General features: G+C 67.2%; 55 protein-coding genes, 2 tRNA genes and 1 riboswitch (1 of these 58 only partly in view). Of the genes, 31 read left to right on the top strand and 26 right to left on the bottom strand.

Features of this window, described 5'->3' with window-relative positions; genetic code table 11:
- On the bottom strand, positions 1-530 hold the 5' portion of the coding sequence (locus tag AC29IT_RS14145; RefSeq protein ID WP_488218976.1) for a TetR/AcrR family transcriptional regulator. 25 nt of this gene lie to the left of the window's left edge; only the first 530 of its 555 coding nucleotides appear in the window; its start codon is at positions 528-530; its stop codon lies off the left edge, out of view.
- An 85-nt stretch (positions 531-615) separates the two neighbouring features.
- Here AC29IT_RS14145 and AC29IT_RS14140 point away from each other — a divergent pair, with 85 nt between their 5' ends.
- The 6 genes from AC29IT_RS14140 (at position 616) to AC29IT_RS14115 (ending at position 6,121) form a co-directional block, all read left to right on the top strand.
- Positions 616-1,509: an SDR family oxidoreductase gene (locus AC29IT_RS14140; protein WP_488219133.1), complete on the top strand. Its 894-nt coding sequence runs from the start codon at positions 616-618 to the stop codon at positions 1,507-1,509.
- Positions 1,510-2,086: 577 nt separating this feature from the next.
- Positions 2,087-2,290 carry a hypothetical protein gene (locus AC29IT_RS14135; RefSeq protein ID WP_358442144.1) on the top strand — a complete coding sequence of 68 codons (204 nt, stop codon included), beginning with the start codon at positions 2,087-2,089 and terminating at the stop codon, positions 2,288-2,290.
- Positions 2,291-2,460: 170 nt separating this feature from the next.
- Positions 2,461-2,537, top strand: a tRNA-Ile gene (locus tag AC29IT_RS14130).
- 146 nt (positions 2,538-2,683) lie between these two features.
- Positions 2,684-3,889: a tyrosine-type recombinase/integrase gene (locus AC29IT_RS14125; protein ID WP_488218975.1), complete on the top strand. Its 1,206-nt coding sequence runs from the start codon at positions 2,684-2,686 to the stop codon at positions 3,887-3,889.
- A gap of 85 nt (positions 3,890-3,974) precedes the next feature.
- On the top strand, positions 3,975-5,477 hold the full coding sequence (locus tag AC29IT_RS14120) for a hypothetical protein (RefSeq protein WP_488218974.1): 1,503 nt from the start codon (positions 3,975-3,977) through the stop codon (positions 5,475-5,477).
- 68 nt (positions 5,478-5,545) lie between these two features.
- Complete coding sequence (locus AC29IT_RS14115) at positions 5,546-6,121, top strand: NUDIX hydrolase (protein ID WP_488218973.1); 576 nt, start codon at positions 5,546-5,548, stop codon at positions 6,119-6,121.
- Here the strand turns inward: AC29IT_RS14115 and AC29IT_RS14110 are convergent.
- Positions 6,080-7,204 (bottom strand): NsdA family TPR-like regulatory protein, encoded by a 1,125-nt coding sequence (locus tag AC29IT_RS14110; protein ID WP_488218972.1) that lies wholly within the window; start codon positions 7,202-7,204, stop codon positions 6,080-6,082. The two genes, AC29IT_RS14115 and AC29IT_RS14110, sit on opposite strands and share 42 nt — an antisense overlap.
- Before the next feature lie 171 nt (positions 7,205-7,375).
- Positions 7,376-7,762, bottom strand: coding sequence for an XRE family transcriptional regulator (locus AC29IT_RS14105; RefSeq protein WP_450124658.1), 387 nt, complete (start codon positions 7,760-7,762; stop codon positions 7,376-7,378).
- A gap of 161 nt (positions 7,763-7,923) precedes the next feature.
- Between AC29IT_RS14105 and AC29IT_RS14100 the strand changes: the two genes are divergently transcribed.
- From AC29IT_RS14100 to AC29IT_RS14080, 5 genes are read left to right on the top strand one after another with little or no spacing between them, the layout of a single operon-like run.
- Positions 7,924-8,205 (top strand): helix-turn-helix domain-containing protein, encoded by a 282-nt coding sequence (locus AC29IT_RS14100; protein ID WP_488218971.1) that lies wholly within the window; start codon positions 7,924-7,926, stop codon positions 8,203-8,205.
- Entirely contained in the window at positions 8,202-8,537 is a 336-nt protein-coding gene (locus AC29IT_RS14095) for a WhiB family transcriptional regulator (protein WP_488218970.1), read from the top strand. The genes AC29IT_RS14100 and AC29IT_RS14095 overlap by 4 nt, the downstream gene beginning before the upstream one ends.
- Positions 8,534-8,863 carry a hypothetical protein gene (locus tag AC29IT_RS14090; RefSeq protein ID WP_488218969.1) on the top strand — a complete coding sequence of 110 codons (330 nt, stop codon included), beginning with the start codon at positions 8,534-8,536 and terminating at the stop codon, positions 8,861-8,863. Before AC29IT_RS14095 ends, AC29IT_RS14090 begins: the two co-directional genes overlap by 4 nt.
- Entirely contained in the window at positions 8,860-9,564 is a 705-nt protein-coding gene (locus AC29IT_RS14085) for a hypothetical protein (protein ID WP_488218968.1), read from the top strand. The genes AC29IT_RS14090 and AC29IT_RS14085 overlap by 4 nt, the downstream gene beginning before the upstream one ends.
- Positions 9,561-11,639, top strand: coding sequence for a cell division protein FtsK (locus tag AC29IT_RS14080; RefSeq protein ID WP_488218967.1), 2,079 nt, complete (start codon positions 9,561-9,563; stop codon positions 11,637-11,639). Before AC29IT_RS14085 ends, AC29IT_RS14080 begins: the two co-directional genes overlap by 4 nt.
- Before the next feature lie 378 nt (positions 11,640-12,017).
- Here AC29IT_RS14080 and AC29IT_RS14075 read toward each other — a convergent pair whose 3' ends face one another.
- Positions 12,018-12,215 carry a hypothetical protein gene (locus AC29IT_RS14075; protein ID WP_488218966.1) on the bottom strand — a complete coding sequence of 66 codons (198 nt, stop codon included), beginning with the start codon at positions 12,213-12,215 and terminating at the stop codon, positions 12,018-12,020.
- Between the two features lie 471 nt (positions 12,216-12,686).
- Between AC29IT_RS14075 and AC29IT_RS14070 the strand changes: the two genes are divergently transcribed.
- Positions 12,687-13,823, top strand: coding sequence for an NsdA family TPR-like regulatory protein (locus AC29IT_RS14070; protein WP_488218965.1), 1,137 nt, complete (start codon positions 12,687-12,689; stop codon positions 13,821-13,823).
- A gap of 34 nt (positions 13,824-13,857) precedes the next feature.
- On the opposite strand, the gene AC29IT_RS14065 is transcribed toward AC29IT_RS14070, so the two are convergent.
- On the bottom strand, positions 13,858-15,816 hold the full coding sequence (locus tag AC29IT_RS14065) for a hypothetical protein (protein ID WP_488218964.1): 1,959 nt from the start codon (positions 15,814-15,816) through the stop codon (positions 13,858-13,860).
- Between the two features lie 612 nt (positions 15,817-16,428).
- Between AC29IT_RS14065 and AC29IT_RS14060 the strand changes: the two genes are divergently transcribed.
- On the top strand, positions 16,429-17,274 hold the full coding sequence (locus AC29IT_RS14060; RefSeq protein ID WP_488218963.1) for a serine hydrolase: 846 nt from the start codon (positions 16,429-16,431) through the stop codon (positions 17,272-17,274).
- Positions 17,275-17,410: 136 nt separating this feature from the next.
- Here the strand turns inward: AC29IT_RS14060 and AC29IT_RS14055 are convergent, their stop codons facing one another.
- The 4 genes from AC29IT_RS14055 to AC29IT_RS14040 all read right to left on the bottom strand — a co-directional run bounded on the left by AC29IT_RS14055 (position 17,411) and on the right by AC29IT_RS14040 (position 20,051).
- The gene (locus tag AC29IT_RS14055) at positions 17,411-18,010 is read right to left on the bottom strand and encodes an FMN reductase (RefSeq protein ID WP_488218962.1); all 600 of its coding nucleotides are present in this window, start codon (positions 18,008-18,010) and stop codon (positions 17,411-17,413) included.
- Entirely contained in the window at positions 18,007-19,092 is a 1,086-nt protein-coding gene (locus AC29IT_RS14050) for an LLM class flavin-dependent oxidoreductase (RefSeq protein ID WP_488218961.1), read from the bottom strand. Before AC29IT_RS14050 ends, AC29IT_RS14055 begins: the two co-directional genes overlap by 4 nt.
- 93 nt (positions 19,093-19,185) lie before the next feature.
- Entirely contained in the window at positions 19,186-19,641 is a 456-nt protein-coding gene (locus AC29IT_RS14045; protein ID WP_358445482.1) for a MarR family winged helix-turn-helix transcriptional regulator, read from the bottom strand.
- 83 nt (positions 19,642-19,724) lie between these two features.
- Positions 19,725-20,051 (bottom strand): FKBP-type peptidyl-prolyl cis-trans isomerase, encoded by a 327-nt coding sequence (locus AC29IT_RS14040; RefSeq protein WP_358445479.1) that lies wholly within the window; start codon positions 20,049-20,051, stop codon positions 19,725-19,727.
- Positions 20,052-20,233: 182 nt separating this feature from the next.
- Here AC29IT_RS14040 and AC29IT_RS14035 point away from each other — a divergent pair, with 182 nt between their 5' ends.
- Positions 20,234-20,866, top strand: a complete 633-nt coding sequence (locus tag AC29IT_RS14035) for a pyridoxamine 5'-phosphate oxidase family protein (RefSeq protein WP_488218960.1) — start codon at positions 20,234-20,236, stop codon at positions 20,864-20,866.
- Positions 20,867-20,970: 104 nt separating this feature from the next.
- Here AC29IT_RS14035 and AC29IT_RS14030 read toward each other — a convergent pair whose 3' ends face one another.
- From AC29IT_RS14030 to AC29IT_RS14015, 4 genes are all read right to left on the bottom strand, one after another.
- Entirely contained in the window at positions 20,971-21,444 is a 474-nt protein-coding gene (locus AC29IT_RS14030; RefSeq protein ID WP_358445474.1) for a VOC family protein, read from the bottom strand.
- A gap of 108 nt (positions 21,445-21,552) precedes the next feature.
- Positions 21,553-21,777: a YbdD/YjiX family protein gene (locus AC29IT_RS14025; RefSeq protein WP_358445471.1), complete on the bottom strand. Its 225-nt coding sequence runs from the start codon at positions 21,775-21,777 to the stop codon at positions 21,553-21,555.
- The gene (locus AC29IT_RS14020; RefSeq protein WP_488219132.1) at positions 21,774-23,912 is read right to left on the bottom strand and encodes a carbon starvation CstA family protein; all 2,139 of its coding nucleotides are present in this window, start codon (positions 23,910-23,912) and stop codon (positions 21,774-21,776) included. The genes AC29IT_RS14025 and AC29IT_RS14020 overlap by 4 nt, the downstream gene beginning before the upstream one ends.
- Positions 23,913-24,159: 247 nt before the next feature.
- A complete protein-coding gene (locus AC29IT_RS14015) occupies positions 24,160-24,981 on the bottom strand; it encodes an LLM class F420-dependent oxidoreductase (protein ID WP_358445468.1) in 822 nt (273 codons plus the stop codon).
- A gap of 513 nt (positions 24,982-25,494) precedes the next feature.
- Here AC29IT_RS14015 and AC29IT_RS14010 point away from each other — a divergent pair.
- Together AC29IT_RS14010 and AC29IT_RS14005 are read left to right on the top strand one after the other, a co-directional pair.
- Positions 25,495-26,019 (top strand): SigE family RNA polymerase sigma factor, encoded by a 525-nt coding sequence (locus AC29IT_RS14010; RefSeq protein WP_358445465.1) that lies wholly within the window; start codon positions 25,495-25,497, stop codon positions 26,017-26,019.
- Positions 26,016-27,038 carry a serine/threonine-protein kinase gene (locus AC29IT_RS14005; protein ID WP_488218959.1) on the top strand — a complete coding sequence of 341 codons (1,023 nt, stop codon included), beginning with the start codon at positions 26,016-26,018 and terminating at the stop codon, positions 27,036-27,038. Before AC29IT_RS14010 ends, AC29IT_RS14005 begins: the two co-directional genes overlap by 4 nt.
- A gap of 204 nt (positions 27,039-27,242) precedes the next feature.
- On the opposite strand, the gene AC29IT_RS14000 is transcribed toward AC29IT_RS14005, so the two are convergent.
- Positions 27,243-28,511 carry a hypothetical protein gene (locus AC29IT_RS14000; RefSeq protein WP_488218958.1) on the bottom strand — a complete coding sequence of 423 codons (1,269 nt, stop codon included), beginning with the start codon at positions 28,509-28,511 and terminating at the stop codon, positions 27,243-27,245.
- Positions 28,512-28,888: 377 nt separating this feature from the next.
- Here AC29IT_RS14000 and AC29IT_RS13995 point away from each other — a divergent pair, with 377 nt between their 5' ends.
- Positions 28,889-29,392, top strand: coding sequence for a DUF3145 domain-containing protein (locus AC29IT_RS13995; protein ID WP_358445456.1), 504 nt, complete (start codon positions 28,889-28,891; stop codon positions 29,390-29,392).
- A gap of 152 nt (positions 29,393-29,544) precedes the next feature.
- Positions 29,545-30,132 (top strand): hypothetical protein, encoded by a 588-nt coding sequence (locus AC29IT_RS13990; protein ID WP_488218957.1) that lies wholly within the window; start codon positions 29,545-29,547, stop codon positions 30,130-30,132.
- Between the two features lie 109 nt (positions 30,133-30,241).
- Here AC29IT_RS13990 and AC29IT_RS13985 read toward each other — a convergent pair whose 3' ends face one another.
- From AC29IT_RS13985 to AC29IT_RS13965, 5 genes are all read right to left on the bottom strand, one after another.
- Positions 30,242-31,489 carry a beta-ketoacyl-[acyl-carrier-protein] synthase family protein gene (locus AC29IT_RS13985; RefSeq protein ID WP_488218956.1) on the bottom strand — a complete coding sequence of 416 codons (1,248 nt, stop codon included), beginning with the start codon at positions 31,487-31,489 and terminating at the stop codon, positions 30,242-30,244.
- Positions 31,486-31,725: an acyl carrier protein gene (locus AC29IT_RS13980; RefSeq protein ID WP_488218955.1), complete on the bottom strand. Its 240-nt coding sequence runs from the start codon at positions 31,723-31,725 to the stop codon at positions 31,486-31,488. Before AC29IT_RS13980 ends, AC29IT_RS13985 begins: the two co-directional genes overlap by 4 nt.
- Positions 31,726-31,796: 71 nt before the next feature.
- Positions 31,797-32,777, bottom strand: a complete 981-nt coding sequence (locus tag AC29IT_RS13975) for a beta-ketoacyl-ACP synthase III (protein WP_358445448.1) — start codon at positions 32,775-32,777, stop codon at positions 31,797-31,799.
- Entirely contained in the window at positions 32,774-33,751 is a 978-nt protein-coding gene (locus tag AC29IT_RS13970) for an ACP S-malonyltransferase (protein ID WP_358445445.1), read from the bottom strand. The genes AC29IT_RS13975 and AC29IT_RS13970 overlap by 4 nt, the downstream gene beginning before the upstream one ends.
- Positions 33,752-33,895: 144 nt before the next feature.
- Positions 33,896-35,098: a PucR family transcriptional regulator gene (locus tag AC29IT_RS13965; protein WP_488218954.1), complete on the bottom strand. Its 1,203-nt coding sequence runs from the start codon at positions 35,096-35,098 to the stop codon at positions 33,896-33,898.
- A 255-nt stretch (positions 35,099-35,353) separates the two neighbouring features.
- Between AC29IT_RS13965 and AC29IT_RS13960 the strand changes: the two genes are divergently transcribed.
- Positions 35,354-36,304 (top strand): peptidoglycan recognition protein family protein, encoded by a 951-nt coding sequence (locus tag AC29IT_RS13960; RefSeq protein WP_488218953.1) that lies wholly within the window; start codon positions 35,354-35,356, stop codon positions 36,302-36,304.
- Positions 36,305-36,322: 18 nt separating this feature from the next.
- On the opposite strand, the gene AC29IT_RS13955 is transcribed toward AC29IT_RS13960, so the two are convergent.
- The gene (locus AC29IT_RS13955; RefSeq protein ID WP_358445437.1) at positions 36,323-36,559 is read right to left on the bottom strand and encodes a DUF3263 domain-containing protein; all 237 of its coding nucleotides are present in this window, start codon (positions 36,557-36,559) and stop codon (positions 36,323-36,325) included.
- A gap of 195 nt (positions 36,560-36,754) precedes the next feature.
- A riboswitch (FMN riboswitch) is annotated at positions 36,755-36,899 on the top strand.
- A 95-nt stretch (positions 36,900-36,994) separates the two neighbouring features.
- On the opposite strand from AC29IT_RS13955, the gene AC29IT_RS13950 reads away from it, so the two are divergent.
- A complete protein-coding gene (locus tag AC29IT_RS13950) occupies positions 36,995-37,633 on the top strand; it encodes a nicotinamide mononucleotide transporter family protein (RefSeq protein ID WP_488218952.1) in 639 nt (212 codons plus the stop codon).
- Between the two features lie 234 nt (positions 37,634-37,867).
- Here AC29IT_RS13950 and aceE read toward each other — a convergent pair whose 3' ends face one another.
- Entirely contained in the window at positions 37,868-40,636 is a 2,769-nt protein-coding gene (gene aceE / locus AC29IT_RS13945) for a pyruvate dehydrogenase (acetyl-transferring), homodimeric type (protein WP_488218951.1), read from the bottom strand.
- A 291-nt stretch (positions 40,637-40,927) separates the two neighbouring features.
- Between aceE and AC29IT_RS13940 the strand changes: the two genes are divergently transcribed.
- The 8 genes from AC29IT_RS13940 (at position 40,928) to AC29IT_RS13905 (ending at position 49,039) form a co-directional block, all read left to right on the top strand.
- A complete protein-coding gene (locus AC29IT_RS13940; RefSeq protein WP_184477758.1) occupies positions 40,928-41,362 on the top strand; it encodes a DUF3052 domain-containing protein in 435 nt (144 codons plus the stop codon).
- Between the two features lie 138 nt (positions 41,363-41,500).
- Positions 41,501-41,965, top strand: a complete 465-nt coding sequence (locus AC29IT_RS13935; protein WP_224963069.1) for a peroxiredoxin — start codon at positions 41,501-41,503, stop codon at positions 41,963-41,965.
- Positions 41,966-42,035: 70 nt separating this feature from the next.
- Positions 42,036-42,107: transfer RNA gene (locus AC29IT_RS13930), tRNA-Val, on the top strand.
- Positions 42,108-42,981: 874 nt separating this feature from the next.
- Positions 42,982-43,521 carry a sporulation delaying protein family toxin gene (locus AC29IT_RS13925; protein ID WP_488218950.1) on the top strand — a complete coding sequence of 180 codons (540 nt, stop codon included), beginning with the start codon at positions 42,982-42,984 and terminating at the stop codon, positions 43,519-43,521.
- 78 nt (positions 43,522-43,599) lie between these two features.
- Complete coding sequence (locus AC29IT_RS13920; RefSeq protein WP_488218949.1) at positions 43,600-44,205, top strand: SdpA family antimicrobial peptide system protein; 606 nt, start codon at positions 43,600-43,602, stop codon at positions 44,203-44,205.
- Complete coding sequence (locus AC29IT_RS13915) at positions 44,205-45,191, top strand: sporulation-delaying protein SdpB family protein (RefSeq protein WP_488218948.1); 987 nt, start codon at positions 44,205-44,207, stop codon at positions 45,189-45,191. The genes AC29IT_RS13920 and AC29IT_RS13915 overlap by 1 nt, the downstream gene beginning before the upstream one ends.
- 14 nt (positions 45,192-45,205) lie before the next feature.
- Positions 45,206-45,664 carry a hypothetical protein gene (locus AC29IT_RS13910; RefSeq protein ID WP_488218947.1) on the top strand — a complete coding sequence of 153 codons (459 nt, stop codon included), beginning with the start codon at positions 45,206-45,208 and terminating at the stop codon, positions 45,662-45,664.
- A 1,287-nt stretch (positions 45,665-46,951) separates the two neighbouring features.
- Positions 46,952-49,039 (top strand): hypothetical protein, encoded by a 2,088-nt coding sequence (locus tag AC29IT_RS13905; protein ID WP_488218946.1) that lies wholly within the window; start codon positions 46,952-46,954, stop codon positions 49,037-49,039.
- Between the two features lie 378 nt (positions 49,040-49,417).
- Here AC29IT_RS13905 and AC29IT_RS13900 read toward each other — a convergent pair whose 3' ends face one another.
- From AC29IT_RS13900 to AC29IT_RS13885, 4 genes are read right to left on the bottom strand one after another with little or no spacing between them, the layout of a single operon-like run.
- On the bottom strand, positions 49,418-49,795 hold the full coding sequence (locus AC29IT_RS13900; RefSeq protein WP_488218945.1) for a hypothetical protein: 378 nt from the start codon (positions 49,793-49,795) through the stop codon (positions 49,418-49,420).
- The gene (locus AC29IT_RS13895; protein WP_488218944.1) at positions 49,792-51,030 is read right to left on the bottom strand and encodes a putative T7SS-secreted protein; all 1,239 of its coding nucleotides are present in this window, start codon (positions 51,028-51,030) and stop codon (positions 49,792-49,794) included. The genes AC29IT_RS13900 and AC29IT_RS13895 overlap by 4 nt, the downstream gene beginning before the upstream one ends.
- Positions 51,023-51,352, bottom strand: a complete 330-nt coding sequence (locus AC29IT_RS13890; protein WP_488218943.1) for a hypothetical protein — start codon at positions 51,350-51,352, stop codon at positions 51,023-51,025. Before AC29IT_RS13890 ends, AC29IT_RS13895 begins: the two co-directional genes overlap by 8 nt.
- A gap of 36 nt (positions 51,353-51,388) precedes the next feature.
- Positions 51,389-51,826, bottom strand: a complete 438-nt coding sequence (locus AC29IT_RS13885; protein WP_488218942.1) for an SseB family protein — start codon at positions 51,824-51,826, stop codon at positions 51,389-51,391.
- 1,601 nt (positions 51,827-53,427) lie between these two features.
- Between AC29IT_RS13885 and AC29IT_RS13880 the strand changes: the two genes are divergently transcribed.
- The 3 genes from AC29IT_RS13880 to AC29IT_RS13870 all read left to right on the top strand — a co-directional run bounded on the left by AC29IT_RS13880 (position 53,428) and on the right by AC29IT_RS13870 (position 54,922).
- Positions 53,428-53,847, top strand: a complete 420-nt coding sequence (locus AC29IT_RS13880) for a TetR/AcrR family transcriptional regulator (RefSeq protein WP_358433754.1) — start codon at positions 53,428-53,430, stop codon at positions 53,845-53,847.
- 1 nt (position 53,848) lies between these two features.
- Positions 53,849-54,205: a hypothetical protein gene (locus AC29IT_RS13875; RefSeq protein ID WP_488218941.1), complete on the top strand. Its 357-nt coding sequence runs from the start codon at positions 53,849-53,851 to the stop codon at positions 54,203-54,205.
- A gap of 342 nt (positions 54,206-54,547) precedes the next feature.
- Positions 54,548-54,922: an SdrD B-like domain-containing protein gene (locus AC29IT_RS13870; RefSeq protein WP_488218940.1), complete on the top strand. Its 375-nt coding sequence runs from the start codon at positions 54,548-54,550 to the stop codon at positions 54,920-54,922.
- A gap of 405 nt (positions 54,923-55,327) precedes the next feature.
- Here the strand turns inward: AC29IT_RS13870 and AC29IT_RS13865 are convergent, their stop codons facing one another.
- Complete coding sequence (locus tag AC29IT_RS13865; protein ID WP_488218939.1) at positions 55,328-56,386, bottom strand: amidohydrolase family protein; 1,059 nt, start codon at positions 56,384-56,386, stop codon at positions 55,328-55,330.
- Positions 56,387-56,477 lie beyond the last annotated feature (91 nt).

The following is a 56,477-nucleotide window of genomic DNA, read 5'->3' as shown; positions in this document are numbered from 1 at the left end:
GCGGTCTCCTCGGCGCAGGCGATGAGGTCGGGGGCGTCCTCGTCGATCCAGCGCGCGAAGGCGATCTGGAAGACGGTCACGGCGCAGTGGGCGGCGAGTGCCGCGGTGTCGTCGGCGGTGCCCCGCTCGCGCAGCGAGTCGGTGGCGGCGCGGGTCATGCCCGCGAGCTTGAGCAGTTCGCGCTCCTGCAGGCTCGGGGTCCGCGCGATGATCTGCGCGCGCCGCGCCGCCTGCTCGCGCCGGTCGGTGAGGAGCCCGGCCGCGGCCCGGGCGCCCGCGATCGCCACGTCGATCGGCGCCACATCGGCCGGGGCGGCCGCGATCGCCTCCTGGAAGGCGTGCTCCATCGCCTGTTCCCCGTCGAAGAGGACTTCCCGCTTGTCGGCGAAGTGGCGGAAGAAGGTGCGTTCGGTGACGCCGGCGCGTTCGGCGATGTCGCCCGCGGTGGTCCGCTCGAAGCCGCGTTCGGCGAACAGCTCCACGGCGGCGCGCGTCATCCGGTCCCGTGCGCCCGGTTCCCAGCGGCTCATGTCCGAGGAGTGTAGTGATGGCAGGCGCTGACATCACGTGCTACTGTCGATGACAGTTACTGACATCAAGGAAGAGGAGCACGCCATGCGCGTCTTCGTCACCGGTGCCTCCGGCTGGATCGGCACCGCCGTCACCGCGGAACTGCTCGCGAACGACCACGAGGTCCTCGGCCTGGCCCGCTCCGACCGATCCGCCGCCGCCGTCGCGGCCGCGGGAGCCGAAGTGGTCCGCGGCGACCTCGACGACCCGGAAGGCCTCGCCGCCGCTGCCGCGAAGGCCGACGCCGTGGTGCACCTGGCCTTCAAGCACGACTTCACCGATCTCGCGGGCGCCGGGCGCGCCGAGGACGTCGCGGTCCGGGCGATGCTCGACGTGCTCGCCGGGAGCGACCGGCCGTTCCTGATCGCCGCCGGGCTGGCGGGCTTGGCGGCGAGCGGGCTGCCCACCGAGCTGGACCCGTCGCCGCACGAGGGCGTCGACTCGGCGCGTGGGGGCAGCGAGAACCTGGCGCTGTCCTACGCGGACCGCGGCGTCCGCGCGGGGGCGCTGCGCTTCGCGCCGACCGTGCACGGGATGGGCGACCACGGGTTCACCGCCCAGCTGGTGAAGGTCGCGCGGGAACGAGGGGTCGCCGGATACGTCGGCGACGGCTCGAACCGGTGGGCCGCGGTGCACCGCTCGGACGCCGCCCGGCTCGTCCGGCTCGCGCTGGACGGCGCGCCCGCGGGAGAGCGGCTGCACGTGGTCGCCGAGGAAGGGCTGCCCGCCAGGGACATCGCCACCGCCCTCGGCGAGCGCCTCGGCCTGCCGGTCGCGTCGATCGATCCGCAGGACGCCGCGGAGCACTTCGGCTGGATCGCCGGTTTCTTCGGCGTGGACGCCGCGGCGTCGAACACCCGCACCCGCGAGCTGCTCGGCTGGGAGCCGGCCGGGCCGACGCTGTTCGCGGACATCGCGGCGGGCGCGTACGACGGCTGAGCGTCGCCGACGAGGCGAAATGTCCTGCGGTGACGGGAAAAACCGGTTCCCGTCCAGCTCGCGCGGAAGGGGGAGCCTGAATCGGTCCGGTCCGCGGCTGCTGCTATGCTGGCAGCACGGTCCGAGGGCCGATCGGGGCAGGTCGAAACAAGGTGCGTGGCGCATGAGCAGATGTGGGCATCGCTACCGGATCGACGCTCCCCGGCCGGAAATCAGATCGGTCGGCCTGCCGAAGGCCTGCTGAATCGCGAAGGGGCGCCGAATCGGTGCCCCTTTTCCGTGATCGCAGAACCGGGACCACCCTTTCGGGTGAGGAAGTCTCAGATCGATCAGAGTCGGATAACGATTGTGCCGAACCCTGCGATCTGATTCGTGCAGCGACGCGACACCCCGCTTTCCCCTGAGGTTTTCCCGCAGGTCACAGCGGGTATGAACGATCTGGATCGGCCCGTGGTCCCGGCCACGTGGCAGGAACCAAATCGATTCATGATGCGTGAGGACCAACGAAACTCCCACTGCTCTCCGTCCTCGGAGCAGTGGTGCAAGAACGGGGACGACAAGGACGGGGGAAGTCGGGATGTCCGCTCCAGGAATCGGCAAGGAAAACCACTTCGCGCTGCCCGATCTGGCCACGGTGGCACAGCTGCCGAAGCCGATCAGGGCGCTGGTGTACCTGGTCATGCTGTCGCTGCTGACGGTGGCCGGGATCAGCGCGCTGCTGGCCAGCATCGTGGTCATCGGCCAGCTGACCGGCGCGTTCAACGTCGCATCGTTCATGTGACGCCGCCACGAGCACGGGCCGGCACCTGCGGGTGCCGGCCCTTTCTGCTGCCATGCCCCCGGAATCCCGTCCAGCGGCCCGGTTTCGCCCGGTCGAGCGGACAACCCAACGCGCTTCACACCGCCCAGCCTCGCTACGATCACCCAGCGGAGCGTTTCATCACGCCTTCGGGGGCAGTAGCTCAGTTGGTCAGAGCAGCGGACTCATAATCCGTCAGCCGTGGGTTCAAGTCCCACCTGCCCCACCATCTGACCTGCGGCGGAGTCTTTTTCAAGATCGAAATCGCCGACTTGGGTGCGAGTTTGGGTGCGAGTAGCTTCCCGAAGCATGGGTAGTGCGAGCAGCGGCGGACGCCAGCGAGGCCGCATCGAAGAGCACGGCAGGACACTCCGCGTGATCGTTTACGCCGGAGTGGATCCCGTTACCGGCAAACGGACGTACCTGCGGGACGCGGTGCAGGGGACGGGCAAGGCCGCCCGGAAGCGGGCCGAGCGCCTGCTGAACAAGTTGCTCTCTCAGGTCGACGGACAGCGCTCCGCGCCGTCGTCGGCGACGTTGTCCTACGCCCTCGGCGAGTGGCTGCGGACGAACGAGATCGAGCAGAGCACCCGCGAGACCTACGAGGGCTACGTTTCCCGAGTCATCCGTCCGGCGCTGGGGGAGACAGCGGTCAACAAGATCACGGCGCGGATGCTGGAGAACTTCTACACCGAGCTCCGCCGGTGCCGGACACGGTGCGACGGCAAGCCGTTCATCGAGCGCCATAAGAAGGACGGCGATCACGACTGCGTGGCGGCCAAGTGCAAGCCACACGTCTGCAAGCCGATGGCGGCGTCAACGGTCCGGCAGATCCATTTCATCATCAGCGGCACCCTCGATGCCGCGGAGCGCTGGGACTGGATCAACACCAACCCCGCCCGCGTGGCGCGCAAGCCGAAGCAGAAGCCACCGGAGCCCGACCCACCGACACCGGACGAGGCGGCCCGCCTCTCGGAAGAGGCGTTCCGGCTCGACGAGGACTGGGGCACGCTCGTGTGGCTCGCGATGACCACCGGGATGCGCCGGGGCGAGCTAGTCGCCCTCCGCTTCTCCCGCCTCGACTTGGACACCGGCGTGATCGACCTCCGCCGAAACTGGGTCGGCGGCCAGGAAAAGGACACCAAGACCCACCAGAACCGCCGCATCGCCCTCGACACCGAAACGGTCGTCCTCCTCGGCGAGCACAAGCGCCGCGTCCGTGAACGGGCCGAAGCACTCGGGATCGAGTTCTCCGACGACCTGTTCGTCTTCACCGGCACGAAGAGCCCGGACCACAGCCACCCGTACCCACCGGACGCCCTCAGCTCCCGCTACACGAACATGGCGAAACGCCTCGGAATCCGAACCCACCTCCATGCCTTGCGGCACTACTCGGCGACGGAACTGCTGACTGCTGGAATCGATCTCCCCACTGTCTCCGGACGTCTCGGACACGGCGGTGGAGGCGCTACCACCCTGCGCGTATACGCCGCATGGGTCGCAGCATCAGATAGGAAAGCCGCAGAAATTCTTGGTGGGAGAATGCCGAAAAGGAACAAGAATAACGAACAGCATAATTGATTTTCTGTGGGGCTGAAGGCTGTGATATATTTTGCTTATGCTGGGAGCGCTAAGGCGAACTTTCGGATCTGATCTCCTGGGTTATTTGCTGAACATCGATCAGAGTGCTGAGCAATTTAGCCAAGCTCAGATCGATGCGGCAAACCAGTTACTTCAACTTTCACTGTGGGCAGATGATCAGGATGATGCACACAGCAGAAGCTTTGCTCTGGCCGATGTTGCCGTTCCGGTGGACGGCGGAACTAGAGCCACATCTTTGCGCTTGTCTTGCGGAGGTGAGGTGTATGCGCGGACGAGCGATGACCCGCTTACTGAGAAGATTTTGAGAGTAGCCGAAGAGCTATATCCGTTGCTTGCTATTCCATGTGAAGACTATGACTCGAATATCGCCGTGGGGGCTTGGATGTTGAGGTCGAATAGTCTTCGGCAGTCCTTAGAGGAGCTGGTGAAAGATCGGGATATAGTTAGCTTGTTTCCAGGGTACAACGGAAATCCGTCAACCTTATGGGATTTTTCGGGAGAGCATACGTCGTTTATTATGTTCTCAAATGGTACTGGCTCGTCGATTCAACTGGAAATGGCTCCTCAGGTGATCGTTGAGCATGCGTGGCGAAAATCTGTTGTGCAAAATAGGAGGGATTTAGAGAGTCTCCTTGATTTCATACCCGATTCTGTTTCTGATCTGCGGAAGCTCGGTCGGCGCGAGAGGATATCGGTGCCGTATATCGTCGGATTTTTCGGTGCCGAGATTGAAGATCAGCATGAATTGAGTACTGACATTGGGGCGATCAGGATGCTTGATCCTCCCAGTGTTAAGACTATGATCGGCGGGCAATCTTGGATGCCGGGGATCCGACTCTTGACGCTCGTGTCGGCGGCTAGCGTTGGGGTTGAATCTTTATCTTGTGGCGCATCGAGCTGGCCTGATCGCTCCCGTGTCAGTGACTCTGTGGATACTCAGCAAGAGTTTATGGAGAAGACCGTAACATGTCTTCAGCTCTCCTTTATTTTGGCCCAGGAGGAGTCCCCCGTAGGATTGTCAGCATGTATGGCCGTGTCTCGCCTCCCGGTGAGCGGTTTCGGTGCACGTATTTATAACATCCCACCGTATAATCCTCATGGCTTTCGTGTCGACCAACTATTTTTCGAGAAGATGATGCGATGGCATGTGCGCTTGATGGAGACTGACTTTAGTGCGATTGAGATCGGCGTAAATCGGATAATTCGAGCGATAGCAAATCGCCAAGACTCTGGCGATAGCCTCATCGACACGGTGACGGCTTGGGAGATATTCTTCGGAGGGAAAACGGAGACGACCCTACGTGTCACTGCTTCTTTGGCGCGGATTGTGCATCCGGATTCGCCAAATGAAAGAAGTATCTTGTTTGGCAAGTTGAAAGATGTTTATAGTGCAAGAAGTGCGCTTGTTCACGGGGGCGTGGTAAAAAAGGGTAGCGTGGATGATCATCGCCGTACTGCGATAGAGGTTGCAATAAAAGCCCTCAAGTCAATTATTGACTCGCCACGATTGATGGAAATCAAGGATGCGGGCAAGCGAGCCGAGGCAGTCTTGCTTGATTTGACGTAAAAATTGCCCTGAGGGCATCGTAGAGTTGCGACGGGTATGGGTACGTATACGGGTCGTAGGCTAGGAGCGTGGCTGACGAGCGTGGAGCATGGCGGGTGCACGGGGAGCGGACGATCTATGACAACCGGTATGTCCGGTTGGGGCTAGTGGACGTCGAGCCGCCGGATGGGCGGCGGTTCGAGCATCACGTGGTGCACCTGGATCGGGTCGCGGTGGCGTTGATTGTCAACGAGCGCGATGAAGTGTTGATGCTGTGGCGGTACCGGTTCGCCACGGATGAGTGGGGCTATGAGCTGTTGGGCGGCCTCGTGGACGGCGATGAGGAGTCCACGGCGACGGCATTGCGCGAGGCGAGCGAGGAAAGCGGCTGGGAGCCGGTCGGCGAGGCCGAGCATCTGGTGAGCTTCGAGCCGATCCCCGGCATGGTCACCGCGCAGTTCGACGTCTACCTGTGGCGTGGGGCGAGGCACGTCGGCGACCCGACCGATGAAGAGGAAGCCGGGACGATCGAGTGGGTTCCGCTGGAACGCGTCATCGAGTTGACGCAGCAGCGGAAGCTTCTCGGGTCCGGGACGTTGGTCGCGCTGCTGTACTACCTGGCTTCACGAGGAGCCGGGAAGGATCAGGCCGCTGAGTCGGCGTAGTTGACGGTCTGACTTGATCTGGGAGGCGAGGCGCCGCGCTTGGCGGGAGTGTTCGAGCGCGGCGTCTCGTTCGCCTGCTGCGGCGTAGGCGAACGCGAGATCGACCAGGATTCCCGTACGGGCGCGCGTGAACGCCTCGGGGAGACGCGGGAGCGCGTCGGTGAGCTGGTCGATCGCTTCGGCCTCCCCGAGTTTGCTCAGCGCGTTGCCGCGCCACCGATCCAGGTGTGAGCCACCAAGGAACAGGAACGGCAACGCGGGATCGACCGGTTCGGCGGGCAAGAGCTGGTCGGCTTGATCGAACGCCCGAAGTGCGTTGTCTCGCTGCCCGACTGCCGAGAGCCCTTCGCCGTGCGCTGCCGCCAACCACGCTCGGAGCAACGCGGGGGCAGCGTCTCCGGCTACTTCACGAGCTACGGCGAGCTGTTCAGCCGCCGCTTCGGTCTCGCCAATGTCGATGAGCACGAACGCCTGCTCGGCGGTGGCGTGTGCGAGCAGCGGCGGCGACATTGCTTCTCGCGCGGCGGTTTTCGCGCGCTCGTAGTGCTCCCATGCCTGCCCGTGCGCGCTGCGGTCGAGGGCTTCCCACCCGGCCAATGTGGACGCTTCGGTGAGCACTCCCGCTAGGGCTTCGCGGTGCCCGCTCAGCGTGCTGTGTCCGAGCAGATTGCTCACCTGGTCGATATCGCCCCGGAGCCGGTCCAACATTGTGACGCCGCCGAAGCGGCGATCGATCTGCCGGGCATGGTCCACCTGGAGACGGAAGCTCTCCAGCAGCTCCGGATCAACCCTGCGAGCGATCGCGATGCGGGCACGCAGCTCCGCGACGTCTTGATCATCCGGCTCGGACGGGAACCCCAACTCCTCGTCGGTGCGGCCGTAGATCTCGCGGAACAGCCGCCGGTAGGGCTCGCTCACGGACTCGTGCCCGTTCTCCCAGCGGGACAGCTTCGTTTTCAGGCTCGTCGGCGACATGACCGACACATCCAGCCGTTTCGCGAGTCGGTCGAGCATCCGGATCACGTCGTCGGCCGAGTAGTCGAGCTGCCTGCGAACCACTTGCAAGCGGGTTTTCGGTGTCATCGCATCATCCCCCGATATGCGATCTGACCTGCGTGGTTAATTGCGGTTAATGGGCTCGTGGTTAACCGCAGCCATCTGTGAAAACGCGCTCGACTGCCGTTTCTTGGAGTCATGGACAGCGCACAAGGAACGGCCCACCGGGGCGGGCCGGTTGATCGCCGGAACGGTCGGCTAGCCGCCCGACCCGCCGCCACGTCCGGTCTCCGCGGTGAGCCGCGAGTTCATCTCGTCGAGCGTGTCGGTGATCCGGCGGAGCTGGTGCTCGATGGCCGACAACCGGCCGGGCACGTCGTCATCGGCAATGGTCAGCGGGTCGCCGACCTCGGGCGGAGTGCGCCGGTCGAGCACGGCCGAGAGGTGCTCGGCGTGCCAGCCCAACGCCAGCGACAGCGCTTCGAGCGTTCGCGCGCTCCGCCGCCGCTGCACGGTGTTGTGCTGCAACTCGCGCACGATCGCCTGCGACACGTGCGAGCGCTCCGCCAACTCGCGCTGCCGCATACCGAGTTCGCTCACGCGCTGGTCAATCGCATGAGCGACCGCAGTCCAGTCCTCCGACACGTATTCCTCCGCGCTCCGCCTCAGCGCCGACATTAGCGCGAACTCTTTTTCGACACAGCAACCCCACGCGAGGGACGAGGCACTTCGCGTCTTCTGTGCGCTGATATTGGCTTTTCATTCCGCCGAAATACGCGCATTCCTCGTTCTCAGGAGACACAAACATGGAAAAGAACTTCGAGAACGCCGGGAGACCGACGTTCTACACGGTTCGGGAAGCGGCGCGGATCATGCGCTGCAACCCCTCGACCCTGTACCGCGCGATCCGGGAGGACTCGTTCCCGGCCGTGCGGGTCCGCACCCGCTACGTGGTCCCGAGCGCGGCCGTGGACCGGCTCGCCGCCGAGGCGAGCGAGTCGGGCGGACGCGTGGACGTGGCGGAGATGGCCGCCGAGCACCGGACCGCTCGCGACGTGGCGCGGCTGAACGGGGGTGCGTCGTGGTGAACCCCGAAGAGACCGAACGGCTCGCGCGGCTGGACCTGCTGCGGTCGCTGCCGCTGGACGTGCTCACCGACGTGGTCACGGACAACGGCCGCTGCCTGTGGAAGCTCACCGAAGGCGACCCGCCGGAGCCGACCGGCACCGAGCCCGACCGCGAGTTGGCGGCCCGGCTGTGCGCGGACTGCCCGGTTCGCGACGAGTGCTTGGAGTTGGAGTTCCGTTCCGCCGGAGCGGAGACGGTCGGCGTGTGGGGCGCGCTGTCCGAAGAGGACCGCCGCGCGCTCTACCCGATGTGGCGGGCACGCCGTGAAGCCGAACGGGGTGAGTGGGAATGACGCTGCAACTCACTCCAGTGCAAGTGCTCGCGGTGGTCGGTGCGCTGCTCGCCCTGATCGGCGTGTGGCGGGCGAGTGCCCGCGCGTCCCGCAAGGCCGCCGAGACCGCGCGGACCGGGGCGCGGCTGGTGTCGCTGACCGGGCGGGTGGTCGCGACGGCGGGCGTGATCGTGCTCGGGCAGTGGCTCGTGATCACGCAAGGCGGTAGCAGCACGGCGCTGTTCACGGTGCTGGGCATTCCGGCAGCACTGGCGGCCTACACGCTCACCAAGGCGCTCACGGTCACCACCCCGGAGCCGCCACACCACCGGAGCCGGAAACGATGAGCGGGCGGACATCGCGGGACGGGCGGCACTCGCCGCCCGTCCCCTCCGGGGCCGAACCGGTCGAGCAGGTGCGGCGACAGGTGGACCGGTTGTGCTGGACGGGAATCCTGCTGGGACTCGCGTTCACCATGACCAACGTCCAGAGCTTCGCCGCCGGAGACGCGGCCGTGGGGTCGCTGCGGTGGTCGGCTGCGTGGCTGCTCGATCCGATGGTGTCGCTGGTGCTGCTGGCGATCCTGCGGGCCGAGCAGGTCACCGCCCGCTACGGCGTGCGCACCGGCGGATGGGTGCGCGGGGCGAAGTGGTTCACGCTCGCCGCGACCTACGTCATGAACACCTGGGAGGCGTTCGCGGACGCCTCGGCGGCGCTGGTGGTGCTGCATTCCGTGCCGCCGCTGGTGGTGTTCGTGGCCGCCGAGGCCGTGACCGACCTGCGGGACAAGCTCGGAGAAGTCGCCGCGCTCTCCGCAGCACCACCGCGACCGGCCGCAGCACCCGAGCGAACCGAGCGGAAGGCCGCCCGGCCTCCGCACCGGACCTCCGCCGACGAGTACCTGAACCGGGCGCGGCAGGCATGGCAGCCCGACGTGACCGTGACTCCCGCATGGATTCGCGAAGTCACCGGCTGCTCGCGCGGGCTGTCCTCACGACTGGCCGCCGCACTCGCCGAGGCAGTGAACACCGAACGGGACGAGCCATGAACGACGACGCACTTCGAGGCTCCCTGAACGAGGTGGAGCGAGCCGTGTTCGACGCCGAAATCGTGGACGACCAACCACGCCGTGAACGCGCACGACGGTTCGCGCGGTGGTGGCAGCGTTCGCCGCGCGTGCCCGCACTGTTGAAGTCATGGCCGCTACTGCGGCAAGCACTCATCGACACCGCCGCAGCGGTGGCCCGCTCACCGTGGCGGTTCCTGCGGGCCGTCGCCCGAGGCGTGCTGTTCGCGGTGCGCCGGTGGCGACGATGGGTGCGAGTGTACGACTACCGCGAGGCCGCCGAGCAGTCCGAGAAGCTGGCCGACAAGTTCTTGGAAATCCGGTCACTGACACTGTTCCGCTGGAAGGTGACCGGAGCCGTCGCCCTCGGCGTCATCGGTGCGGGCACGGTACAGGGAGTCCTGTTCGGACAATCCGCGCTGTGGGCATCGCTCGCACTGGCCGCTGCAGTGGCAGCAGTGGCGGGACGACGCACAGAAGGCGCTTCGGGGCGTAAGCCGGTCATCGCCGGTCCGCGTTCGTTCGCGTGGACGATGGACCCGCAAGTCCTCATAGACGCGTTCCGCGACGCGAAGCTGATCGGCAAGGACGACACCGTGCACCTGGTGGAACGCGCGGTCCGCTCCGGGCAGGGCTGGGCAATGACCGTCGACCTACCCGCCACCCGCAAAGCCGCCGACGTGATCAAGCAACGCGAAGCACTCGCCTCCGCGCTCGCAGTCGACGAAGTCCAGCTCGTCGCCGAACGGGTGCGCGGCAGGCGTGGCCACGCCGGGCGGGTGTTCCTGTGGGTAGCCGACGACGATCCGTACTCCGGTCCGCCGCTGCCGTCCCCGCTGCTGTCGGTGGATTCCTGGGATGCCTGGCGAGCGGTGCCGTTCGGACGCGATGCGCGGAACCGGCGGATCGACCTGCCGTTGGTGTGGACCTCGCTGCTCGTCGGCGCGATCCCGCGCCAGGGCAAGACCTTCGCCGCCCGGCTCGCCACCGCCGGCCTCGTCCTCGACCCGCACGCCCGGCTCTACGTCTTCGACGGCAAGGGAGGAAACGACTGGGACGCCGCCGAAGCCGTCGCGCACCGCTTCGTGCGCGGCGACGACGACCAGCACGCCGAAGCGGTCCGCGACCACCTCACCGAGCTGGTCGGCGAAGTGCAGCAGCGCTACACCCGCATGTCCACACTGGACGACGAGCTGTGCCCGGAATCGAAGATCACACGGGCCATCTCGCGGGATGCCGACCTCGGGATGCCCATCACGGGCGTGATCCTGGACGAAGTACAGGTCTTCTTGGACAACCCGAAGCGCCAAGACGTCGGCGAGGTCAAGACGACGCTCGGCGCACACATCGCCGATCTACTGGCCTACCTCGCGCGGAAAGGACCGGCGGTCGGCGTGGTGGTCATCCTGGCCACCCAGCGACCCGACTCCGCCACGATCCCATCCCGGCTGCGCGCCGTACTCGGCTCACGGTTCGCACTCCGGGTGATGGACTGGCGCGACTCCAACATCGTGCTCGGCGACCAGATGAACACCCGCGGCTACGACGCCTCCACACTCCTACCAAGCCACAAAGGAGTAGGCATCCTCCGCCCGGACGGTGAAGCCGACGGCAGCGGCGACGTGCTCGCAATGACCGTGCGGACCTACTACCTACCCAACCCCGAATGGCGCGACCTCTGCCAGCGAGGCCGAAAGCTGCGCGAAGCAGCGGGCACCCTCACCGGACACGCAGCGGGTGAGGCGGACAGCGCTCGGCCCGTGGTGGCGGTCCGGTCAGCGGTGCCGGAGCCGACTCCCTTGCCGGAACCGCTCGGTGCCGTGATCGACCACCTCGGCGACGATCTGGAAGCACGGGAGTTCGTCTCCACCGCCGAACTCACCGACGCCCTCGACCTGGAACCCACCGCGTTCGGACGACGCATGGGCGAACTCGGCTGCCAACCACGCCGAGGCCGCCTCACCGACGACACCGGCACCCCGCGACAGGTGCGCGGCTACTACACCGCCGACCTCCGTGCCGCAGTCGAGCGCCACCGGGACGAGGATGTCCCGTAGCCGTCACGGACCTGTCCCATACGGGACAGCCCGTCACGCAAGGCGGGACGGGTCCTCAACCGCACTGACATGGGAAAACGACGCACAAGACGGGTGGGACGGGTCCAGCGGACCCGTCCCACCCGTCCCATTTCCACGCCGAGCACGCCGGTCCGAGCCAGGTCCACGCGACCCGTCCCGGTGTCTAGAGCCGTCGCAGCGCGTCCAGCACCGCCCGCAGCGCCGAAAGCGGCGGACTGCCGGAGTCCTCGACACGATGAGGCGCCGACTCCGGCAACGGGGTCAAGAAGATGAGCGTCGGTAGATCGGCGTTCAAGTCGCCGCACCACGCGGTGACGTAGCCGCCGCGCTCACGGGAGTGCTGACCGCAGGCCATGATCACTGTCCCTGCTCCAGCACGGTGCACCGGTCCGCCCGCTCCCGCAGCACCTCAGCGAGCGCGGCCAGGGAGTCGGCCAGGTCCCGATGCTCGTCCCCGTCGAACCGGCCCTCCGGAATCCGGTGCGCGGCGTCGTCCACGGCCCACTGCGCCCGCCGCAGCAACACCGCGACCGCAGCGGCATTAGCGGTGCCCATGCGTCTCCACCTCCTGAAGACGCGCCACCAGGTGAGCGAGGAACGTTTTCACCCCGTCACCGGGAAAGCCGACCAGCACCGCACACGGCCTACCGGGCAGCACCAGGCACACCATGCCGTCCTGGTTCACGTACGACTCGATCGGCGACTCCGGGCGCACCACCGACACGACGTAGCCGGATTCGCACAGTCCACGACCTGCGGGATGACGACTAGTTCGCGACTCCACGGGCGAACACCTCCACGGCTGGGATCACGGCCGGGACCGACGTTCGGGGCATCGATCCCGGCCGTGACCGGGCGCCCGGCGGTGGCGGGTGAGAGGCGGAGCGCCACCACCGAGCGGTTCTGGTGACCGCAGGTACGCGGCCCATGTCAGACTGAAAACAGCTTCACCGACAGCCGACATCAGCGGAACGACATGAACACGACATGCGGACGACTTCCGCTTCGGGGACGGGAGGACCACCGGTGCGCCCCTACCGCACACTGCTCGAACAGAAGATCCGAGAACGCCGCATGACTCTGGAGGAGTTCTGCGCCTACGCCGAGACCTTCGCCCGCGAACACGGCGAACCCGGAACCCTCAGCCTCCGCCACCTCCAACGCCTCGTGGCAGGCAAAGGACCGAAAGGCCAGCCGCTCGGCCCCATCCGTCCGGCGACCGCGCGACTGCTAGAACGCATCTTCGAGCAGGACAGTCGCGAACTACTAGCCCCACCGATGCAAGCCATCGCTCCACCCGATGACGACGCCGCCGAACTCCGCGACCGCATCAAGAAATCCCGCCGCGTCGACGCAGGCATGTTGCAGGGCCTCCGCGACCAACTCAACACCATCCGTCGCATTGATCGCCAGTACGGCGCACTCGTCACCCACAACGAACTCCTGGAAAAGATTGCCCAGGCTGGAGCCCTATTCACCCACAGTCTTGCTGGCAACACTCGACAAGAACTCGCTACCATCCTCTCGGAAATGCACTCTTTGGCGGGTTGGCAATCTCTTGATCTGGGCTATGTCCAGGACTCTTGGAAGCACTATGAAAAATCGAGATTGGTATCGCAAGAGTGTGAGGACGTCTCCTATTACGCGCACGCTACAGCCGAACAGGCAATCGCTTTGATTGATCTAGAGGAAAAGGCGATGGCAATCGATATGATTGAACATTCAATTCGCATCGCAGGTGCTGGCAAGGGCGAAGTACTGCAAGCATGGTTGGCTGCCGCGTACGGGGAAGCTTTGGCGGCAGCTGGCCTTTTTGTTGATTCCCTGCGTCAGTTTGACATAGCGGAGAATCATTTGGAAACAAGCGGGACAGCTTCAAACGGGCCGTACGTAGTTCTTGACGAAAATCATCTTGCCCGGTGGCGTGGTCATTCAGTGTCGAAATTGGGAAGCGTGGAATCTATTGAACTACTGGTCGGCGCGCTGACTGGATTGAATTCAACTTTCGTTCGTGCGGAATCCGCGCTTCGTATAGATCTTGCTTATGCTTTTTCGGTGTTCGGTAATTACGCGGCGGCTTCGGAGCAGGCTGGCGTAGCGCGTGAAGCCGCGTTGCGAGTTGGGTCGGTTAGGCAATTAAAAAGAGCAGCCTCCTTGTTCTGAAAATCGTTTCTCGGTCGAAAAATTAAAATCACGATCAAGGATGGGTGCTTTGGCGTGGACTCAAAGTCGGCAAAATGGGCGGTTCTGGAAACCTTTCGTAAAGCTTCCAGAGGTTCCCTTCCATGACCTTGAGGTAGGCGAGCGGCCGGTCTCGCTTCTTCAGCGACATCACTTTGATTGCAATATGTAATTGTTGGATAGTGTCGCGAAGTGGAGCTTGTTCGCGCGAAAATAACGTCATTGTCGAAGAGGCTGCTGCGCCAGCGATCTGAAGGCGTCGGCGAAAGTGCTCGTCGTCTTTTCGCCGCGGGTTCTGCAACTTTAGATAGTCAATTAAAGCTAGCAATGCGTCGTTGACTGCTATCCAAGATGCCGATTGGGCAGCGGTAGATTCGTCTTCAATCGCCATCCTTGCTGATGTATTGGCGGGCAAAAAGGTGCTTGGGGGCATGGCCGTAAACCAGCTCTTTGCAGGCATCCAGGTAACCATCACAAGCTCTAGAGGTTTTCGCCCTAAAAGTAGAACGGGTTCCTCTGTTCCTTCGATGTGTACCTTGAACTCTGTGACTTCCGGCAATGTATGTGCCGCCCATGCAAGTGCTTGAAAGGTCGGGTTGATACGATTTTCAGGTATATTCTTCAGCTGTAATATAAATATGCTCTTCTCGCGTCGCCAGCTTTGAACCTGCAGCCCATTGGTTCCAAATAATGCGACTGCGGTGCGCTCGTTGACAACCCTTAATCCGTCCGAAGGGTCGTCCGCATGAAGTATCTTAGCGAAATCCTCTGACTCGCTTACTGCGCAACGTATCCCAATTTCGGATGCTGCCATGGTCTCGAATGCGCGCGTGCTGAAGTCAATCAGTTCATCTATCGAAAATTCTGCTCCGCCTAACGAGACCAGTTCGGTGGTGTCGTTCCATAGGAAGTCTTCGTGGGCAGCAGAGTTCCTAACGGTTGGTATGATTACTTCTGCGGCGTCCCTCAGCGTTGGATGGCCATCTGCAATTAGTTGGTTCCGTATAGAAGCGAGCTCCGGCATCCGAGATCCCTTGCGTCCGCGGAGCCCTAGTAGTCCCCAGCATGTGGGCCGAAGCTGACCTTCGACTATCATTCGGTAAAGGTCTACTGAAGTTTCGGCCCGTTCTGTTTCGGATTCACTGGTGGAAAGTTGCTGTATTGCTCTTGCGATTCGTGCATGGTTGGCGGAACTACGATCAACACGACGCGTGTTTTCTCGCAATGCATGGACTCGATCGACTCGACTGCAATCCAGGCTTTCCAAGCAGATTTCGCGAACACCGCTCGCCGTGCGCAGCATAATCAATGGGTGGTCACATGCGACAATACCAAGCACTGAGTCGATCCCTTTTACTACACCTAACTGGAGTTTGGTGACTGGCGAGAGTATCTTGGATACAATCGTGTCTAACTTGTCGTAGTGACCGTAGTAGTAGCTTAGAAGTATCGAAGAGCTCAATACTCCGCGGCTGTCGAGTAGGTCCTTTTTTGGTAGGCCGAAAACTTCTTTTACTGGATCTGGTGTCGTGCCTGTATCTGGGTTGTGCAGTGCGCTCCGTAATCGAATGATGGTTTCGAATGAATCGCCAAGTGCATTAAGTTCATTAGCGCTTAAGCAAAGTGTGACTAGATCGCGGATGGCCGTTTTTAGCTCAAAAATGGTTCCGTCGATTGCGGGGGTCATGAACTCAAGAAATCTAATATTGAAGTTTATTTCTTGAAGTGTTGCGGCAAGCTTCTTGGAGTTCCTGGCGATAATGGAAGCATTATTCTCAAGGAGGGCGGCGTTTAGTTTTGTTACGTCCTCAAATAATGATTCATCCTTCGTGAGTATAGGTGCGTCCTCTAGCGATGCCTCCCAGCTCTCTTCTGTGACTGGCAGGACTGGGGTCTGATGTCCGCTAGAGGGAAGCGCATTACGTGCAGGTGCAACAAGCTTTTCTACTGCCTTTGATGGCAGGGAAGTTGGCATGTTGTGATTATGAAGCACCCCAAGCCTCGCGGGCGAGGTGCATTTGCATGGCGACGTCCTGGCCGGGTCTCCGAGTTTGGAGTGAAGGCAGCTCGCTGGAGGGGCATGTCCGCAGTGCTAGCTGGGTGCGAGTTTGGGTGCGAACTGGTGCCGCTGACGCGCTCAGGGCCACGCCAGCGACAACGCCGCGCGCCGTTTGCCCAGGTCGCACACCAGAGCCACACGTGACGTTGGTCTCATAATCCGTCAGCCGTGGGTTCAAGTCCCACCTGCCCCACCAGCTGACCAGCGGCGGCGCTCGAACCAAGATCGGCCTGGTCGACCTGGGCATGAGATCCCGAGCGCGGAGCGCGCGAGCGTCGGCGGACGACGGCGCGGCCGCATCGCGAGGCCAGGGCACTCCGCGTGATCGTGCACGCCGGAGTCCACCGATCGGTCTGCCAGGGCACCTGGCCCGTGGCCGGGTCGGTTTTCGCCTGCACTCGGGGGAATTGCGGGCTCATTCGACGTTCCAGTGAACCTGCGACGCGGTGGAGCGTCCTTCGGACGTGGAGATTCACGAGTCGCCGGGCGAGGGGGCGCGGCGGCCGTGCTCTGGTCTGAGGGGGACCCATGGGGTGGGACGCGCGGCGGAGCATCTGGATCGCGGCGGCAGTGGTCGTGGTTCTGAGCGTGGTCGGCGGGATCGTGGGGCTGGCGAACTCCGATCAGTGGTCGTCGTCGTGCAGCGGTGGTGTGTCGCGGAGTTCCGCGGCGGACGACGTGGCCCGGTCGGTCCGGGAGAACCTGCCGTCGTTCTCCGAAGGCACCTCGGTGGCGGTCGAAGTGGTGGATCTGGACGCGTGCGCGGAGATCGCTCGGCTCGACGCCGACAGCGGCTTCCCGACGGCGTCCGTGGTGAAGCTGCTGATCGCGATCGACGCGGTGGAGCGCTCCGGCGGCGACACCGCCGACGGTGAGATCGAGCGGATGCTGTCGGCGAGCGATGACGATGTGGCGAGCCGGTTGTGGACCGCCAACGGTGGTCCGGACATCGTCCGCCGCGTGGCGGCAAAGCTGGAGCTGACCGACACCGCGCCGCCGCGATCGTCCGGGCGGTGGGGGAGCACCCGGATGAGCGCGAGCGATGTCGCGCGGGTCTACCGCTACTTGACGGCGGAGGCCGATGCGGATACGCGGACGCTGCTGCTGGACGCGATGGGGCAGGCCTCCGGCACCGCGGAGGACGGATTTCCGCAGCACTTCGGCATTCCCGGCGGCCTGCCCGACCACCGCTGGGCGATCAAACAGGGGTGGGGGTCGACCGAGACCGACACCGTGCTGCACACCACCGGATTGGTCCGCGGGGACCACGATTTCGTCGTCGTGCTGCTGAGCACCTGGCCGCGGGACACCGACTGGGCGGTCGCCAGATCGGCGCTGACCGAGGCGGTCCGTTCGCTCGACGGGACCGTCTGATGCCGCCCAGGTCTCGATCCGGGACGAGGGCGTCGAGGTGACCCATCGGAGCCGGAGCTGACGATGGCTCGATCCGTCAGGTTCGCATCCCGCCGGCCCCACCAGCACGTCCTGGCGGGGGTCGGTGGCGTTCTGCTCAGCTCGCCGCGCCGCCGCGGAGGAGTTCTTCGAACGGGACCGGATTCGCGAACGGGTCGGTGTCCGCGCGCTCCGGCCGTCGGCGCACCGCATCGACGAGTTCGCGGGCGGCGCGGGTGATGCGCTGCCCGAGTTCGGTGCCGCCGCCCCAATCGGAGGCTGCCGCGTAGACGCCGGTGGGCACGACGTGCGCGCGGAAGTAGGACAGCAGCGGGCGCAGCGCGTGTTCCAGGACCAGCGAATGCCGTTCGGTACCGCCGGTCGCGCCCAGCAGCACGGGTGTGTCCCGCAGCGACTCGGGTTCGACGACGTCCAGGAACGACTTGAACAGGCCGCTGTAGGAGGCGCTGAACGTCGGGGTGACCAGGATCAGCCCGTCGGCGGCGTAGAGCCGTTGCAGGACCTCGTCCAGGCGCGCGCCGGGGAATCCGGTGAGCAGGTTGTCGGTGATGTCGTGGGCGTGCTCGCGCAGCTCCACCACCTCGACCTCCGCCTGCTCGCCGAGTTCGCCGCGGGTGGCCGTGACGAGCCGGTCGGCGAGCAGCCGGGTGGAGGAGGGCTGGGAGAGGCCTGCCGAGATCGCCAGGATGCGGGTCATGCTCCGCTCCTTTCGGCGCGCTGGGCGCGCGACTCGTGGGTGGGTGCGTCGGGGGTGTTCGGGCCGCGGTGGGCGGCGAATTCCTTGCGGAGGACGGGGATGACTTCTTCGCCGAGGAGGTCGAGTTGCTCCAGGACCGTCTTCAGCGGCAGGCCGGCGTGGTCGATGAGGAACAGCTGGCGCTGGTAGTCGCCGATGTAGTCGCGGAAGCCGAGGGTGCGGTCGATGACCTGCTGCGGGGAACCGACGGTCAGCGGGGTCTGGGCGGAGAAGTCCTCCAGCGACGGGCCGCCGCCGTAGACCGGGGCGTGGTCGAAGTACGGGCGGAATTCGCGGACGGCGTCCTGGGAGTTGCGGCGCAGGAACACCTGTCCGCCGAGACCGACGATCGCTTGTTCGGGGGTGCCGTGGCCGTAGTGGGCGAAGCGTTCCCGGTAGTACTGCACCATCCGGGCGGCGTGCTGCGGCGGCCAGAAGATGTGGTTGTGGAAGAACCCGTCACCGTAGTAGGCGGCCTGTTCGGCGATCTCCGGGCTGCGGATCGACCCGTGCCACACGAACGGCGGTACCCCGTCCAACGGCCGCGGGGTGGAGGTGAAGCCCTGCAACGGGGTGCGGAACCGGCCCTCCCAGTCCACGACGTCCTCCCGCCACAACCGGTGCAGCAACCCGTAGTTCTCCAGCGCCAGCGGAATGCCCTGCCGGATGTCCTGGCCGAACCACGGATACACCGGCGGCGTGTTGCCGCGCCCCAGCATCAGATCCACCCGGCCACCCGCCAAGTGCTGCAACATCGCGAAATCCTCGGCGATCTTCACCGGATCGTTCGTCGTGATCAACGTCGTCGACGTGGACAGGACCAACCGCTCAGTGCGGGCCGCCAGATACCCGAGCATCGTCGTCGGCGACGACGGCACGAACGGCGGATTGTGGTGCTCGCCGGTGGCGAACACGTCCAGACCCACCTCCTCCGCCTTCTCCGCGATGCGCACCATCGCCCGAATCCGCTCCGCCTCCGACGGCGTACGCCCCGACGTCGGATCCGGAGTCACATCCCCCACGCTGAAGATCCCGAACTGCATCACGGCCACATCCTTAAGATTTGAACTAACTGGTCGAACGGATGCCGTCCGTGAAGTATTCCGGGGAGGGCGTGACGAGCGCCACGCCCGGCGTCAGCCGGTGCCGCGCAGCCGGTCCTGGGTGCGGGTGAACACGCGGCGGAGCACGTCCAGCTCCTGCTCGTCGAGATCGTCGGTGAACAACCGCCGCACCGTCCGCACGTGGTGTTCGTCCGCCGCCCGCAGCGCCTCCAGCCCGGCGGCGGTCAGCACGGCGTGGTGCACGCGCCGATCATCCGGGGACGGGTGCCGCACCACCCAACCGCGGCGCTCCAGGACTTTCACCTGGTAGGTCAGCCTGCTCGGCGAGAACACCATGCGCGCGGCCAGCTCGCCCATCCGCAGCCGCTGCTCCGGGCATTCCGAGAGGACGAGCAGCACGTGGTAGTCCATCAAGCTCATCCCGGCGGACGCGCGCAGGTCCTCGTCCAGACGGGTCTCCAGCAGCAGGCTCGTCTCGATGTACGGCCGCCACGCGCGCCGCTGCGGCGAGGTCTCCCAGGGCTCCACCGCATCGATCCTACCGTCGTTTCAACGGTTGAAATGCGTGGCCGCCTGCCTGCGCACCGACCGGCGCGCAGGCAGGCGGAGGCTCACTTGACCTCGAGGAGCTCGACGTCGAAGTGCAGCGTGGAGTTCGGCGGGATGATCGGCGGGACGCCGCGCTCGCCGTACGCCTGCTCGGGCGGGATCACCAGGGTGCGGGTACCGCCGACGCGCATGCCGACGACGCCCCTGTCCCAGCCCTCGATGACCTGGCCGGAACCCAGCACGAAGGTCAGGCCCTCGCCCCGGTCGTGCGACGAGTCGAACTTCGAACCGTCGCTGAGCGTGCCCGTGTAGTGCAGGGTCACGACGTTGTCGGGCTGGGCCTCGGCGCCCTCGCCGACCTTGGTGTCCTCGACCTGGAGATCGCTCACATCATCCTCCTCCGTTGTGGACCGTTCAGTCTGCCTTGGCGCGCGGCTCTCCGGCTGAGCGGGTTGCGGGCGGAAAAGGCGCCGCGCGTTTCCCCGTCTGGAAAAGCGGATCTCCTTTCCCCGACGCCGGAATCCGGTCGTCCGAGCCGCTGGGTGAGGGTGTACCGGGTGGAGGGAGCACGATGAGCAGGTACGCACGGCTGGCGTTCACCGACGCGGTGCGCGCCATGCAGGTCGAGCAGGGCAGCCGCCCCGCGCACCGCGCCGAGCTGGGCGCCGGGGTCGGGCTGGAACCCGACCGGCTGGGGGAGCGGGAGCGCGCGTTCATCGCCGCCCGCGACGGCTGCTACCTGGCCTCGGTGGGGGAGACCGGTTGGCCCTACGTGCAGTTCCGCGGCGGCCCGCCCGGCTTCGTGCACGTCCTCGACGAGCGCACCCTCGGCTACGCGGACGTGCGCGGGAACCGGCAGTACATCACCGACGGGAACCTGCGCGGTGATCCGCGGGTCGCGCTGTTCTTCATGGACTACGCGACGCGCACCCGGCTGAAGCTGTTCGGCCGCGCCGCGGTGCACGCGCTCGACGAGGACCCGACCCTCGCCGCGCGACTCGATGCGCCGCGCGCCGGCGGCCGGGTCGAGCGGCTGGTGCTGATCGAGGTCGAGGCGCACGACTGGAACTGCCCGAAGCACATCCCGCACCGCTACTCCGAGGCGGATCTGGCCCGCACGCACGCCCGGCTCGACGCGCTGGAAGCGGAGAACGCGGACCTCCGGGCCCGCCTCGCGGCTCTCGGCGAACCGCACCCGCCGTGAGCGAGACCGACCGAACGGGACGAACGGTCCGCTCACCACGCGTCGCAGCACGCGGACCCGAGTGAACGGCCCGTTCGGCCAACGGGATCGGACGAACGGTCCGCTCACTCCGCGAGGTAGGCGCGGCGCAGCGGTTCCAGGTCGAGCTTGTGCATCGTGAGCATCTGCCGCATCACGCGGTCCGACCGCACCGGATCGGGGTCGTGCAGCATGTCGGTGAGTTCGCGCGGCACCACCTGCCAGGACAGGCCGTAGCGGTCCTTCACCCAGCCGCACGGCCCCTGCTCGCCGCCCGCGGTGAGCCGCGTCGTCATCCGGTCCACCTCGTCCTGCGAGGTGCAGTCCACGTGCAACGAGATGGCTTCGCTGAAGGTGAACTCGGGTCCGCCGTTGAGGCCGAGGAACTCCTGGCCGGCGAGCTCGAACGTCACCGTGAGCACCGTGCCCGGCTCACCCGGCCCGGCTTCGCCGTGGCGCAGGACCTCGGTGATCCGGGAGTCCGGGAAGATCGAGGTGTAGAACCGCGCCGCCTCTTCGGCCTGCCCGTCGAACCACAGGCACGTGATGATCTTCTGCATGGCTTCCTCCCCGTCGCGTCGGCCGCATCCGACGGGAACGACGTTCCTCGGCCCGGGAGTTCCGCGCACCTCGGTGGGAGGGCGGTCGAACGCCCGCGCCGCCGGTGATCAGCAGCAGCGCGACCCCGGGTTCACGTCACCGCGGTCGACGTGCCTGCGCCAGAAGTCCCGTTCGCCCAGCGGCGGCGTGCCGGGGTGGTGCGCGCGGTGGTGCTCCAGGTACCGCTCGTAGGCGGTTTCGCCGACGATGCCGCGGGTGATCTGCCAAGCCTCGCGGGCGGAGCGTCCCAACCGGGACAGCACCGCCCGCGCGGCGGCGGACCGGGGGCTCACGTCCCCGCGCCCACTTCCTGCCGGTCCTCCGGATCGCGCCGTTCCCGCATGATCCGCCGCTCCTCGGCGGTGGGGATCAGCCCGGACGGCGCCCACAGCTCCGATTCGGTGTGCGGGGTCTCGGTGTCGGGCAGCGGTTCGGTGCTGCGCAGCGCCTTGATCCACACCCGGACCGCGTCGGCGAGCACCACCAGGATGAGCACCGCGAACAGCACGCTGAGCACGCCGCACACCGTGGAGTTCGTGACGACCTGCCGCATCTCGTCGACGGTGGCCGCCGAGCCCTTGCTGGTCTGCCCGGCGTCGATCGCGGCCTGGTAGGCGCCGCGCTGCGCGAAGAAGCCGAGCTTCGGGTCCGCGGAGAACACCTTCTGCCAGCTGGCGGTCAGCGTCACCACGGCGTCCCAGGCCAGCGGCACGATCGTCACCCACGCGTACTTCGCCCGCCCCGACTTGATCAGCACGGTGGTGGCGACGGCCAGCGCCACCGCGGCCAGCAGCTGGTTGGCGATGCCGAACAGCGGGAACAGCTGGTTGATGCCGCCCAGCGGGTCGTTGACCCCGGTCCACAGGAAGTAGCCCCAGCCGCCGACGATGGCGGCGCTGGAGATCCAGATGCCGGGCTTCCAGGTGACGTCGCCGAAGCGCTTCCACACGTTGCCGACGGTGTCCTGGAGCATGAACCGCCCCACCCGGGTGCCCGCGTCGACGGTGGTGAGGATGAACAGCGCCTCGAACATGACCGCGAAGTGGTACCAGAACGCCCGCATCGCGTCCCCGCCGAGGACCTGCGAGAACACCTCGGACAGGCCGAGCGCGAGGGTCGGTGCGCCGCCGCTGCGCCCGACGAGGGTCTCCTCGTCCACGGCGGCGGCCGCGGCGGCGAGCTGCTCGGGGCTGATGGAGAACCCGACCCCGGCGACCGCGTCGGAGGCGGACTGCAGGGTGTCGCCGAGCGCCGCGCTGGGCATGTTCATCGCGTAGTACATGCCCGGGTCGATGATGCAGGCCGCGGCCAGCGCCATGATCGCCACGAACGACTCGGTGAGCATGCCGCCGTAGCCGATGACGCGGACCTGCGACTCCTTCTCGATCAGCTTCGGGGTGGTGCCGGAGGACACCAGCGCGTGGAACCCGGACAGCGCCCCGCAGGCGATCTGGATGAACACGAACGGGAACAGGGTGCCCGCGAACACCGGGCCCTGGCCGTTGAAGGCGAACTCGGTGACCGCCTCGGTCTTCATCACCGGCATCGCGATGAGGATCGACACCGCGAGCATCACGATGACGCCGACCTTCATGAACGTGCTCAGGTAGTCCCGCGGCGCCAGCAGCATCCACACCGGCAGCACCGAGGCGATGAAGCCGTACACGACGAGCGCCAGCACCACCTCGTTGCCGGAGAGCGTGAACGCCCCGGCGAGCGCGGAGTCGGCGACCCAGCTGCCGCCGATGATGCTCAGCAGCAGCAGCGCGATCCCGATGATCGAGGTCTCGATGATCCGGCCGGGCCGCAGGAACCGCAGGTAGATGCCCATGAACAGGGCGATCGGGATGGTCATGCCGATGGAGAACGTGCCCCACGGCGAGCCCTTCAGCGCGCCGACCACGACGAGCGCCAGCACCGCCAGCAGGATGATCATGATGGCGAGCACGGCGATGAGCGCCGCGATGCCGCCGACCGGACCGATCTCCTCCCGCGCCATCTGCCCGAGGCTGCGGCCGTCGCGGCGGGTGGAGAAGAACAGCACCACCATGTCCTGCACGGCGCCCGCGAACACCACGCCGACGATGATCCAGATCGTGCCGGGCAGGTAGCCCATCTGCGCGGCCAGCACCGGCCCCACCAGCGGTCCCGCGCCCGCGATCGCCGCGAAGTGGTGGCCGAACAGCACTCGGCGGTCGGTCGGCTGGAAGTCGGCCGCGTTGTTCAGCCGTTCCGCCGGGGTCGCGCGGGTGTCGTCGGTCCGCAGCACCCGGTAGGCGATGAACCGCGCGTAGAACCGGTAGCCGATCGCGTAGGAGGCCAGCGCGGCGAACACCAGCCACGCGGCGGAGATCTCCTCGCCGCGGCTGAGCGCGATGACGCCCCAGGCGATCGCCCCGACCACCGCCACCAGCGTCCACACGAGGATCTGCTGGGGGTTCCACTTCCGCCGCGGTGACGCCTCGTCCGTCGGCGTCGTTGTCGTCGTGTTCGCCACCGTCCCCGGTCTCCGTTTCCGCGATCAAGCAGTTGTGCACGCAACATGCCGTGTTGATCGCACCGATCTGCAAAGCAGTCGCAAGGATCTGCCTGCGATGTCCCCCATGTCCAGTGCAAGACCGGGAAGTAACCAGGATGTAAGGGGCGGCCGTCGGCACCGGCCGCCCCCGCGCGGCTCAGCGGTACCGGTCCACCACGCCGGCGAGCAGGTCGAGCCGTTCCAGCGTCGCGTCCCGCGGCTTCGTCGGGAGGAAGAACAGCACGCGATCCACCCCGGCCGCCGCGTACTCCTCCAGCGGTGCGTCCTTCGGGGCCGCGTACAGGGACACCGGAACCCGCCACCCGGCGCGCTCGCGCACCTTCTCCACCAGCTCGCCCAGGTTCTCGGTGCCCGCCCGGGGCAGCCAGCCGCCGCCGTACTCGGCGACGCGGTCGAAGGAGCGCTCGCTCTCGCCGCCGACGTAGATCGGCGGGTGCGGGTGCTGCACCGGCTTCGGCCACGAGTACACCGGGTCGAAGTCCACGTGCTCCCCGTGGAACTCGGCGAGCTCGTTCGTCCAGATCTCGCGCATCGCCCGGATCCGCTCGTCCATCAGCGCGCCGCGGCGGCCCGGATCGGTGCCGTGGTTGCGCATCTCGTCGCGGTTCCAGCCCGCGCCGATGCCGAACACGACCCGCCCGCCCGAGACGAGGTCGAGGCTGGCGACCTCCTTCGCCGTGGTGATCGGATCGCGCTGCACCATCAGCGCGATCCCGGTGCCCAGCACCAGGTTCTCCGTCACGGCCGCCGCCGCGGTGAGGCTGATGAACGGGTCCAGGGTGCGGTAGTAGATGCGCGGCAGGTCGCCCCCGCCCGGATAGGGGGTCTCGCGGCTCGCCGGGATGTGGGTGTGCTCGGCGAGGAACAGCGCGTCGAACCCGCGTTCCTCGAGGGCGCGACCCAGCTCCGCGGGCCCGATGCCTTCGTCGGTGTTGAACGTCGAGATGCCGAACTTCATGTCGGTTCAGGCGGCCGGGAGGCCGCCTATCCTCCCATCGCATGCCGAACGCGGAACAGATCCCGTATCGCCGCCGACGGTAGTCGAACGCGCACCCGGCGGCATCGGCTGCCAAACGGGCGAGTGAGTGCGGCGCTGATCGGCTGACCAGCGGATACGGCATCCGGATGATCTTGGATGTGTCGATTCCCACTCGCCGCCGCGTCCGGACGGAGCCGGACCACGACCACCTCCGTCCGCTGTGGACCACCCCGCCCGCCGGGTGTCGAAAACCCCGTCGCGACGGTGAATCCGCAGCCCGCGCGGCCTGCACCGACCCGCCCGGGGCGCGCCGGCGACCGGTCTCCGCACCCGGCGCCGACGATCACTCCGCGAGGCCGTTCGTGGCGGACGGTAAGCTGCGCCTCTCCGCCGGTCGGAGCCAACGGCGGAAATCCGGTCCGCGTCGGCTGCCAACCGCGAAGGGGGTCTCGGGCGTCGTGCAGAGATGTGACGGTTTCGATCGCATTGCCCGTGACCGCCTGGCCGGGCGACGGGCTGGCGGCCATGGATGAACTGACGACCAAACTGACCGAGCTCTACCAGGAGAACTACCGGCAACTGCTGCGCATAGCCGTGCTGCTCGTCGATGATCGCGCCTCCGCGGAGGACATCGTGCAGGACGCCTACGTGCGGGTGTTCGACTCCAGGACGCGGCTGCGCGACCCGGAGAAGGCGCTGGCGTTCCTGCGGCAGGCGGTGCTCAACCGGGCCCGGTCGGTGCTGCGACGCCGGATGGTCGCCAAGCGCTACCAACCTCGGATCGCCACCGAGGACTCGCGCCCGGACGACACCGGGCGCGGACTGGACCGGGCGGTGCTCGCCGACGCGCTCACCCACCTGCCGCGCAGGCAGCGGGAAGCGGTGGTGCTGCGCTACTACGCCGACTTCAGCGAAGCGCGGACCGCGAAGCTGATGGGCGTGAGCCAAGGTGCGGTGAAGTCGTACTGCTCGCGGGGAGTGGCACGGCTGTCGGATCTGCTGCGGGAGCGGGTGTGAGCGAGTCGAACGACACGCAGGACGTCGAGGAGCTGCGCAACGCGCTGCACGCCATCGTCGACGACGTCGAACCGCGCGGGGACACGCTGCCCAGGCTGCTGGCCGCGCGGCAACGCCGATCCCGCAGGCCCTCGCGGCGACCACTGCTCGCCGCGGGCGGGATCGCGGTCGCCGCCACCGCCGCGTTCCTCGTGGTCCTCGCCGTGGTGCCCACCGGCCCGCAGGCCCCCGAACCCGTCAGCATCGCGCCGAACAGCTACGTCGCGGCGCCCGCCGCCACGCTCGCCTCGTTCGACGTGCTCAGCGGGAAGCGCAACGACGTGCTCGCCGACCTGCCCGCACCGGCGCAGGGACCGCTCGCCGCCGACGGGAACCGCGTGTACGCGGCCGTCCCGACCGCGGAGGGCAGCGACATCGTCGCGCTCGGGGCCGACGGCATCGTGCGTCCGGTGGCGCACCGGACCGGAGCGGGCGCGCTCGCCGCGGGTGACGGCCTGGTCGCCTACTCCGACGCGGGCGAGATCGTCGTCGACGGAGCCGACCGGCCGCGGCGGATAGCCGTCCCCGCCGGTCAGCAGGTGGACGACCTCGCCGTCGGGAACGGCGGCCGCGTCGCCGTGCTCACCTCGGACGCGGCGATCCACGTCGTGGCGCCCGGCGGCACCGAGCTCGGGCGGCCGATGAGCCCGCCCGCGGGCACCTGCGGCCCGCGCGCGCTCGCCTGGGCCGACCGGAACCTCGCGGTGCTCGCCGCCGCCGACTGCGGCGGTGCGGAACGGATGCGGATCGCCACGCTCGACGCGGACAACGGTCAGGCCGTCGGTGGTGGCACCCCGTTCAGCACCGGCGGTGACCTCGGCGCCGACCAGGTGCAGCTGTCCGCGGACCGCGTCGGCCGCTACCTCGTGTCCGTCGCCGACGGCAGGCAGTGGCTCGTCGACGGGACCGACGTGCGGCCGGTGGCGCGGCCCTGCTCCGAAACCGGGTGCGCGACCTCCCCGGCGACCTTCTGGGGTTGAGGCGCCCGCGTCTCGTGCCGCGGCGCGGGGCAGGTAGCGGAAGCTCACTACCTGTCTCGCTGCTCCTGCCGCGTAGTGCTCGGGTGGCGGAACCTCAGCGGCGGTGCCGGTTGCTCCGGTGATCGTCCGCTCAGCGGCACCGCCGGTGGGAGGACGGGGGCGGCGCGACGCCGCTGCGGAGCAACCTCCGCCGCGCGGGTGTTCTCAGGCGGGAGTGCGGAGGCGGAGGGCTCGTTCGGCGAGGGCGCGGAGGGAGACGTCGTCCGGATCGGACCGGCCCTCGGCCCACGCCGCCTGGACCACGCGCAGCCGCCCGCCCGTCTGCTGCACCGCGGCCGCCGCGTCCGCGAACTCCGGCGAGCTCGGCGCACCCGGCTCCGCGCCCGCGTCGGCGATGCCACCGGAACCCGGGGTGTTCAGCAGTTCCCGCAGGTTCCGAGCCGACGTCGCCGAACCCAGGTCCACCACCGCGACCGACACGACCGCCGACCGGCCCGCGGTCTCCCCGTCGAAGACCTGCCGGGACAGTCCCTCGCACGGGTGCCGCTGGAACCACGCCCGCACGTCCCCGAACGCGGCCTCCGTGCAGTCCCCGCCGCGCTCCGCGCTGGTCCGGGTGAACGCGACTCCGTCCACCTGTTGCGCCGCGACCTCCCGCTCCTCCTCCGAAGCCCCGGCCACCAGCAGCGCGGACACCGCGCCGACCAGCACCAGCGCCACCGCGCCCAGCACGAGCAGCTTCGACCGGCCCGGCAGCGCCGCGAGCCGTCCCCGCAGCCCGGCCGGGCGCGCGGGCGGCTCCGGTCGCGGCTCGTCCGCCACCTTCGGGATCAGCAGCGTGCTCGCCGCGGCGAGGTCCGGCGCCACCGAATCCGGGAAGCCCTCCGCGGTCAGCTCCGCCACCGACAGCGAACGCGTCCCCTCGTCGAGCACGTCCAGCACGGCCCGGGCCGCCTCCACCCCGCACGCCCGCTCGTAGGTGGCCAGCTCGCGGACCGCGGCGAGCATGCTCGTCGTCGACGGGTACAGCACCCGCACCCCGCGGTGCAGGTCGCCCGTCGGCTGGGTGACCCGCTCCACGTACGGGCCCACGGCCACGATCGCGGCTACCGGCAACGGCTCCGCGCCGCGGGTCTGCAACGCGCGGGCCAGCGCGGACGCCGACTCCAGCGCCGCCAGCGCGGGGTTCACCGCCGCCTCCTGGCGCAGCAGCGGCCAGCCGTCCACCGTCCACGGCGTCTGCACCGGGGCCTCCAGGGACAGCACCGAACCGGGCAGGTCGACGCCCAGCACCACCACGATGCCGCGCGGCAGCACCAGCACCGCGTCCAGCGCCCGCGGCGCTCCCGGCGGCCGCGCCCCGCACACCGCGACTCCGCCGAACACCCCGTCGCCCGGGCCCCAGGCGGTCACCGCCGCCCGGATGTCCGCGCCGATCTCGGTCGGCTCCTCGCCGAGCCGCACCACCCGCATCGTCGTCTCCCGTCCCCGAAATCCGGACCGGCCTGCCGCCACCGGGCCCGGCCCGCATTCTCGCCTACTCCGAGTACTCCCCCGATCGAGTGGTATCGGCCACTCGTCCGCACCTGCCGCGCTGCGCCGTTCGGGCCGCCCGCTGGGCCGCACGGGTGCGCCCGGAACTGCGACGACCCCGCGCCGGACGGGCCAGGGGCACCCGGCGAACCGTAGTCGAACCGGGTCGCCCGGACGGGGAGTTCACCCGGTTCATGTGGCGACGGCGGGCGAGGCGCGTGCAGAATGACGCCGATCACCCGTGATCGGGAGATCGGACCACCCGCACGATGAGGTCGTAGGGGAAGACGTCCCTCGTCGAACAGCGGAGGTCAGCAGTGAGCACCCGTGGCAGCACAAGTGGCGTGGTCTACGTCCACTCGTCGCCGTCTGCGGTCTGTCCGCACATCGAGTGGGCCGTGGCCGGCGCACTCGGCACGCGGACCGAACTCCGCTGGACGGCGCAACCCGCAGCACCCGGGCAGTTGCGCGCCGAACTCACCTGGACCGGCGAACCCGGCACCGGATCCCGGCTGGTCACCGCGCTGCGCGCGTGGCCGATGCTGCGCTTCGAGATCACCGAGGACCCCAGCCCCGGCATCGACGGGCAGCGCTTCTGCCACGTGCCGGGACTCGGCCTGTGGAACGCGCGCACCAGCGCCAACGGCGACATCGTCGTCAGCGAGGACCAGCTGCGCACGCTCGCCGCGAACAGCCGCGGCTCGGAATCGTTCACCCACCGCGTCGACCAGCTGCTCGGCGCCGCCTGGGACGCGGAACTGGAACTGTTCCGCCACGCGGGCGACGGTGCGCCGGTCAGCTGGCTGCACCGCGTCGGCTGACCCGTCCCGCCGCGGCGGCTCGGGAAGCGGAATCCCGGAGCCCGCCGGAAACCGACGAAACCCACTGCGCAGGCCCGACGGCGGGAACCGCGCGAGTTCCGGTCCGCGCCCGGTGGGGCCGCGGCGGGCGCGGTTGTGGGAAGCTGATCGGCGTGCAGTCGTATTCTCCGGCCGGTCGTTCGCAGCACTCCTGGTGGAAGTGGGGGGTGCCGATCGCCGCGCTCGTGCTGATCGCGGCGGGCGCGGGCGGCGTCGCGGCGCAGCAGTACTACCCGGACACGATGCCCGCGAGCATCGACGGCGAGGTCGCGGGGCAGCCGGCGAACTCCGAGTACGCCAACATCGAGTTCACCCCCGACGCGGACGAGCACCCGGACCACGCGGACATCCGCTGGACGCTGCAGATGCACTTCAACGCGATCAACACGCGCCGCTACGAGACCTGGAAGACCACGGTCGTCGCGGCCAAGCAGCAGCAGCTGCCCGAGGACAAGTGGCAGCGCGAGTACGCCACCACCCGCGACGCCGCCATCAAGGTGCACCGGATCGAACCGGGACCGGACGACTCGGTGCGCGTCCTGATGACCTTCGTCAGCACCCAGGACCCGAAGGACGCGCCGGTCGGGATGCAGGAGGGCTGCCTGCGGTGGCGGGTGGTCTACCCGATGGTCGTGGACGGCGGCGGGTTCCGGCTGGACACCAACAGCCTGCCGGGCAGCGCCCTCGCCGTTTCCTGCTGACGGCACTCGGGGAACGAGAACCCCGGGAACGAGAACCCCGGGAACGAGAAGCGCCCCGCCCTCCGGTTCGCACCGGGGACGGGGCGCTCGCACGAGCGGCCGGGGGCGATCAGGCCTTGGTGAAGGCCAGGGCCACGTTGTGCCCGCCGAAGCCGAAGGAGTTGTTCACCGCGGCCGACACCTCGACGTGCCGCGGTTTGTCCGTCACCACGTCCAGCTCCACCTTCGGGTCGAGCTCGTCGAGGTTGCGGGTGGGCGGGATCTGCCCGTGGTAGATCGACAGCAGCGTCACGATGCTCTCGACCGCACCGGCGCCGCCCACGAGGTGCCCGAGCGCGCTCTTCGGCGCGGTCAGCGCCACTCCGTCGCCGAACGCCTTCCGGATCGCCGCCGCCTCGCCCACGTCACCGACCACGGTCGAGGTGGCGTGCGCGTTGACGTGCTCGATGTCGGAGTGCGACAGGCCCGCGGTGCGCACGGCCTGCGTCATCGCGTTGACCTGGCCGACGCCGTCCGGGTGGCTGCCGGTGATGTGGTAGGCGTCGGAGGTGATGCCCACCCCGCCCAGCCGGCCGTAGATCCGCGCCCCGCGCGCCTTCGCGTGCTCGGCGCTCTCCAGGATCACCACGCCGGCGCCTTCGCCGAGGACGAAGCCGTCCCGGCCCGTGTCGAACGGGCGCGATGCCAGCTCCGGCTCGTCGTTGCGCGTGCTCAGCGTCCGGGCCTGGCAGAACCCGGCCACGGTGATCTGGTGGATGCAGGACTCGGCGCCACCGGCCACGACCACGTCGGCCTGCCCGGAGCGGATCATGTCCCACCCGCGCGCCAGCCCTTCCGCGCCGGAAGCGCAGGCGGAGGCGGGGGAGTGCACCCCGGCTCGCGCGCGCAGGTCGATGCCGACGTGCGCGGCGGGCCCGTTGGGCATGAGCATCGGCACGGTCAGCGGCGAGATCTTGCGCAGTCCGTGCTGCTCCAGCAGGTCGTCCTGGTCGAGCAGCGTCACCGGACCGCCGATCCCGGTGCCGAGCGCGACACCGAGCCGATCCGGGTCCACCGACTGGTGCTCGTCGGTGGGCATGTCGTAACCGGCGTCGCTCCAGGCCTGGCGGGCCGCGATGATCGCGATCGCCTGGCAGCGGTCCAGCCGGCGCAGCTGCACGCGGGGCAGCACCTCGGCGGGCTCCACGACCAGGGGAGCGCCGATCTTGGCGGGCAGGTCGTACTTGTCGACCCATTCCGCCGTCAGCCTGCGCACCCCGCTGCGACCGGTCAGCAGACCGTCCCAGGTGGACGCGACGTCACCACCGAGTGGTGTCGTCGCGCCCATCCCGGTGATGACGACGTCGGTCGCCGTCATGCGTTCTTGGTGATGTAGTCGACCGCATCACCGACGGTCTTGAGGTTCGCGAGCTGGTCGTCCGGGATCTTGACGCCGAACTTGTCCTCGGCCTGCACGGCGATCTCGACCATCGACAGCGAGTCGATGTCGAGGTCGTCGACGAAGGACTTCTCGACCGTGACCTCGTCGGCGTCCACGCCCGCGACCTCTTCGACGATGCCGGCGAGACCCTGCGCGATTTCCTCGTTCGCCACGATGGTTCCTTTCGTTGTTGCGGTGGTCACCGCGGACGTGCCCGCGGCGGTCTTGGTGAGCGCGGACGCGCTCAGGGACAGATCACGACCTGGCCGGCGTAGGACAATCCAGCCCCGAAACCGACCAGCAGCAGCACATCGCCGCTGGAGAGCTCGCCCGCCGACCGCATGTGGTCGATCGCGAGCGGGATCGACGCGGCCGAGGTGTTGCCCGAGTAGACGATGTCACGCGCGACCACCAGGTCGTCGCGGGCACCCTGGCTCTGCAGCTTCTTGGCGATGCCCTCGACGATCCGCAGGTTCGCCTGGTGCGCGACGAGAGCGTCCACATCGGACAGCTGCAGGCCCGCGAGCTCCACGGCCCGCATCGCCACCGGGGCGATCTGCGTGGTCGCCCAGCGGAAGACCGACTGGCCCTCCTGGTAGATGTACTTGCCGTCGCGCAGGTAGATGGTGTCGACCAGGTCCCCGGCGCTGCCCAGCGCGGCCGGGGCGATGCCCGGCTCGTCGGCCGGACCCACGACCGCGGCACCCGCGCCGTCGGCGAAGATGATGCAGTTCCCCCGGTCCTCCCAGTCGATCCACTCCTGGAACCGCTCGGAGCCGATCACCAGCACCCGGCGGGCCGAACCGGCCAGCACCATGTCCGACGCGGTGTTGAGCGCGTAGCAGAACCCGGCGCAGGCGGCGTTGAGGTCGAACGCGCCGGAGGCCTTGATGCCGATCTTGTCGGCGACCTGCGCGGCCGCGTTGGGGATGCCGCCCGGCATCGTGCAGGTCGCGATGATGACCTGGTCGACGTCCGCCGGGGTCAGGCCCGCGTCGGCGATGGCCTTCGAACCGGCCTCCACGGCCATCGACACGACGGTCTGGTCCTCGTCGCCGAGACGGCGGTGCACGATGCCGACGCGCTGCTGGATCCACTCGTCGTTCGTGTCGACGATCTTGGCCAGGTCGTGGTTGGTCACGACCCGGTTGCCCTGGGTGCTACCGAAGCCGAGCAGCTTGGTCGCCGCCGGTCCGGTGGACTTGCGCAGGGTCGGTGTGCTCACGCATCGCTCCCAGAGGTGTTCGCGTCCTGGGCGGTCTCCTCGGAGTCCGCTGCCAGCAGGTCTGCGACCTTGTCGAGGTCTTCGGGCTTCTTCAGCGCCACGGTCTTGGTGCCCTTGAGCTCGCGGCGCACCAGGCCGGTCAGCGCACCGGCGGGCGGGAACTCGACCACGGCCGTCACCCCGCGCTCGGCGAGGGCGGTCATGCAGTGGTCCCAGCGCACCGGCCGGGTGATCTGCGCGACGAGCAGGCGCACGAACTCGTCGCCCGACCCGACGAACGAACCGTCCGAATTGGACAGCAGCGGGAACGACGGGTCCTTCGCCGCGACCTCCTGTGCCCGCGCGCCGAACGCGTCCTGCGCGGGAGCCATGAAGCGGGTGTGGAACGCGCCTGCCACGGCCAGCGGACGCACCTTCGTGCCGGGCAGCGGCTCCTCGGCCAGTGCCTCCAGCGCGGGCTTGCGGCCCGCCGCGACGATCTGGCCCGCGCCGTTGCAGTTCGCCGGGTCCAGGCCGAGGGCTTCCAGGTGGCCGATCACGGCGTCCCGGTCCCCGCCCATCACCGCGGACATCGCGGTCGGCTCCAGCGCGCACGCCGCCGCCATCTCCCGGCCGCGCACCGCGGCCAGCGCGACCGCGTCGTCGGGGGAGAGCACGCCTGCGATCGCCGCCGCCGCCAGCTCGCCGACCGAGTGACCCGCCACCGGGGTCTCCGCGGGCACGTCGAAGCGGGCGCGCAGCTGCTCGGCCGCCAGCAGGGACAGCGCCACCACCAGCGGCTGCGTGACCGCGGTGTCCTTGATCTCGTCCGCGTCGGCGGTGGTGCCCAGCCGGACGAGGTCCAGACCGGCGTGCTCCGACCAGGCCTCGACGCGCTCGCGGGCGCCGTCCGGTTCGAGCCAGGGGGAGAGCATGCCGGGGGCTTGCGAGCCCTGTCCGGGAGCGAGGAGCGCGATCACCCTGCTACTACACATGGCCGACCGAGATCGGCGTGATGCCGGTACGGACGAAGTCCGAGGCACAATCTTGTGGAGTGTCTACAAGCGTGACGACGATTCGGGCATCACGCACCGTGATTCGTTGTCGCTCGTCACGTTCCGGAGGCGAACCGGGCGCGATCACCACAGGCCGCGGGCCCTGGCCAGCCGCCCCACCGACAACGCTACGCGCAGCACCAGCGCGTCCCGCGCGTTCGCCGGGGTGCGGCCGGTGAGCTCCGCGACCCGCCGCAGCCGGTACCGCACCGTGTTCGGGTGCACGTACAGCTGCCGCGCGCAGTTCTCCAGCACCCCGCCCAGCTCCAGGTAGGTGTCCACCGTCTCCAGCAGCGCGCCGCCCGCGTCCACCAGCGGGAGCACGATGCCCTCCACCAGTTGCCGCTCCGCCTCCGGATCACCGGCCAGCGCCCGTTCCGGCAGCAGGTCCTCCGCGGGCACCGGGCGCGGCGCCGTCGGCCAGGCCACCACCGCGCGCAGCCCGGACATCGCGTCCGCCGCCGAACGGTGCGCCTCCGACAGGCTCGTCACCGTCGGCCCGACCACCACCGGGCCGCTGTCGAAGGCCTCCGCCAGCTTGTCCGCCGCCGCCAGCGCGCCGTGGTCGTCGGACGGGCCGCCGAACACCACCACCAGCCGGGTGCCCTGCACGCCGAGCAGCACCGGACGTCCGGCGCGGGCCGCGCTCCGGCGCACCTGGTAGATGATCGTCGGCGGGTCGTCGGACGGCGCCGTGCCCACCAGCACGGTCGCCTCCGAACCGGGTTCCCAGCCGAGCGCGGCCGCCCGCGACAGCAGCGACTCCTCCGGGTCGCCGCGGACGATGCCGTCCACGACGAGCGCCTCCAGCCGCGCGTCCCACGCGCCGCGCGCCTCCGCCGCCGCCGCGTAGGAGGTGGCCGCCGCGAACGCGATCTCCCGCGTGTAGCGCAGGATCGACTCGGTCAGCGCGGTGCGCTCCCACTCCTGCTCGGCCAGTTCCGGCAGCCGCCGTTCGAACACGTCGATCGCCGCGCGCACCAGGTCCAGCGTCTGCCGCAGGCTCACCCACCGCGACAGGTCCTTCGGGGCGGCGCGGAACGCCTCCGCCGTCAGCCGGATGGCCTCCGTCGGGTCCTGCATCCAGGCCACGAAGTTCGACACCCCGGTCTGGGTCACCAGCAGCACGCTCGCCCGCTGGTCGGCGGGCAGCCGGCGGAACCACGGCAGCCGCTGCTCCATCGCACCGACGCTCGCCGTCGCCAGGTCCCCGGAAGCGCGCTCCAGTGCGCGCAGGGTGGTCGAGGAAATGCGTTCGCCTTGTTCACCTGCGCCTTCGGATTGCATGCCGTCAGAATCGCACGCCCCCGCGACGCCCGTGCCGGGCACTGCGTGCACCCCGGCCCGGGCCACCGGGTACGCGAGGGCGCGGTGCGCGGCGGACCCGTCCGAAGTGCACCCGTCCGCCGCAGCCGGTTCAGCCGGGGGAAACCGGCAGCGCAGCGGCATTTCATCCGATCAGGCGTGGCCGGTGCGGCGCACCGCGGGACACGATGGGAGCAGGCGACGCGGCCACCGACGGCCGCCAGGGGAGTGATGGCGATGGCTCTGCCGCTGGTGTGGCTGGGAGACGTGCTGCGGGCGGCGGGGCTCACCGTCGTGGAAACGCCCGGATGGCTGGAACGGACCGCGAACTCGGGCGACCAGCCCGAACCGGTCGGGGTGCTGGAACACCACACCGCCACGATCGCCTCGTACGAGGACCCGGCGCCGAGCCTGCAGCTCGTCGTCGACGGCCGGTCCGATCTGGCCGGGCCGCTGTGCCACGGGCTGATCGGCTTCGACGGCGTGGTGCACTTGATCTCGGCCGGACGCGCCAACCACGCTGGGAAGGCGCGGGCCTCCGGACCGGTGCCCGAAGGGGACGGCAACGTGCTCTACGTCGGCTTCGAATGGGACTACCAGGGCGTCGAACAGGGCCCCAGCCCCGAGCAGTACGCGGCCGCGCTGACCGCGACCAAGGCGGTGCTGGACCACATCGGCGCTCCGCCCGAAGCCGCGCGCGGGCACAAGGAGACCAGCGTGACCGGCAAGATCGACCCCGGCCACGTCGACCTGGACCGGTTCCGGGCCGAACTCGCCACGAGTGAACAGGAGAACGCCGACATGACGCCCGAACAGGACGCGATCCTGCGCCGCATCGAGAACGAGCTGCTCGGCCCGCGCGGGCCGGAAGGGCAGATCGCCGGCTGGAACACCGCGCTCGGACCGCGCACCCCGGTGGCGATGCTGGTGGACCTCGTCAACGGGCTGCTCGCCACGCAGACCCCGGCGCCGCTGCAGCAGGCCGCCCCGCAGCAGCAGGGCGCGCCCGCCGTGCCGCAGCAGCAGGGGCCGCAGGCCCCCGCGCAGCCCGCGGGCGACGCCGAGTCGATCAAGGCCGCGTTCACCGCGCTGCCGCCGGAACAGGCCGCGCCGCTGCTCGCCGAGCTCGTCCGCATCCAGCAGGAGCGCCAGCTCACGCCGGAGCAGCAGGCCGCTGCCGACGTCTGATCGGCAGCGGCGCGAAGATCAGTGCCCGGGGGCCGCGGCCCGGCGGTCGGCGCGTTCGGATCGCATGCGCAATAAGCGCTTGACCAGGACCGGCTGCTGGGCCAGCGCCTCCGGTTCGTCCAATAACCGGTTGAGCCGCTGGTAGTAGCGCGTCGGCGAGAGGCCGAACCGCTCCTGGATGACGCGGTCCTTGCTGCCCGGGTAGCGCCAGAACTCGCTCTCGAACGCCAGGATCGCGTGATCGACGTCGTTCACCCCGCCGCCCCCTTCGCGTCGTGCACCGGCCGTCCGGCCGACCGGATCCGTTCAACCGGAGATCGCCCACTCTACCCCGAGGCGCACGTCTGTTCGATCACCTGAGCGGCGCCTCACCCGGGGTGTGATCCGAGCCACGAGGTGGCGACGGAACAACTTCCGCGGTCGACGATGTTGGCAGGAGTACGAAAAGTCGTGCGCTCCGGGGCTCGGTGAGATTCCGAACCGGCGGTGAAAGTCCGCGAACCGGCGCCTCCCGGCCGAACCCGGCCCGGGGAGCCCGGCCGATCCGGTGGAATTCCGGGACCGACGGTGACAGTCCGGATGGGAGGCGGCGCACGGGCACTCGACCGGGACCGGTCGCTCTTCGGGGCACCGGTGCCCGCCGCGTTCCCGACCATCCCCGGCGCCAGGACCGGCTGGGAGGAGTGGGTTGTGCGCGCTGCGGCGGAATGGTTGCTCGGCAACGGGATCACCGTGCTGGGCCAGCAGATCTCCTGGGCTGAGCTGGTGGGGCAGCTGTGCGCGCTCGCCGTGGTCTTCCTGGCGCAGCGCCGCACCTTGGCGACCTGGCCGGTGCAGGTGACCGCGACGGTGCTGCTGTTCGCGGTGTACGCGTCGGCGCAGCTCGGCGGGCTGGCGGTCCGGCAGATCGTGATCCTGCTGATCTCCGTCTACGGCTGGTGGGCGTGGAGCCGCCGCAGCGACCCGGTGTACGGGGTCGCGGTGCGCAAGGGGACGCTCCGGGAACGCCTGGTGCTGCTGGGCGTGCTGGTCGGGGCCACCACCGGGTTCGCGCTGCTGCTGACCGCGCTGGACGCCTCGTGGGCGCCGTGGCCGGACGCCTGGATCTTCGTGGGCACCGCGGTCGCGTTCTGGGCGCAGGGGCGCGGGCTCGTCGAGTTCTGGCTGGTGTGGCTGGCCGTGGACGCGGTCGGGGTCCCGCTGCAGCTGGCGTCCGGCTTGTACTTCAGCGCCGGGATCTACGTGGTGTTCGCCGCCCTGGTGGTGCACGGCTGGTGGAGCTGGAACCGCACCGCCAGATCGCAGCAGCTCGCCCCGGCCCGGGTCTGAACCGGGGTGATCTTCCATCTCGCCGCTCAGCGGCGCGGTTGGCGGAACCTCAGCGGCTCCCTCGCTGCGGGATCGTTTTCGCAGGTGGCTCCGCCACATGTGAAAACGCTGTCCTCGCGAGGGAGCCGCTGAGAACCCGCGGCGGTGCCGGTTGCTCGGGTGGTCGGCAGCTCAGCGGCTCCGCCGCTGACAGGAGACCAACACGGCCCGCCGCGGGACTTCACGGGCAAGACCTCAAGCGTCGCCGGGATCGGACGTCTGCGGGCCCGCGGCTCGCACGTCGCCGAGCCGGTAGCGCTGGGCGGCGGCGGTGACCTGGGACCGGTCGACGAGCCCGCGGCGGGCCAGGGCGGCGAGCACGGCGACCACGGTGGACTCGGCGTCCACCAGGAACACCCGCCGCGCGGCCGGGCGGGTGTCGGAGAAGCCGAACCCGTCGGCTCCCAGGCTCACCATGTCGCCCGGCACCCACGAGCGGATCAGGTCCGGCACCGCCCGCATCCAGTCGCTGACCGCCACCACCGGGCCGTCGGTGTCCAGCAGCGCCCGCGTCACGTACGGCACCCGCGGTTCGGAGTCGGGGTGCAGCAGGTTGTGCCGGTCGACGGCTTCGGCTTCGCGGCGCAGTTCGGTCCACGAGGTCGCCGACCACACGTCGGCCCGCACGTCCCACTCCTCGGCGAGCAGCTGCTGGGCGCGCAGCGCCTCCGGCATCGCCACCCCGGAGGCCAGCACCTGCGCGGGGACGGAGCCGCCGGTGCCGCGGCGGAACAGGTACAGGCCGCGCAGCAGCCCGTCCACGTCCACGCCGTCCGGTTCGGCGGGCTGCCGGTACGGCTCGTTGTAGACGGTCAGGTAGTAGAAGACGTTCTCGGCGTCCGGCCCGTACATCCGCCGCAGCCCGTCCTTGACGATGTGCGCGACTTCGAACGCCCACGCCGGGTCGTAGGACACCACCGCCGGGTTCGTCGCCGCCAGCAGCAGCGAATGCCCGTCGGCGTGCTGCAGCCCCTCACCGGTGAGCGTGGTGCGACCGGCGGTGGCGCCGAGCAGGAAGCCGCGCGCCATCTGGTCCCCGGCGGCCCACAGGCTGTCGCCGGTGCGCTGGAACCCGAACATCGAGTAGAAGATGTAGATCGGGATCATCGGTTCGCCGTGCGTGGCGTAGGCGGTCGCGGCGGCGGTGAACGACGCGCTGGAGCCGGCTTCGTTGATGCCTTCGTGCAGGATCTGGCCCTGTTCGCTCTCCCGGTAGGCGAGCATCAGCCGGTAGTCGACGGGCGTGTAGGACTGGCCGTTCGGGTTGTAGATCTTCTGCGACGGGAACATCGAGTCCATCCCGAAGGTCCGCGCCTCGTCCGGGATGATCGGCACGATCCGCGGCCCGATCTCGGGGTCCTTGGCGAGGTCCTTGAGCAGCCGGACGAACGCCATCGTGGTGGCGACCTCCTGCTTGCCGGAGCCGCGCCGGATCACGTCGTAGACGTCGTCGCCGGGCAGCACGAGCGGCTTCGGCTTCACCCGCCGTTCCGGCAGGTAGCCGCCGAGGCGCTGGCGGCGTTCCCGCAGGTACTGGATCTCGGGGGAGTCCTCGCCGGGGTGGTAGTACGGCGGCAGATACGGGTCGGCCTCGAGCTGCTCGTCGCTGATCGGGATCCGCAGGCTGTCCCGGAACAGCTTCAGGTCGTCCAGGGTCATCTTCTTCATCTGGTGCGTGGCGTTGCGGCCCTCGAAGTGCGGGCCGAGCCCGTAACCCTTGATCGTCTTCGCGAGGATGACGGTGGGCTGCCCGTGGTGCTCGGTGGCGGCCTTGTAGGCGGCGTGGACCTTCCGGTAGTCGTGGCCGCCGCGGCGCAGCGCCCACACCTGGTCGTCGGTGAGGTCCTTGACCATGTCCTTGGTGCGCGGGTCGCGGCCGAAGAAGTGCTCGCGGACGAAGGCGCCGTCGTTGGCCTTGTAGGTCTGGAAGTCTCCGTCGGGCGTGGTGTTCATCAGGTTGACCAGCGCGCCGTCCCGGTCGGCGTGCAGCAGCGAGTCCCACTCGCGGCCCCACACGACCTTGATGACGTTCCAGCCCGCACCGCGGAAGAACGACTCCAGCTCCTGGATGATCTTCCCGTTGCCGCGCACCGGTCCGTCGAGCTGCTGCAAGTTGCAGTTGACGACGAACGTGAGGTTGTCCAGCCCTTCGTTGGCCGCAACGTGCAGCAGGCCGCGCGATTCGGGCTCGTTCATCTCGCCGTCGCCGAGGAACGCCCACACCCGTTGCCGGCTGGTGTCCTTGATGCCGCGGTCGTGCAAGTAGCGGTCGAACCGGGCCTGGAAGATCGCGTTCATCGGGCCGAGGCCCATCGACACGGTCGGGAACTCCCAGAAGTCCGGCATCAGCCGCGGGTGCGGGTAGGACGGCAGCCCGCCGCCGGGGCCCGCGTGCGAGTGCTCCTGGCGGAATCCGTCGAGCTGGTCGGTGGTCAACCTGCCTTCGAGGAAGGCGCGGGCGTAGATGCCGGGGGAGGCGTGGCCCTGGATGTACAGGTGGTCGCCCCCGCCGGGGTGGTCCTTGCCGCGGAAGAAGTGGTTGAACCCGACCTCGTAGAGGCTGGCGGAGGAGGCGAACGAGGAGATGTGCCCGCCGACGCCGATCCCGGGTCGTTGTGCACGATGCACCATGATCGCGGCGTTCCACCGCATCCAGGCGCGGTAGCGCCGTTCGACCTCCTCATCGCCGGGGAACCAGGGCTCCTGGTCGGTGGCGATGGTGTTGACGTAGTCGGTGCTGGTCAGGGCGGGTACGCCGACGCCGCCTTCGCGGGCGCGCTCCAGCAGGCGGAGCATCAGGTAGCGGGCACGCTGCTGGCCGTGCTCGCCGAGCATCGTGTCGAACGACTGCAACCATTCTTCGGTCTCCTCCGGATCGATGTCCGGGAGATGCGAGGCGAGACCGTCTCGGATGACCCGCACCCGTTGCGGGGTGCCGCCGACGTCGTTGCTGTGCGCGGGCAAAGGAACTCCTCGACTGCTTGCGGTGCTTGTCGCGGGCTGGGGTGACGCCCGACACGTCCCATGGTCCCCCATCTTCACGGCCGCTGCGTGCACCGCGGTCATTACTTGGCGGTACCGTTCTAGCCTGACCTGGATGTGGGCGCCTACAGTCGTGTTCCACGCCGGATACCGGCGTGTCGTGCGCCCAGCAGTTGCGCCGGAAGCGGTCCGCAGTGTTCGCTATCGGCCAGATCTGCCCAACCTGGGTGCGGTGGAGGCACCGCACCACCGCATTGGAGGAGTGAGAGCGCCGTGGTCGCCGCGGGAGACGCCGGCAAGAGCGAAGTCGACGTCGCCGACAGGCTCGACATCGAGCCGGAGATGGTCGTTCAGGAGATCGGTTGGGACGAGGACGTCGATGACGCCGTTCGTGCCGCGATCGAGGAGCGTTGCGGGAGCGAACTGCTCGATGAGGATGCCGACGAGGTCGTCGACGTCGTACTGCTGTGGTGGCGGGACGACGACGGCGACCTGACGGACACGCTCCTCGACGTGATGACGCCTCTCGCTGACGAGGGGGTGATCTGGGTGCTGACGCCGAAGACCGGTCGTGACGGCTACGTGGAACCCAGTGACATCGCTGAGGCAGCGTCCACGTCCAACCTGGCCCAGACCTCGAACGCGAGTCTGGGGGAAGCCTGGATGGGTACCAGGCTCGCTTACCGCAAGGCCAAGTCCAAGCGCTGACGAGTTCGGCCCAGCGCCGGACGGATCGCCGTACCCACCACCTGGGCACCGGTGGCTACCTGCCACCGGTGCCCAGGTGTGCGTGATCGGTGTAGGTTCGGCGGCGTACGTGCACAGGCCGAACAGAAGGGTGCGCGCATGACGGTCGAGGTCGGCGCCGACGCTCCGGACTTCACGCTGCCGGACTACAACAAGGAGCAGGTCTCCCTGTCCGGCTTCAAGGGCGACAAGAACGTGCTGCTGGTGTTCTACCCCTTCGCGTTCAGCGGGGTCTGCCAGGGCGAGCTGTGCCAGGTCCGCGACGACCTGGCCGACTTCCAGAACGACCAGGTGCAGGTGCTGGGCGTCTCGGTGGACACCCCGTTCGCGCTGAAGGCGTGGTCGGAGCAGCAGGGCTACACCTTCCCGCTGCTGTCCGACTTCTGGCCGCACGGCGAGGTCGCCAAGGCCTACGGCGTGTTCCACGAGCCGGCGGGCATGGCGCTGCGCGGCACCTTCCTCATCGACAAGGACGGCAAGGTCCGCTTCGCCGAGGTCAACCAGCCCGGCGAGGCCCGCGACCAGAACGTCTGGAAGAAGGCGCTGGCCGAACTGGCCGCGTGAGGTCCGGCGACGGCCGGTCGGTACAGTGATCCGGCCGAAGCGCGGCCGACCTCCGGGCGGCCGCGCGCCGGGGCGCATAGCTCAGCGGAAGAGCACTTGCCTTACAAGCAAGGGGTCGTTGGTTCGAACCCAACTGCGCCCACTTTAGGCCTTTGACCAGCGATGATGCTTGATCCTGTAGGGAACTACAAGGTCGGGCTCGTAGGTGAGCTCGGCAGGATGCTGACATGCGAGAACAAGCAAGGGCTCGTTGGCGCCGGTCCCAAGGTAATGCTGTGACCTGCTTAAAAGAGATGTATGTTCGTAGCTTCTTCTTGTCGCACAGCGTTCAGCGAGCCCTTAATTTTGCCTTGGTAGGTAATGTGCGGCGTTCAGGCCAGCGGCTTTGGCAAGGATGCCCGGCCCCAGCCGATAGATCTGGCGGGCACTCCTGAGGGCACAGAGCTTGCCCTCGGTGACACCAACGTCCGACTCTGCTCTTTGATCGCCTCAAAGCTCCCGACCACGCCAGATCCCACCAAGTGTGCAAGTCACCTTGGTAGCAGCAGGGTGTAGGGACGGTGAGCTCGGTGGACAAGCTGAACCAGCTCATCGTGGTCGTATATAAAGGTTCGCCCCGTGCGCGCCTCGCGAAGCGGGACTGTTTGGTGGATAAAAATACTCTAAATGGATCAATGTGGCGGCCAAATTGACTGACTAGATTGGTCTAGTCCGGGACTGTTGGGGGCAGGGGAACATCGGGGCTTCGGGCTCGTTCTGTGCCTCTAGGCCGGTGGCGTAAGTGCGTGCGGATAATAGAAATCAATTTTGTAAAATAAAATTACGCGACGCCGAAGGGGCGTCGCCACAGGGGGACGCAAGTGATATTCGAAAAGCGAAGCAGGTCAGTATCGATTGCAATTTCCGCAGTTGTGGTCGCTGCGTTGATCGGTGTCGGGTCGACTTCAGTAGTAAACGCTAGCAATGCGGATTATATTCATGTTCAGGCCGCGCTTGCGCGAGAATCAAATGATCCGATGGTCAGCATGCAGGATGGCGAGGCGCTATTTCGTGGAATATTTTTCCTTCAAGGCGAAGTGGGATCTCGGCTTAGTGATTTGAGTTCTTTCCGTGGCGTCCCGGAGAACATCGAAGAGAATAATACGCCTGAATCGATTGAAGTTATTGATTCGGTAATAAATAAGATGACTGAGGCGGAGCCGCAGTTATTTAATCGCTTCTCTGAAGAAGCGCGTAGTGGAGATCCAGTCCGGGTTGGCCGGATAGTTGTTGACGCTGAGAGACTGGTACGCAGTGCCGCCCCAGAATTCGTCGCGCCACAGGAAAACTCTGTCGATGCACGCCCAACCTGCGGTGTGACCGTCGTCGTTGGAGCGGCAGTGGTGCACGCCGCTGGTGTGTTCACCGCAGTCGGACTCGCGGTTGCAGAAGCTGCCGCAGTTGGACATTTTGTGGTGTACGGACAAGTCTATTTCTGGCCGAGCTCACAAACTACGAGCACCCTCGCTGAAGAGCAGCAGCTCGCAGAGCTTATGACCGCGCTGAAGACGGTGTAGCTGACTGACTCCCGGTGTCCGGCATTGTCGGGCATCGGGAGCTCAACATCAACCGTTCCCAGTGATCAGCGAGCGATTATGAAAATCCATCCGGATTCGACGACGGAACTTGAGAATACGCGGATTGAAAAGCCATATCTGCGGGTTCGACGGTTTTCGGTACTTCTTTCTGTTGTTATATCCACTGTTTTCGTTTTCTACACTGTGCATCCGCAGCTTCCGCCTAATGCGCTCAGTATACCCGGCGAAGAGGCCATAGCGAAGAGTGCCGTTCGATTCTTCCCGCAAGGCTGGTCCTTTTTTACAAAGTCGCCCCGGTCTGAAGATATCACCGCATACACGAAGGTTGGACCTGATGCATGGCGGCACGCACTTAACACTCCTCATGGTGAACCATGGAATTTTTTTGGACTCAACCGAACATCCCGTGCGCAAGGAGTCGAGACTGCCCTCCTTCTTCAAGGTGTCGGACAGAAAAAATGGCGGACATGTGTCGACCGGATCGCCCATTGCTTAGCTAAAAACGATATGAACCCGATTCTACTGCGCAACCAATCGCCAGCCCCCACTGTTTGCGGCCACACCATGTTCGTCGGCAGAAGACCAGTGCCGTGGGCGTATCGTGACTTGACCAAAAATCGCTGGAGTATGGAACGGGTTCTACGCGCGGAAGTGGTGTGCTGATGAGCTCCAATGGTGGTGAGGTTTCAGGTGCATACTGCTTCATTCCAGCTCCATGTGGACCAGCATTTGGTGCCGCGAGGTCCCTCGTTGCACTGAGCGTAGCGATGACATTGCTAGCCAGTCCGGCTAGTACATTGTTCCACCCCATCGCTGGGCTAGGATCTTTTCCGAAGTGTGAAGGTGTGGCTAATATTGGGTTGTTTTGCCTCGTGTCGCATACGCAGCTTGATCTGTGGAGGCTGGTCGCGGCAGCCGCACTTCTGTTAATTGCGACAGGCTGGCGTCCCCGGATCACCAGTATCCCGCTTGCGTGGTTGTGCTTCAGCTTTCACAGCGGGATCTCCATTCCGGACGGGGGTGACCAGGTCGCACTGATACTTGGTCTGTTACTGTTACCGGCTGGGCTGGCAGACGCAAGAGTTTGGCACTGGTCCCGGCCGATGAATAATACGTCAAGTAGGGGGAATCGAGCGGGGGCTCTGATCGGTGGGACAGTCCTCTTTCTGGCCCGGCTGCAAGTGTGCGCGATCTATTTTCAAGCCTGCATCGCAAAGCTTGCGGTACAGGAATGGACTGACGGGACGGCTCTATACTACTGGATCAACAGTCCCACCTTCGGTCCAGCAGGCTGGCTCCAGCCGGCACTTTCTCCAATCATTGACAACTCAATCGGCGTCACGGTGCTCACCTGGGGGCCGCTCCTGTTGGAATTCTCTCTCGCGGTTAGCGTGTTGCGCCCCTCGCGTCGATTACGCGCGATCCTCCTTCCAGTGGGGGTCGCCTTCCACGTGACGATCGCCGTAGTGATGGGGTTGTGGAGCTTCTGTGTAGTCATGTCAGCAGCGTTGCTGCTCCTGCTCGTCCCGATCGGTTCGTCTGTCCAGGATCTATACTCACGTCGCAGAAGCAACTCGAATGAAATGATCGCTGATTGCAAGAAGCAGAAATTGGAACCAGCAGTCGAGTCAAGCGAAGCAAGTGTATGATCGATGGAGGCCGTATGCATTACCGAGAAAAAATTCGCCCTGCCGCTGGTGTTCTGACTCTGTTTGCAGTGATCATGGCGCTTGGTTTGAGTTTGACCGTGACGATCTGGGTGCTGCGTGGCCACGAGGTGTTTCCCGCGACTGTCGTGACCGTGCTCGCGACCGGTTTACCTGCCTGTCTACTGCTATGCCACGTACGTGTCGAGCTGACCAATGAATACCTGACGGTTACCCTTGTGCCATTTGTCCGGAAACGATTCCGCGTTGACAATATCTCTGGAATCCACGTAATTGAGACTGGCCCGCGGGAGTTCGGCGGTTATGGTTATAGGCTCACGGGTGGACGGAGCGGATTCGTCATGAACTCGGGCTCTGCCATTGAGTTCACGGTGGATGGCGGGCACCGCTATGTCATCACGACCTCGAACAGTGCAGACCTCGCCGCCGCGTTGCGTGCTCTCGGTACCACATGAGGCTCTTCCGGCATCTGTGGAGTCGTCTGTTGGCTCGGCAGCCGGACAGGTGCTCAATTGTTGGCTGAACTGCCGAGTCATCATTCCCTCACGCGCCTAGCTCGGAGATACTAGTATCTTCTTCATGCTCGGGAGATTGATCACGCATTGTTGTGGATCCTTCTCGGCGATGTGGCAAGCAAGCGGATCGCATTCCCGACCGACTCCGCTTCTGGCCTCCCCCGGCCGGTCCGGCAACGACGTTCACGTCCACCCAAAATAGGTCAACCGAGCTGCAGGATCAGCGGCGGATACGAAGGCGGCAACGTGCCAAGCACGTGACGTCCTGGCGCAGCGCCTCACCGTGCGGTGCCTCCGGGACTGGCTGCTGCGACTGTGGTGCTACAGCCAGCAAATCGTTCATCATCGTGTGCCGTAGTGGCGCTTCCTCGTCTTCGGGATCTGTAGAGCCTTCAGCTGTTGGATAGTGAGCGGATATGTAAGTAACGGAATGGAAAGCAGCGTCGGTGTGCCGCGCGGGCTGGTCTGTTCGGGTGAGGTTTTCGGTGCGTTGGGCAAGATCGTTCTGCGACCCCTTGACTGTGGGCCATACGCTCGCTGCCGACCAGGAAGTTCCTGGTCACGCACACCGCTGGGCCACTGATGCCTTACAAGCAAGGGGTCGTTGGTTCGAACCCAACTGCGCCCACCTTAGTGCCGTGACCAGCGGCGATGCTTCATCCTCTCCAGAGCTGCAAGGTCGGGCTCGTAGGCGAGCTGGGCGGGGATGCCGACGTGCGAGAACAAGCAAGGGCTCGGTGGCGCTGACCCGGAGTTAGTGCTGTGACCTGCGTAAAGGGAGATGTGTGTTCGTAGCTTCTTCCTGTCGCACAGCGTTCAGCGAGCCCTTGATTTTGCCTTGGTAGGTAAGGCGCGGCGTTCAGAGCAGTGGCTTTGACAAGTGGACCGAAGCGAGCCGGCAGCTGTCCCGAACGGGTGGGAAGGCGAGAGCTGGCTCGCGCGTTCCCGCGCCGCGGCGAGCTTGCGCTGCTCAATCAGCGTACGAGATGTCGGGGTCGAGATTTCCGGCGAGAGCTTAGCCCTGAGCGCGATGAGCTGGTTCAGCGTGTCCGCCGCGCCCGCCGTTCCCGCGCCCGGCTGCTGCAAGCGGTCGTACGGACGGTTCCTGCTGTGCTCGCCATAACGCTGTGACGAGCATTTATTGCATGTCGAAGGGTGATCACGCGTAGCTGCTTGCTCTTGCGGTCCCGCCCCCGGACACGCGACCATGATGCAAGATCGTGGGTTATGGGCAAACGTCGTGTGCCGTCCGAGGAAGCCGTCGCGGTCATGCGCGCCGCGAAGCTGGAGCCGCTCGAGGACTATCCCGGAGCGAGCAAGCCGTGGCTGTGCCTGTGCTTGCAGTGCGGCGAACACGTGAAACCGCGCTACAACAGCATCAAATCCGGCCAAGGGGGTTGCCGCTATTGCGGCCGGCGCCGAGCCAGTCAATCCCAACGGATCGTCCCCGAACACGCCGTGGGCGTGATGCGTGAAGCTGGATACGAACCGCTCGAGGACTACACGAGCACCGACGCTCCGTGGCGATGCCGGTGCCTAGAGTGCGGCGCGATCTCCACCCCGACCTACACCAACGTCAAGTCAGGCCACCGATGCAGGGCCTGTTACGGCCACCGGCGCGGGCAGGCCACCCGCCTGGACGCCGACGCCGCCGCTGAGGTCATGCGCACCGCAGGTGTGGAACCGCTCGAGGACTACCCCGGCGCCGATGTTCCTTGGAGGTGTCGCTGCCTGCTGTGTCAACGTGAAGTACACCCGCGGTATCACAGCGTCCGTAAAGGCGGCAGCGGCTGCGCCTACTGCACTGGCAAGAAGGTCGACCCGGCCGAGGCCGCCGAGCTGTTCCGTGCAGCCGGTGTAGATCCGTTCGGCGACTACCCTGGGCACAAGCATCCGTGGTCGGGGCAGTGCCGTACCTGCGGCGCGATTGTCGCTCCTACTTACCGGTGGGTCCGGGCCAGCGGGAGGGCCTGCAAGTACTGCTCGCGACGAAGTGTGGCCGAAGCACGTCGGCTCGACCCAGACCAAGCCGCAGCGGTGATGCGTGCCGCTGGTTTCGAGCCGCTCGAGGACTACCCCGGTGCGGCACAACCGTGGCAGTGCTGGTGTCCGGACTGTTCCGCCACGGTCACCCCGGTCTACAGCGACATTCGCGCCGGCCGGGGCTGTCCCGGCTGCCGGTACCGCAAGGTCGCCGCTGCGCTGCGCCTGTCACCGGATGAGGCTGTGGCGGCCATGCGCAAGGCTGGTCTGGAACCACTCGTGGACTACCCGGGCTCGGCCGTGCCGTGGCGGTGCCGCTGCACCACCTGCGACCGAGAAGTCACCCCGTCCCACCACAGCGTCCAGCGCGGCCAAGGCGGCTGTGCCTATTGCGCCGGCAAGAAGGTTGACCCGGCCGAGGCAGTCGAACTCATGCGTGCCGCCGGCTTTGTGCCGCTCGAGGACTTCCCCGGTGCGTCTCAGCCCTGGCCATGCCGGTGTGCCACCTGCGCTAAGCACTCCGCGCCGCTGTACGACAGCGTTCGCGACGGGCACGGCTGCCGGCACTGCTGGGAACGGCGCCGCGGTGATGCGCTGCGCATGGACGCAGACGCCGCGGCCGAGGTGCTGCGCACCGTCGGGCTCGAGCCGCTCGAGGACTACCCCGGCAACGCCGACACGCCGTGGCCTAGCCGCTGCCGGAAATGCAGCGCACACGTAACTCCTACCTACGGCTCAGCCCGGGACGGGCACGGCTGCCGCTATTGCGCCGCCCGCGAACGAGGCAAACAGCGGCGCCTGGAGCACGACGTGGCCGCCGACGTGATGCGCGCCGCCGAGCTCGAACCGCTCGAGAACTATTCCACCGCTACGGAACCATGGCGGTGCCGGTGCGAACGCTGCAAGACGATCCTGGTGTCGCTGACCTACGCAAAGGTCAAAAGTGGACGTGGTTGTCATGTGTGCCGCCCACCAGCGACCGGGTTCGACCGCACCGCACCAGGAGCGGTGTACGTGTTGCAGCATGACCGGCTCGCCGCGGTGAAAATCGGCGTCACCGTCGTCGGCGCCGAGCGGATCCGCCAACACCAACGCCACGGGTGGCACCTGGTGTTCCGGCTTCCTTGCGCCACTGGTGAACAAGCCTGGCGCATCGAACAAGGTGTGCTCACGCTACTGCGGCACGCTGGCATCGGGCCGTACCTGACCGCCGAATACATGCCACAAGGAGGCTTCACCGAAACCGTCGATGCCGACCTCATCTCCGCTGCGCGAATGTGGGCACTCATCCGCGCCGAGGCCACCAACCACTCGGGCAACACGCTGGAATGACTCCAAAAAGAACGATCATTCCCGAGGGGCGACCCCGGTAGCTCGGGATACGACCAGCAGAAACGATCAGCGGGGCTGCTCTCCGCATTCAAGGTGTCGGACATGAGGAATGGCGGACATGTTTTGACAGGATCTTCCGGTGCTTAACTCGATGCGAACCCGATCTTTCTACGCAACCAATCGCCATCCCTCACTGTTTGCGGCCACGCCATGTTAATCGGCAGAAGACCTGCCCTTCCCTGAGCTGGGCGCCACGAAACCCTGACCCGGATGGCTGGATGTGGCTCGTGACGCATCCGCAGCGTAGCGAATACTGGCTGAAACAATCGCGGATTGAAAAAGAGAGGTGGGCTGATCGCTAGATGTGATCGTGCATTCCTACCCTCGCAGGGTTATGAATGGCGTGGAGTTTGTGATGACGAGTACCTCTCCCCAGTCGCCACCGAGTCGCCAGGTGTCGCCTTCCTTCTTGAGGAAGTCGATGTTGCCTAGGTCTTCTTCTCCCGCTGCGTCGGTGTTGGCGCGGAAGTGCCGGCTGATCCAGTCGGCGTCTGACAGGCGGTCGAAGACGAGCAACCCGTTTGCGTAGCAGTACTGCTCGCCTGGTTTCGGAGGGCTGTAGTCGGGGTGCTCCTCGGTCAGCACGAGTTCGAGGTTGAACGTCAGGGATTGCTCGTTCTCGTCGATCGCCAGGACGAAGCTGTCTTCGAGGTAGTACGGGGCTAGGCCCGGGATCTCTGAGTAGTCCATGGTCACCAGTCCCATTCGATTGGTGTGTGGTTGCCGAGGCTCTTCCTGGTCACGGGGTTGCCGTGTGGGTCGATCCGTTGCCCGTTCTCATCCTTGAGCTCGACATGGGGGCTGCCGCTCCCGGGGGCGCGTCCGCTGCCTTCCTTGATCGTCATGCGGGATACGCCGTTCTCGTCGACGTACTTCGGTGGCCCGTTCTCGGTTTGAGTCTTGGCCCATCCCTGGGCTTCGGCGTATTTCTCGAGTTCGCTGGCGTTCGGTTTCGCCCCGTCGGTGAAGTATTCGTTGATGTTCGCTTTGACGCTGGGGTGGTCTTTGTCTTTGTGGCCGAGGTCGTCGAGCCTCTTGAACTTGCGGACTTTCGACAGTGCCCCGGCGACAGGGATGAAGCCGAACGCGGTGTTCCCCAGTGCGCGGCCAGGTTCTGTCTTCCACTGATCGTAGTTGATCATTTGCTTGCCGAACTCGATCGGGTGGTCGACCGCGAACGAGCACGCGGAGGTCACCCCGGCCCAAAGATCGGCGTAGTGGTCGGGATCATCGATCAGATGGGTAGGGCTCAGTTCCCACAGGTAGCCCGCGGTGCCGCTCAGACCGTCCCATAGGCCGAGGCCGACGTCGCCGACGAAGCCGAGTGCCGCGCCGGTGCCGTCCAGGAAGGCATCCCAGCCCGACTGCTCCGGCGCGAGGTCGCCCTCTGCGCGGATGCTGGCAGCGCTGCGATCTCCGGTTGATCCGAGCTGCTCCCGTGCGCGAGAGAGAATGTCACGAGCTGCCTGTCGTTTGGCCTCGCCGGGGTCGGAGAACGGTCCTGGGTCAACGCGGCCGGGTGCGCCTGATTCTGCGTTGGCTCGGTTCTGGCGATCAGCCTCCGCGACCGATGCCTCGTGGGCTGCCTTCGCCTCGTGCGTTGCCGCTTCTCCTTCTTGCCAGACTGCGATCGCCTCGGTCGCCTGAGCCTGGGCCCATCGGAGTACTGCCGCGTATTCCTCGAGGGCAGTCGCCGTGGCCGTGAACGAATCGGCTGCGTGCAGCCATCGGGTCGGCTCGTAACTGAACTGGTCGCGGAACGTGTTGCCCGCTGTACCGGTCCATGCCTCGGTGTCGATCTTCTTCAGGCTGTCGGCGCCTTGCTCCATGGTCTGACCGCGTCCGCGGATCGCGATGACGTTGTCGTCGATAGCGTCGGGATTGCCTGGGATGAGCTGCTTCGGGTCGGACGTTTCGCCGAGTTCAGCCATCTGCGACCTCGGTTGCTGGGTCTTCGCCCCAGCCGACGGCGCGCATCGATTCCTCGCTGGACGCGTCGGCTTCGACGTAGGTGTCGACGACCTTGTTGAGGACTCGCGTGATAGCGCCGCCGTCCTCGATCAGGACCTCGACGCCGTGCTGCCACCTGCCGCAGAAGTGCTCGAAAGCGTCGTGCAGACCTGCGTGCCCGTATTGCTGTTCGTCCCCGCAGATGTCGTCGACCTCGCAGGACTGCATGTCGTGCATCGTCTGCGCGACCGCTTCGCCTGCACTGTCCAGCACTTGCAGGTCCACGTCGAAGCCCTGGGTCACCGCATCCCCTTCCATGAGGTCACGCCGCCGATCTTGTTACCAGACGGGATGTGTTCCGGGAGGCCGTTCCGGCATATCGGCGGGTTTCGGAGGAAGGGTGGCGCCACCGAACCGTGCGCCACCGCCGTGTGGCTGGGGGAGCAGCGGAAGCCCGTGTGGGTCGTCGACATCCACGAGCACGCCGAGACCGTGCGGTAGCTGATCAAGCAGGTCGGTGCCGGTAGTCGACAGCCAGGGCACGTCGCCGGAATGGCGTGCCAGCCGAGCCAACGACGAGAAAGCGAGAACCCAGTGCCCTTTGCCCGGTAACTCCGCGGCCACCACGCCTATCCGATCCTGCGTGCGGTGGACGTACAACGTCGCCCCCGCGAACGCCGCGTCGAACTCGCCAGGGTCCCTCCGCCGTGCCCGCACATCGCGGGCGATCAGGACGAGGTCGGGCTCAGGCTGCTCACCGAGATTCGGATACTTCATAGCGGATGAAGGCTACCCGGAGAGCGAGGTCGAAGACCGCTGGATCCACGTGCAGGCGGCGGTTGCTAGAGGGGATTTCGTTAGGCATCGGCCCACGTCGGGGTCGCCTGGGCAAGCGTCTATCGCGACAGCCACTGGCGGCGGTGAGATGCACGGGGTCGTGCGCCTCGCGGCTGGTCTTTTCGGGTGAGGTTTCCGAGACGTTGAGCAAGATCGTTCTGCGACCCCTTAACTGTGGGCCCCACGCTCGCCGTCGACCAGGAAGTTCCTGGTCAGGCACACCGCTGGGGCACTGATGCCTTACAAGCAAGGGGTCGTTGGTTCGAACCCAACTGCGCCCACCGTGAGGGAAGCCCGCTGATTTGGATCGAATGTCCAGGTCAGTGGGCTTTTTGCTTGACCGGTATCGGTCTTGTTCGTCTGTCCTTTGTGGTCTGGAAGTGCTGCCCGGGGTGCTGATGGGAGGATTTCGGGAGGATTCGTTTTGCGCGATTGTGTCCGGGCCGTGTTGGTCGCGTCATCGCAGGTCGGTTTCCAGCTGAGCTGGCTGATCGGGGGCGGGCTGGTTTTCCCTGCGCGCCATCGTCGGGATTCTTGGCGATGACTCACGCGGGGTCTCGTGCGGGGCGGTCCCCGGGGGGCGCAGGTGCACCCCGCCTGGCAGCGATGGTCGCCGTCGGGGCGAGCGACGCCTCGATGAAGGGCCGTCCCTGGAAGAAGCCGCAGGTTCCGGATGTCGGCGGGCGCGGCGGTGGCGGTCTTTTGCCTCGATGGAGTGCGGTCCCCGGCGGGGGATGCGGGCTCGCGTCAGCGACGGTCCCGCAACTTGGCGAATGCCGGCTGGAAAAGCTGCGGGCTCGATAAGGGAAATGAGCTGATCGCTAGGTTCGATCGCACATGTCTACCGTCGCAGGGGTATCGATGGTGTGGCGTCTGTGGTGGCGAGTACTTCTCCCCGGTCTTCCCCTGGCCGCCAGGTGTCGCCTGCTTGCTTGAGGAGGTCGATGTCGCCCAGGTCGTCTTCCCCTGATGCGTCGGTGTTGGCTCGGAAGTTCCGGCTGAGCCGGTCGATGCCCGAGATGTGCTCGAAGACGAGCTGTCCGTTGGCGTAGCGGTACTGCTCGCCTGGTGTCGGCTGCGTGTGGTCGGGGTGTCACTACTTCGAGGTTGAAGGTCGAGGACCGCTCGTTCTCCTCGATTGCGAGGGCGAAGCTGCCTTCGAGGTAATACGGGGCCAGCCCGGGGGTCTCTGAATGGTCCATGATCACCATCCCCATTCGATCGGTGTGGGGTTGCCGAGGATCTTCCTGGTCGCGGGATTGCCTTGCGGGTCGATCCGCTGCCCGTTCTCGCCCTTGAGTTCAACGTGGGGGCTGCCGCTCCCGGGCGCGCTCCTGTTGCCTCCCTCGCGTGTCCTTTGTGGCCTCGAAGTGCTGCTCGGTGGGTGGGTTCCAGGTCCTCGGGCTGCGCAACGCGGAGCTGGAGGGGCGGCTCCGCTCGACGACCACGGCATCGAGCTGATCCGGGGCCGGGTCGGCGTGCCCGATTTTCATGACCGATCGTTCTTGACTGAACGTTCCCAAAAAAGCTACGGTCGCTGCATGGGACGGCGGCGGTCTTTCGACGTGGACGAGGTCGTGGCGGCGGCGGCGGATCTGTTCGCTCGCCGCGCCTACGACGGAGTCTCCGTCGATGATCTGGTCACCGGGCTCGGCGTGCACCGCAACAGCCTCTACGGCGTGTTCGGCAGCAAGCGCGGCCTGTACCTGGCCGCGTTGCGCCACCACGTCGAGCACGAGGTCCGCCCCCACCTGGGCCGGGCGGCTCGGCCCGATCACGTGCCGGAGTGGGACCTGCTGCTGGTGGCCGCGGTCGATCGGGCGCCCGACGATCCTGAGGTCGCCGACCTGGTGTCGTCGATCTTCGCGGAGCTGGACGAGGCGACGGGTGATCCACGTGCCACCGAGGCGCTGCTGGGGCGTTGGCTGCGCCGGCGACCGGTCATAGCGAAGGAGATCTGACGTGGCGGTAATCAGCGTGCAGGGCCAGGACCTGGTCGTGGAGATGACAGGACTGGACAAGCTGTGGGCGCACAAGAGCAAGCTGACCATTCCACTGGCACACGTGCGGGGCGCCACGATGGACCCGGGCATTCTGGGTGAGCCCAAGGGAATTCGGGCGCCGGGCACGCACGTGCCGGGGCTGATCACGGCGGGCACCTTCCACCAGAACGGCGAGAAGGTCTTCTGGGCCGTGCGCGACGCGCAGCAGGCCGTGGTCGTGGAATTGACCGACGACGAGCGCTTCGCCCGCCTGGTGGTCGAAGTCGACGACCCGCGCGCGGCCGTCGCCCTGGTCGAACAGGCGGCGAGCCGGTGATCGCCCGAGTCGCGTTGCGCAGGTGACGGCACGCCGGTCACGTGCGTGTTCGCCTCCGGTGCGACTGCGCCCGCCTCGACCTTCTCGGGTGGCCGGTCGAGGACCGCACCGCACTCGACCCGGCGGAATCATCGCGGGCGGTCTCCGCGGTCACGCGCGAGCCGCGACCCGTGCCGTCGCCGCGACCCGCGACGCCCGACCCGGGCCACGCGACCGCGGCACGAAGATCGTGATCGCGGGCAACCGCTCGGCGGCGGGGACGTCCTAGGAGTGACATCCGGTCGCGGTGCGCGGCCATGAGAACGACGGCGTGCGTCGCCGTCCCTCGTGCAGGAGGACGTTGTGCGAAGTGTTGTGGCCGGTGCCATCGCGGCACCGCTGTTGCTGGCGGCCGTCGGCGTTCCCGCCTATGCCGAGGAACCGACCAGCTCGCTGTCCGGGACCGTGTTCTTCGACGCCAACGGTGACGGCGTGCAGCAGGAGGGGGAAGCCGGCGCCGCCGGGTTCGAGGTGAACTTCGGTGCGGTCAGCTTCCCTGAGGGCGGGACCGTGGTCACCGACGAGAACGGGCACTACCGGTTCGACGGCATCACCGCCAAGGGCAAGTACTCGCTCCAGCTCGACGGGCAGGGCCACGCCCACACCACGCCGTGGGCCGTCGGGGGCTCGTTCGGCAACGGCGGCGTGGACGTCACCCACGACTTCGGCATCGAGTAGCGGGGTGGTGACCGGCGTCCCGTGATCGCTGCCGAGCGATCGATGCCGACCGGCCGGGGGCCGCGGGACCAGGAGGGGAAGCCGGGGTCCGACTAGGTCGGGGGACGGCGGTACGGCCACCCCACCGGCGGGAGCGCTCCGGGCAAGCCATCCATCGGCCTGCCCGGCGAGCCGCCGCCGATGTCGATCGATCCTCCACTGTGGACTTGGTTCGATCCCGTTCACCGGAGCGGTTTCCCGCACGTCCCCTCCCGCACGTCCCCTCCCGCACGTCCCCTCCCGCACGTCCCCTTCCGCACGTCCCCTTCCGCGCGTCGGGGTGCGGGGAGGCCTCCGGCGCCTGCGCTCGCTCCGGCTCGGTGAACGGGGACGGGCGGGACCGCCGGGCGCGTCCCGCCCCGGTGCTCAGAGGTCGTACACGCGGCGGGCGGTGCCCGCGAAGAGGTCGGTGCGCTCGGAGTCCGTCATCGGCTCGGTGATGCGCTTGAAGGTGTTCCACAGCGTCCGGTAGGGGACGCCGACCGCGTCCACGGGGTAGTTGCTCTCGAACATGCACCGGTCGGGGCCGAACGCGTCGATGCAGGTTTCGATCCACGGGCGCCAGAGCTCGGCGAGTTCGACCGAGGACGGGGGCCGTTCGGCGGTGCGGTAGTCGAACGCGGCGAGGCGGGCGACGAGACCACCGAGCTTGCAGGTGGTGTTGGGGCGTTCGGCGACCGCGCGCACCCCGCGGCGCCAGGTGGCGAAGTCCTCGTCGGTGCGCCCGGCGTAGCGCCCGTACCCGAGGGGACCGCCGCAGTGGTCGAGGACGAAGGACAGGTCGGGCACCGCATCCGCCGCCGCGGCCACGTCGTCGAGCTGGGGGAAGAAGACCCAGGTGTCGAGGCTGAGTCCGAGGTCGCGCAGCTTCGCCATTCCCTTGCGCACCACCGGATCCGCGAGCAGGTGCGGGGCGCTGCCGGTGTGGCTGTTCTCGATGACCGGGTCGTCGTCCCAGCTCGTCGCGAACCGGATGCCCTTGAACCGCCCGCGCCCCGCCCGCACGTGCTCCTGCAGGACTTCCTCGACGGCTTCGCCGAGCCGGAGGTCGGCGAAGCCGATGACGCCGGCCGCCACATCGGGTCGGGCGTCGTCGGACGCCGCTTCGTCGGCCAGGGCGGTGGCGAACTCGGTCTCACCGACCGGGCGCAGCGACTCCGGGCCGTCCGGGTGGTAACCGGCGAGGCATTCGGCGAAGACGGTGCCGACGACGTGGTGCCCGGACGAGGTGTCCGCGGTGAACTCGTCGAGCAGGTAGCGGTATCCGGGCAGGTCCCACAGGTGGTGGTGCGGGTCGACGATCGGCAGTTCGGGGAACAGCACCTCCTCCGCGGGGGCCTTCGCGAGCCACTCCGGGTCCAGCGGGTAGATCCGGCCGAACTCGGCGGGACGCTCGGCGTCGTTGCGGAACAAGGGGGAGGACATGCGGAGTGCTCCTTCTCGGTGCGTCAGGACGTGCCCGGGTGCGCCGTCGGAAACCGGTGGTCCGGCGCCGCGGGCACGAGATCGTAGTGTG

The sequence above is a fragment of the Saccharopolyspora sp. MMCC62 genome, from assembly GCF_057736575.1.
This window is presented reverse-complemented; position numbering and strand designations above follow the sequence as displayed.

Coding starts and splice junctions, on each gene's coding strand:
- AC29IT_RS14140 (WP_488219133.1), top strand. CDS start 616: ATGCGCGTCTTCGTCACCGGTGCCTCCGGCTGGATCGGCACCGCCGTC.
- AC29IT_RS14135 (WP_358442144.1), top strand. CDS start 2,087: ATGTCCGCTCCAGGAATCGGCAAGGAAAACCACTTCGCGCTGCCCGAT.
- AC29IT_RS14110 (WP_488218972.1), bottom strand. CDS start 7,204: ATGACACCGAAAACCCGCTTGCAAGTGGTTCGCAGGCAGCTCGACTAC.
- AC29IT_RS14100 (WP_488218971.1), top strand. CDS start 7,924: ATGGAAAAGAACTTCGAGAACGCCGGGAGACCGACGTTCTACACGGTT.
- AC29IT_RS14090 (WP_488218969.1), top strand. CDS start 8,534: ATGACGCTGCAACTCACTCCAGTGCAAGTGCTCGCGGTGGTCGGTGCG.
- AC29IT_RS14085 (WP_488218968.1), top strand. CDS start 8,860: ATGAGCGGGCGGACATCGCGGGACGGGCGGCACTCGCCGCCCGTCCCC.
- AC29IT_RS14080 (WP_488218967.1), top strand. CDS start 9,561: ATGAACGACGACGCACTTCGAGGCTCCCTGAACGAGGTGGAGCGAGCC.
- AC29IT_RS14075 (WP_488218966.1), bottom strand. CDS start 12,215: ATGGGCACCGCTAATGCCGCTGCGGTCGCGGTGTTGCTGCGGCGGGCG.
- AC29IT_RS14065 (WP_488218964.1), bottom strand. CDS start 15,816: ATGCCAACTTCCCTGCCATCAAAGGCAGTAGAAAAGCTTGTTGCACCT.
- AC29IT_RS14060 (WP_488218963.1), top strand. CDS start 16,429: ATGGGGTGGGACGCGCGGCGGAGCATCTGGATCGCGGCGGCAGTGGTC.
- AC29IT_RS14055 (WP_488218962.1), bottom strand. CDS start 18,010: ATGACCCGCATCCTGGCGATCTCGGCAGGCCTCTCCCAGCCCTCCTCC.
- AC29IT_RS14050 (WP_488218961.1), bottom strand. CDS start 19,092: ATGCAGTTCGGGATCTTCAGCGTGGGGGATGTGACTCCGGATCCGACG.
- AC29IT_RS14035 (WP_488218960.1), top strand. CDS start 20,234: ATGAGCAGGTACGCACGGCTGGCGTTCACCGACGCGGTGCGCGCCATG.
- AC29IT_RS14030 (WP_358445474.1), bottom strand. CDS start 21,444: ATGCAGAAGATCATCACGTGCCTGTGGTTCGACGGGCAGGCCGAAGAG.
- AC29IT_RS14015 (WP_358445468.1), bottom strand. CDS start 24,981: ATGAAGTTCGGCATCTCGACGTTCAACACCGACGAAGGCATCGGGCCC.
- AC29IT_RS14000 (WP_488218958.1), bottom strand. CDS start 28,511: ATGCGGGTGGTGCGGCTCGGCGAGGAGCCGACCGAGATCGGCGCGGAC.
- AC29IT_RS13985 (WP_488218956.1), bottom strand. CDS start 31,489: ATGACGGCGACCGACGTCGTCATCACCGGGATGGGCGCGACGACACCA.
- AC29IT_RS13970 (WP_358445445.1), bottom strand. CDS start 33,751: ATGTGTAGTAGCAGGGTGATCGCGCTCCTCGCTCCCGGACAGGGCTCG.
- AC29IT_RS13965 (WP_488218954.1), bottom strand. CDS start 35,098: ATGCAATCCGAAGGCGCAGGTGAACAAGGCGAACGCATTTCCTCGACC.
- AC29IT_RS13960 (WP_488218953.1), top strand. CDS start 35,354: ATGGCTCTGCCGCTGGTGTGGCTGGGAGACGTGCTGCGGGCGGCGGGG.
- AC29IT_RS13935 (WP_224963069.1), top strand. CDS start 41,501: ATGACGGTCGAGGTCGGCGCCGACGCTCCGGACTTCACGCTGCCGGAC.
- AC29IT_RS13925 (WP_488218950.1), top strand. CDS start 42,982: ATGGTCAGCATGCAGGATGGCGAGGCGCTATTTCGTGGAATATTTTTC.
- AC29IT_RS13920 (WP_488218949.1), top strand. CDS start 43,600: ATGAAAATCCATCCGGATTCGACGACGGAACTTGAGAATACGCGGATT.
- AC29IT_RS13915 (WP_488218948.1), top strand. CDS start 44,205: ATGAGCTCCAATGGTGGTGAGGTTTCAGGTGCATACTGCTTCATTCCA.
- AC29IT_RS13910 (WP_488218947.1), top strand. CDS start 45,206: ATGCATTACCGAGAAAAAATTCGCCCTGCCGCTGGTGTTCTGACTCTG.
- AC29IT_RS13905 (WP_488218946.1), top strand. CDS start 46,952: ATGGGCAAACGTCGTGTGCCGTCCGAGGAAGCCGTCGCGGTCATGCGC.
- AC29IT_RS13895 (WP_488218944.1), bottom strand. CDS start 51,030: ATGGCTGAACTCGGCGAAACGTCCGACCCGAAGCAGCTCATCCCAGGC.
- AC29IT_RS13885 (WP_488218942.1), bottom strand. CDS start 51,826: ATGAAGTATCCGAATCTCGGTGAGCAGCCTGAGCCCGACCTCGTCCTG.
- AC29IT_RS13880 (WP_358433754.1), top strand. CDS start 53,428: ATGGGACGGCGGCGGTCTTTCGACGTGGACGAGGTCGTGGCGGCGGCG.
- AC29IT_RS13865 (WP_488218939.1), bottom strand. CDS start 56,386: ATGTCCTCCCCCTTGTTCCGCAACGACGCCGAGCGTCCCGCCGAGTTC.